At 45.7% G+C, this 52,584-nt stretch carries 47 protein-coding genes, 16 tRNA genes, 1 rRNA gene, 1 pseudogene and 1 riboswitch (2 of these 66 running past the window's edge); of the genes and pseudogenes, 55 read left to right on the top strand and 10 right to left on the bottom strand.

The genetic code is table 11. The annotated features are described in order from the left end of the window. From ACSQ8O_RS22780 to ACSQ8O_RS22675, 22 genes are all read left to right on the top strand, one after another. Positions 1 to 1,351: ribosomal RNA gene (locus ACSQ8O_RS22780) — 23S ribosomal RNA — on the top strand; it begins 1,564 nt to the left of the window's first position. Between the two features lie 81 nt (positions 1,352 to 1,432). Then, positions 1,433 to 1,508: transfer RNA gene (locus ACSQ8O_RS22775), tRNA-Asn, on the top strand. A gap of 3 nt (positions 1,509 to 1,511) precedes the next feature. Beyond that, a tRNA-Ser gene (locus ACSQ8O_RS22770) sits at positions 1,512 to 1,603 on the top strand. A 15-nt stretch (positions 1,604 to 1,618) separates the two neighbouring features. Beyond that, a tRNA-Glu gene (locus ACSQ8O_RS22765) sits at positions 1,619 to 1,693 on the top strand. Between the two features lie 14 nt (positions 1,694 to 1,707). After that, positions 1,708 to 1,780: transfer RNA gene (locus tag ACSQ8O_RS22760), tRNA-Val, on the top strand. Between the two features lie 56 nt (positions 1,781 to 1,836). Continuing rightward, positions 1,837 to 1,913 (top strand) — tRNA-Met (locus ACSQ8O_RS22755). Positions 1,914 to 1,925: 12 nt separating this feature from the next. Further along, positions 1,926 to 2,002 (top strand) — tRNA-Asp (locus ACSQ8O_RS22750). Between the two features lie 22 nt (positions 2,003 to 2,024). After that, a tRNA-Phe gene (locus tag ACSQ8O_RS22745) sits at positions 2,025 to 2,100 on the top strand. A gap of 15 nt (positions 2,101 to 2,115) precedes the next feature. After that, positions 2,116 to 2,191 (top strand) — tRNA-Thr (locus ACSQ8O_RS22740). Positions 2,192 to 2,200: 9 nt separating this feature from the next. Then, positions 2,201 to 2,282: transfer RNA gene (locus ACSQ8O_RS22735), tRNA-Tyr, on the top strand. 13 nt (positions 2,283 to 2,295) lie between these two features. After that, positions 2,296 to 2,369 (top strand) — tRNA-Trp (locus ACSQ8O_RS22730). A gap of 25 nt (positions 2,370 to 2,394) precedes the next feature. Beyond that, positions 2,395 to 2,467 (top strand) — tRNA-His (locus ACSQ8O_RS22725). Positions 2,468 to 2,489: 22 nt separating this feature from the next. Then, a tRNA-Gln gene (locus tag ACSQ8O_RS22720) sits at positions 2,490 to 2,561 on the top strand. A gap of 8 nt (positions 2,562 to 2,569) precedes the next feature. Next, a tRNA-Gly gene (locus ACSQ8O_RS22715) sits at positions 2,570 to 2,644 on the top strand. 10 nt (positions 2,645 to 2,654) lie between these two features. After that, a tRNA-Cys gene (locus tag ACSQ8O_RS22710) sits at positions 2,655 to 2,728 on the top strand. 12 nt (positions 2,729 to 2,740) lie between these two features. Then, positions 2,741 to 2,829 (top strand) — tRNA-Leu (locus ACSQ8O_RS22705). 17 nt (positions 2,830 to 2,846) lie between these two features. Then, positions 2,847 to 2,925 (top strand) — tRNA-Leu (locus ACSQ8O_RS22700). A 210-nt stretch (positions 2,926 to 3,135) separates the two neighbouring features. Next, positions 3,136 to 4,899 (top strand): sensor histidine kinase, encoded by a 1,764-nt coding sequence (locus ACSQ8O_RS22695; RefSeq protein WP_436243933.1) that lies wholly within the window; start codon positions 3,136 to 3,138, stop codon positions 4,897 to 4,899. Further along, positions 4,892 to 6,496 (top strand): response regulator transcription factor, encoded by a 1,605-nt coding sequence (locus ACSQ8O_RS22690; RefSeq protein ID WP_436243476.1) that lies wholly within the window; start codon positions 4,892 to 4,894, stop codon positions 6,494 to 6,496. The genes ACSQ8O_RS22695 and ACSQ8O_RS22690 overlap by 8 nt, the downstream gene beginning before the upstream one ends. A gap of 247 nt (positions 6,497 to 6,743) precedes the next feature. Beyond that, the gene (locus tag ACSQ8O_RS22685) at positions 6,744 to 7,727 is read left to right on the top strand and encodes an ABC transporter permease (RefSeq protein ID WP_436243475.1); all 984 of its coding nucleotides are present in this window, start codon (positions 6,744 to 6,746) and stop codon (positions 7,725 to 7,727) included. A 15-nt stretch (positions 7,728 to 7,742) separates the two neighbouring features. Beyond that, positions 7,743 to 8,687, top strand: coding sequence for a carbohydrate ABC transporter permease (locus tag ACSQ8O_RS22680; RefSeq protein WP_056618820.1), 945 nt, complete (start codon positions 7,743 to 7,745; stop codon positions 8,685 to 8,687). 74 nt (positions 8,688 to 8,761) lie between these two features. After that, positions 8,762 to 10,312: an ABC transporter substrate-binding protein gene (locus tag ACSQ8O_RS22675; RefSeq protein WP_436243474.1), complete on the top strand. Its 1,551-nt coding sequence runs from the start codon at positions 8,762 to 8,764 to the stop codon at positions 10,310 to 10,312. A gap of 73 nt (positions 10,313 to 10,385) precedes the next feature. On the opposite strand, the gene ACSQ8O_RS22670 is transcribed toward ACSQ8O_RS22675, so the two are convergent. After that, the gene (locus ACSQ8O_RS22670; RefSeq protein WP_157276489.1) at positions 10,386 to 10,496 is read right to left on the bottom strand and encodes a sporulation protein YjcZ; all 111 of its coding nucleotides are present in this window, start codon (positions 10,494 to 10,496) and stop codon (positions 10,386 to 10,388) included. A 251-nt stretch (positions 10,497 to 10,747) separates the two neighbouring features. Between ACSQ8O_RS22670 and ACSQ8O_RS22665 the strand changes: the two genes are divergently transcribed. Then, the gene (locus tag ACSQ8O_RS22665; protein ID WP_436243473.1) at positions 10,748 to 11,458 is read left to right on the top strand and encodes a class I SAM-dependent methyltransferase; all 711 of its coding nucleotides are present in this window, start codon (positions 10,748 to 10,750) and stop codon (positions 11,456 to 11,458) included. A gap of 77 nt (positions 11,459 to 11,535) precedes the next feature. After that, positions 11,536 to 12,750, top strand: a complete 1,215-nt coding sequence (locus ACSQ8O_RS22660) for an ROK family protein (RefSeq protein ID WP_436243472.1) — start codon at positions 11,536 to 11,538, stop codon at positions 12,748 to 12,750. Between the two features lie 5 nt (positions 12,751 to 12,755). Here the strand turns inward: ACSQ8O_RS22660 and ACSQ8O_RS22655 are convergent, their stop codons facing one another. Then, on the bottom strand, positions 12,756 to 13,577 hold the full coding sequence (locus ACSQ8O_RS22655; RefSeq protein ID WP_436243471.1) for an alpha/beta fold hydrolase: 822 nt from the start codon (positions 13,575 to 13,577) through the stop codon (positions 12,756 to 12,758). A 184-nt stretch (positions 13,578 to 13,761) separates the two neighbouring features. On the opposite strand from ACSQ8O_RS22655, the gene ACSQ8O_RS22650 reads away from it, so the two are divergent. From ACSQ8O_RS22650 to eutC, 9 genes are all read left to right on the top strand, one after another. After that, on the top strand, positions 13,762 to 14,145 hold the full coding sequence (locus ACSQ8O_RS22650; protein WP_056618835.1) for a hypothetical protein: 384 nt from the start codon (positions 13,762 to 13,764) through the stop codon (positions 14,143 to 14,145). 1,199 nt (positions 14,146 to 15,344) lie between these two features. Then, positions 15,345 to 16,139 carry a molybdopterin-dependent oxidoreductase gene (locus ACSQ8O_RS22645; RefSeq protein WP_436243470.1) on the top strand — a complete coding sequence of 265 codons (795 nt, stop codon included), beginning with the start codon at positions 15,345 to 15,347 and terminating at the stop codon, positions 16,137 to 16,139. Positions 16,140 to 16,235: 96 nt separating this feature from the next. Beyond that, on the top strand, positions 16,236 to 16,880 hold the full coding sequence (locus tag ACSQ8O_RS22640; RefSeq protein ID WP_056618840.1) for an MOSC domain-containing protein: 645 nt from the start codon (positions 16,236 to 16,238) through the stop codon (positions 16,878 to 16,880). Next, a complete protein-coding gene (gene mobA, locus ACSQ8O_RS22635; RefSeq protein ID WP_436243469.1) occupies positions 16,877 to 17,491 on the top strand; it encodes a molybdenum cofactor guanylyltransferase in 615 nt (204 codons plus the stop codon). The genes ACSQ8O_RS22640 and mobA overlap by 4 nt, the downstream gene beginning before the upstream one ends. Positions 17,492 to 17,576: 85 nt before the next feature. Further along, positions 17,577 to 18,581 (top strand): GTP 3',8-cyclase MoaA, encoded by a 1,005-nt coding sequence (gene moaA, locus ACSQ8O_RS22630; protein ID WP_056618844.1) that lies wholly within the window; start codon positions 17,577 to 17,579, stop codon positions 18,579 to 18,581. Positions 18,582 to 18,623: 42 nt separating this feature from the next. Continuing rightward, positions 18,624 to 19,880, top strand: a complete 1,257-nt coding sequence (locus tag ACSQ8O_RS22625; protein WP_436243468.1) for a molybdopterin molybdotransferase MoeA — start codon at positions 18,624 to 18,626, stop codon at positions 19,878 to 19,880. Between the two features lie 184 nt (positions 19,881 to 20,064). After that, entirely contained in the window at positions 20,065 to 21,531 is a 1,467-nt protein-coding gene (locus ACSQ8O_RS22620; protein WP_436243467.1) for an ethanolamine ammonia-lyase reactivating factor EutA, read from the top strand. Beyond that, complete coding sequence (locus tag ACSQ8O_RS22615; RefSeq protein ID WP_436243466.1) at positions 21,528 to 22,910, top strand: ethanolamine ammonia-lyase subunit EutB; 1,383 nt, start codon at positions 21,528 to 21,530, stop codon at positions 22,908 to 22,910. The genes ACSQ8O_RS22620 and ACSQ8O_RS22615 overlap by 4 nt, the downstream gene beginning before the upstream one ends. Then, a complete protein-coding gene (gene eutC / locus ACSQ8O_RS22610) occupies positions 22,903 to 23,595 on the top strand; it encodes an ethanolamine ammonia-lyase subunit EutC (RefSeq protein WP_436243465.1) in 693 nt (230 codons plus the stop codon). Before ACSQ8O_RS22615 ends, eutC begins: the two co-directional genes overlap by 8 nt. Before the next feature lie 75 nt (positions 23,596 to 23,670). Here the strand turns inward: eutC and ACSQ8O_RS22605 are convergent, their stop codons facing one another. Together ACSQ8O_RS22605 and ACSQ8O_RS22600 are read right to left on the bottom strand one after the other, a co-directional pair. Then, entirely contained in the window at positions 23,671 to 23,772 is a 102-nt protein-coding gene (locus ACSQ8O_RS22605; RefSeq protein ID WP_436243464.1) for a YjcZ family sporulation protein, read from the bottom strand. Between the two features lie 156 nt (positions 23,773 to 23,928). After that, a complete protein-coding gene (locus ACSQ8O_RS22600) occupies positions 23,929 to 24,726 on the bottom strand; it encodes a stalk domain-containing protein (RefSeq protein ID WP_436243463.1) in 798 nt (265 codons plus the stop codon). A 4-nt stretch (positions 24,727 to 24,730) separates the two neighbouring features. Further along, positions 24,731 to 24,882: riboswitch (cyclic di-AMP (ydaO/yuaA leader) on the bottom strand. Between the two features lie 155 nt (positions 24,883 to 25,037). Between ACSQ8O_RS22600 and ACSQ8O_RS22595 the strand changes: the two genes are divergently transcribed. From ACSQ8O_RS22595 to lepB, 5 genes are all read left to right on the top strand, one after another. Continuing rightward, the gene (locus tag ACSQ8O_RS22595) at positions 25,038 to 25,700 is read left to right on the top strand and encodes a PspA/IM30 family protein (RefSeq protein WP_436243462.1); all 663 of its coding nucleotides are present in this window, start codon (positions 25,038 to 25,040) and stop codon (positions 25,698 to 25,700) included. 131 nt (positions 25,701 to 25,831) lie between these two features. Further along, positions 25,832 to 26,494, top strand: coding sequence for a cell wall-active antibiotics response protein LiaF (liaF, locus tag ACSQ8O_RS22590; protein ID WP_056618868.1), 663 nt, complete (start codon positions 25,832 to 25,834; stop codon positions 26,492 to 26,494). Positions 26,495 to 26,519: 25 nt separating this feature from the next. After that, positions 26,520 to 27,599: a histidine kinase gene (locus ACSQ8O_RS22585; protein WP_436243461.1), complete on the top strand. Its 1,080-nt coding sequence runs from the start codon at positions 26,520 to 26,522 to the stop codon at positions 27,597 to 27,599. A 15-nt stretch (positions 27,600 to 27,614) separates the two neighbouring features. Continuing rightward, positions 27,615 to 28,262: a response regulator transcription factor gene (locus tag ACSQ8O_RS22580; RefSeq protein ID WP_056618875.1), complete on the top strand. Its 648-nt coding sequence runs from the start codon at positions 27,615 to 27,617 to the stop codon at positions 28,260 to 28,262. 18 nt (positions 28,263 to 28,280) lie between these two features. Next, entirely contained in the window at positions 28,281 to 28,829 is a 549-nt protein-coding gene (gene lepB / locus ACSQ8O_RS22575) for a signal peptidase I (protein ID WP_056618882.1), read from the top strand. Positions 28,830 to 28,888: 59 nt separating this feature from the next. Here lepB and ACSQ8O_RS22570 read toward each other — a convergent pair whose 3' ends face one another. Next, positions 28,889 to 29,584 (bottom strand): hypothetical protein, encoded by a 696-nt coding sequence (locus ACSQ8O_RS22570; RefSeq protein WP_436243460.1) that lies wholly within the window; start codon positions 29,582 to 29,584, stop codon positions 28,889 to 28,891. A gap of 130 nt (positions 29,585 to 29,714) precedes the next feature. On the opposite strand from ACSQ8O_RS22570, the gene ACSQ8O_RS22565 reads away from it, so the two are divergent. Next, positions 29,715 to 30,161 carry a GNAT family N-acetyltransferase gene (locus ACSQ8O_RS22565; protein WP_436243459.1) on the top strand — a complete coding sequence of 149 codons (447 nt, stop codon included), beginning with the start codon at positions 29,715 to 29,717 and terminating at the stop codon, positions 30,159 to 30,161. Between the two features lie 45 nt (positions 30,162 to 30,206). Here ACSQ8O_RS22565 and ACSQ8O_RS22560 read toward each other — a convergent pair whose 3' ends face one another. After that, on the bottom strand, positions 30,207 to 30,563 hold the full coding sequence (locus tag ACSQ8O_RS22560) for a hypothetical protein (RefSeq protein ID WP_236289013.1): 357 nt from the start codon (positions 30,561 to 30,563) through the stop codon (positions 30,207 to 30,209). 190 nt (positions 30,564 to 30,753) lie between these two features. On the opposite strand from ACSQ8O_RS22560, the gene zwf reads away from it, so the two are divergent. The 4 genes from zwf (at position 30,754) to ACSQ8O_RS22540 (ending at position 36,092) form a co-directional block, all read left to right on the top strand. Next, entirely contained in the window at positions 30,754 to 32,289 is a 1,536-nt protein-coding gene (zwf, locus tag ACSQ8O_RS22555; RefSeq protein ID WP_436243458.1) for a glucose-6-phosphate dehydrogenase, read from the top strand. A 170-nt stretch (positions 32,290 to 32,459) separates the two neighbouring features. Beyond that, positions 32,460 to 33,536, top strand: coding sequence for a metallophosphoesterase family protein (locus ACSQ8O_RS22550; protein ID WP_436243457.1), 1,077 nt, complete (start codon positions 32,460 to 32,462; stop codon positions 33,534 to 33,536). Between the two features lie 45 nt (positions 33,537 to 33,581). Then, positions 33,582 to 35,165, top strand: a complete 1,584-nt coding sequence (locus ACSQ8O_RS22545) for a peptide chain release factor 3 (RefSeq protein WP_056618904.1) — start codon at positions 33,582 to 33,584, stop codon at positions 35,163 to 35,165. 126 nt (positions 35,166 to 35,291) lie between these two features. Then, positions 35,292 to 36,092, top strand: coding sequence for a YheC/YheD family protein (locus ACSQ8O_RS22540; RefSeq protein ID WP_436243456.1), 801 nt, complete (start codon positions 35,292 to 35,294; stop codon positions 36,090 to 36,092). Here ACSQ8O_RS22540 and ACSQ8O_RS22535 read toward each other — a convergent pair. Continuing rightward, positions 36,087 to 37,409, bottom strand: coding sequence for a putative bifunctional diguanylate cyclase/phosphodiesterase (locus tag ACSQ8O_RS22535; RefSeq protein WP_436243455.1), 1,323 nt, complete (start codon positions 37,407 to 37,409; stop codon positions 36,087 to 36,089). The two genes, ACSQ8O_RS22540 and ACSQ8O_RS22535, sit on opposite strands and share 6 nt — an antisense overlap. Before the next feature lie 314 nt (positions 37,410 to 37,723). Here ACSQ8O_RS22535 and ACSQ8O_RS22530 point away from each other — a divergent pair, with 314 nt between their 5' ends. From ACSQ8O_RS22530 to ACSQ8O_RS22515, 4 genes are all read left to right on the top strand, one after another. After that, on the top strand, positions 37,724 to 38,755 hold the full coding sequence (locus ACSQ8O_RS22530; protein WP_436243454.1) for a LacI family DNA-binding transcriptional regulator: 1,032 nt from the start codon (positions 37,724 to 37,726) through the stop codon (positions 38,753 to 38,755). A 64-nt stretch (positions 38,756 to 38,819) separates the two neighbouring features. Further along, positions 38,820 to 39,983, top strand: coding sequence for a Gfo/Idh/MocA family protein (locus ACSQ8O_RS22525; RefSeq protein WP_436243453.1), 1,164 nt, complete (start codon positions 38,820 to 38,822; stop codon positions 39,981 to 39,983). Between the two features lie 30 nt (positions 39,984 to 40,013). After that, the gene (locus tag ACSQ8O_RS22520) at positions 40,014 to 40,646 is read left to right on the top strand and encodes a ThuA domain-containing protein (RefSeq protein WP_436243452.1); all 633 of its coding nucleotides are present in this window, start codon (positions 40,014 to 40,016) and stop codon (positions 40,644 to 40,646) included. Positions 40,647 to 40,666: 20 nt separating this feature from the next. After that, positions 40,667 to 41,764: a Gfo/Idh/MocA family protein gene (locus ACSQ8O_RS22515; protein ID WP_436243451.1), complete on the top strand. Its 1,098-nt coding sequence runs from the start codon at positions 40,667 to 40,669 to the stop codon at positions 41,762 to 41,764. Positions 41,765 to 41,916: 152 nt separating this feature from the next. On the opposite strand, the gene sspI is transcribed toward ACSQ8O_RS22515, so the two are convergent. Next, positions 41,917 to 42,120, bottom strand: coding sequence for a small acid-soluble spore protein SspI (gene sspI, locus ACSQ8O_RS22510; RefSeq protein WP_056618924.1), 204 nt, complete (start codon positions 42,118 to 42,120; stop codon positions 41,917 to 41,919). Between the two features lie 176 nt (positions 42,121 to 42,296). Between sspI and ACSQ8O_RS22505 the strand changes: the two genes are divergently transcribed. The 4 genes from ACSQ8O_RS22505 to ACSQ8O_RS22490 all read left to right on the top strand — a co-directional run bounded on the left by ACSQ8O_RS22505 (position 42,297) and on the right by ACSQ8O_RS22490 (position 45,572). Beyond that, positions 42,297 to 42,956 (top strand): potassium channel family protein, encoded by a 660-nt coding sequence (locus ACSQ8O_RS22505; RefSeq protein WP_436243450.1) that lies wholly within the window; start codon positions 42,297 to 42,299, stop codon positions 42,954 to 42,956. Between the two features lie 32 nt (positions 42,957 to 42,988). Continuing rightward, positions 42,989 to 43,774, top strand: a complete 786-nt coding sequence (locus ACSQ8O_RS22500; protein WP_436243449.1) for a TrmH family RNA methyltransferase — start codon at positions 42,989 to 42,991, stop codon at positions 43,772 to 43,774. Between the two features lie 351 nt (positions 43,775 to 44,125). Further along, the gene (locus ACSQ8O_RS22495; protein ID WP_436243448.1) at positions 44,126 to 44,377 is read left to right on the top strand and encodes a hypothetical protein; all 252 of its coding nucleotides are present in this window, start codon (positions 44,126 to 44,128) and stop codon (positions 44,375 to 44,377) included. A 70-nt stretch (positions 44,378 to 44,447) separates the two neighbouring features. Beyond that, on the top strand, positions 44,448 to 45,572 hold the full coding sequence (locus ACSQ8O_RS22490) for an SEC-C domain-containing protein (protein WP_436243447.1): 1,125 nt from the start codon (positions 44,448 to 44,450) through the stop codon (positions 45,570 to 45,572). Positions 45,573 to 46,190: 618 nt separating this feature from the next. On the opposite strand, the gene ACSQ8O_RS22485 is transcribed toward ACSQ8O_RS22490, so the two are convergent. Further along, positions 46,191 to 46,361, bottom strand: a complete 171-nt coding sequence (locus tag ACSQ8O_RS22485; protein WP_436243446.1) for a hypothetical protein — start codon at positions 46,359 to 46,361, stop codon at positions 46,191 to 46,193. A gap of 7 nt (positions 46,362 to 46,368) precedes the next feature. Beyond that, positions 46,369 to 46,533 (bottom strand): annotated as a pseudogene (locus ACSQ8O_RS22480) (IS110 family transposase); the annotation flags it as partial. 1,279 nt (positions 46,534 to 47,812) lie between these two features. Between ACSQ8O_RS22480 and ACSQ8O_RS22475 the strand changes: the two are divergent. The 4 genes from ACSQ8O_RS22475 to ACSQ8O_RS22460 form a co-directional block, all read left to right on the top strand. Beyond that, the gene (locus ACSQ8O_RS22475) at positions 47,813 to 48,019 is read left to right on the top strand and encodes a Ger(x)C family spore germination C-terminal domain-containing protein (protein WP_436243445.1); all 207 of its coding nucleotides are present in this window, start codon (positions 47,813 to 47,815) and stop codon (positions 48,017 to 48,019) included. 210 nt (positions 48,020 to 48,229) lie between these two features. Further along, positions 48,230 to 49,966 (top strand): sensor histidine kinase, encoded by a 1,737-nt coding sequence (locus ACSQ8O_RS22470; RefSeq protein ID WP_436243444.1) that lies wholly within the window; start codon positions 48,230 to 48,232, stop codon positions 49,964 to 49,966. A 7-nt stretch (positions 49,967 to 49,973) separates the two neighbouring features. Then, positions 49,974 to 51,482 (top strand): response regulator, encoded by a 1,509-nt coding sequence (locus ACSQ8O_RS22465; RefSeq protein ID WP_436243443.1) that lies wholly within the window; start codon positions 49,974 to 49,976, stop codon positions 51,480 to 51,482. Between the two features lie 212 nt (positions 51,483 to 51,694). Continuing rightward, positions 51,695 to 52,584, top strand: the 5' portion of a protein-coding gene (locus tag ACSQ8O_RS22460) for an extracellular solute-binding protein (protein WP_436243442.1). The gene runs 652 nt beyond the window's last position; the window shows 890 of its 1,542 coding nt (coding positions 1-890); its start codon is at positions 51,695 to 51,697; the stop codon falls past the right edge of the window.

Genomic DNA, 52,584 nt, shown 5'->3' with positions numbered 1-52,584 from the left:
GGAGGGAAATTTAAGTACCGAAGGTCATGAGTTCACACTGCCAAGAAAAGCTTCTAGCCAGGCGAAGGTGCCCGTACCGCAAACCGACACAGGTGGGTGAGAAGAGAATTCTAAGGCGCGCGGAAGAACTCTCGTTAAGGAACTCGGCAAAATGACCCCGTAACTTCGGGAGAAGGGGTGCCTCGGTAGGGTGAATAGCCCGAGGGGGCCGCAGTGAAAAGGCCCAAGCGACTGTTTAGCAAAAACACAGGTCTGTGCGAAGCCGCAAGGCGAAGTATACGGGCTGACGCCTGCCCGGTGCTGGAAGGTTAAGAGGAGTGGTTAGGGGCAACCCGAAGCTATGAATTGAAGCCCCAGTAAACGGCGGCCGTAACTATAACGGTCCTAAGGTAGCGAAATTCCTTGTCAGGTAAATTCTGACCCGCACGAATGGCGTAACGACTTGGGCGCTGTCTCAACGAGAGATCCGGTGAAATTTTAATACCTGTGAAGATGCAGGTTACCCGCGACAAGACGGAAAGACCCCATGGAGCTTTACTGCAGCTTGATATTGGACTTTGGTACGATCTGTACAGGATAGGTGGGAGCCTTTGAAGCCTGAGCGCCAGCTTGGGTGGAGGCATCGTTGGGATACCACCCTGATCGTATCGGAGTTCTAACCTGGTACCGTGATCCGGTATGGGGACAGTGTCAGGTGGGCAGTTTGACTGGGGCGGTCGCCTCCTAAAATGTAACGGAGGCGTTTAAAGGTTCCCTCAGAATGGTTGGAAATCATTCGCAGAGTGCAAAGGCATAAGGGAGCTTGACTGCGAGACCTACAAGTCGAGCAGGGACGAAAGTCGGACTTAGTGATCCGGTGGTACCGAATGGAAGGGCCATCGCTCAACGGATAAAAGCTACCCTGGGGATAACAGGCTTATCTCCCCCAAGAGTCCACATCGACGGGGAGGTTTGGCACCTCGATGTCGGCTCATCGCATCCTGGGGCTGAAGTAGGTCCCAAGGGTTGGGCTGTTCGCCCATTAAAGCGGTACGCGAGCTGGGTTCAGAACGTCGTGAGACAGTTCGGTCCCTATCTGTCGCGGGCGTAGGAAATTTGAGAGGAGCTGTCCTTAGTACGAGAGGACCGGGATGGACGTACCGCTGGTGTACCAGTTGTCTCGCCAGAGGCATCGCTGGGTAGCTATGTACGGAGGGGATAAGCGCTGAAAGCATCTAAGCGCGAAGCCCCCCTCAAGATGAGATTTCCCAGTATGTAAGACCCCTTGTAGACGACGAGGTTGATAGGTTCGAGGTGGAAGTGCGGCAACGTATGCAGCTGACGAATACTAATCGGTCGAGGGCTTAACCAAAATTCCTAAGTAAGTACTTTACGTTGAAGTTTCGTATCTAGTTTTCAAGGAATAAATCCTTGAAAGATTCATTGTTTCTATTCCCTGATAGCTCAGTTGGTAGAGCACTCGACTGTTAATCGAGTTGTCACAGGTTCGAGTCCTGTTCGGGGAGCCATATGGAGAGGTGTCCGAGCTGGCCGAAGGAGCACGATTGGAAATCGTGTAGGCGTCACAAGCGTCTCGAGGGTTCGAATCCCTCTCTCTCCGCCACAATCTTTCTAGTAAGGCCCGTTGGTCAAGTGGTTAAGACACCTCCCTTTCACGGAGGTAACAGGGGTTCGAGTCCCCTACGGGTCACCATTTTTACTTCCCATGGAGGCTTAGCTCAGCTGGGAGAGCATCTGCCTTACAAGCAGAGGGTCGGCGGTTCGATCCCGTCAGCCTCCATCACTTTTCCTTATGAAAGACTTGATTTAATAGGAAACGTGACTTATACTTAATGACGCGGGGTGGAGCAGCCCGGTAGCTCGTCGGGCTCATAACCCGAAGGCCGCAGGTTCAAATCCTGCCCCCGCAACCAAATAATACATGTGGAGCTGTGGTGTAGTGGCCTAACATGCCTGCCTGTCACGCAGGAGACCGCGGGTTCGAATCCCGTCAGCTCCGCCATTATTATTACACAATTTAGTTAGGCTTTGTAGCTCAGTCGGTAGAGCAGAGGACTGAAAATCCTCGTGTCGGCGGTTCGATTCCGTCCAAAGCCACCATTTTAAATTAAATAAGCCGTTGTAGCTCAACTGGTAGAGCAACTGACTTGTAATCAGTAGGTTGGGGGTTCAAGTCCTCTCGACGGCACCATTGCTTTGTGGAGGCTTAGTGAAGTGGCTAAACACGGCAGACTGTAAATCTGCTCTCTTCGAGTTCGGTGGTTCGAATCCATCAGCCTCCATTTTCCTTTTTGTAGGGGCATAGTTTAAGGGTAGAACAAAGGTCTCCAAAACCTTTGGTGTGGGTTCAATTCCTGCTGCCCCTGCCAAAAATGCAAGAAACTTAATATTGTGGCGGTCGTGGCGAAGGGGTTAACGCACCGGTTTGTGGATCCGGCATTCGCGGGTTCAAGTCCCGTCGTCCGCCCATTATTACCAAAGCAACATAATGGGGATTAGCCAAGCGGTAAGGCAACGGACTTTGACTCCGTCATGCCAAGGTTCAAATCCTTGATCCCCAGTTTTATATGCGGAAGTGGCTCAGCGGTAGAGCATCGCCTTGCCAAGGCGAGGGTCGCGGGTTCGATCCCCGTCTTCCGCTCCATTATTACTAAGGCGCCATAGCCAAGTGGTAAGGCAGAGCTCTGCAAAAGCTTTACCCCCAGTTCGAATCTGGGTGGCGCCTCCACAAAATTTATAAGCCGGAGTGGCGGAATCGGCAGACGCACAGGACTTAAAATCCTGCGGTAGGTGACTACCGTACCAGTTCAAGTCTGGTCTTCGGCACCATTGTTTTACAAGTTTATGCCGGCATGGCGGAATGGCAGACGCGCTCGACTCAAAATCGAGTCCGAAAGGGTGGAGGTTCGAGTCCTCTTGCCGGTATAACGAACAAAGAAAGTCTATGAAATCATTTGATTTCATGGGCTTTTTTTTGTTCACTTTTGGAACGGAAGAGAGATCAATGTACTTCGTACACATTGTATCTAAAATGCTATGTATATGTGTTTTACAGATAGTAAAATAAGAAGGGAACGCTTACAATGGAAGTTCATTCTCAAATACAACATATGAGGCGGGGACCCTTTGAATATTGTGAATTCGGTAAGGTTTAAGATTTTTATTGGGTTTGTGCTGGTGGTTGCTCCCTTGGTCTTGTTTCTGATTTTTAATAATGTGTATTCCATGAATGTGGTGAGGGATCAAATTTCTCAAAACTATAATAAGCTTCTGCAGCAATACGTGGAGGACACGGATAATACGCTCAAAGAGTTCGATAATTATTTATTTCATCTCTATAGTGATCCTGATGTGATTAATATGAACTTGTATCCCTTGGAATCGGATGATTATGTACTAGCGAAGCAGCGCTTATTCAATAAGTTAACTCGGCAACTGGATATATACAATTTGGTTAATACGTTTTTCGTCTTTTCGAATACGACGGGGGATCTACTTGTATCTACAAGGGAAAATACGTATTACTATGATCGTGTTCAGACGGTGAAACAATTCATCGTGGAAAATTCGAAGAGTCGTCCAAACGACAGCTCGAATGGCAACTGGCTCATTATGAAGGCAGTGAATGGCGACCACTATTTGATGAAGATTAATAAGGATTTGGGCGCAGGGCTGTCAGGCGGCATTCTTATTAAAATGAGCAGCATGGTTGAACCTCTCAGCAAGTGGGACACAGGAGAAGGTGGAGGCACCATTGTCGTATCTCCAGATGGAACTACTTTAACAAACGCCTATTTTCCATCACAAAGATATAAGAACATAAGTGATCAAATCGCGCCGAAGACTTCAGGTTTTCAAATTGTTAAAGATAAGGAGCTTGATCAACAGTTTTTGATTGTGCGGGAAGCCTCCTCACATGCAGATTTGGAATTTGAACTCATTATTGCTGAGAAAAACATGTTGCAGAATTTACCGTATTTGCAGCTGTTAATTTATTTTTTACCATTGGGTGGAGCGTTCGTGCTTGGAGTTTATTTGTTATATGTGCAGCGCATCTTATTCAAGCCATTGATGCAATTAATTCGTGGAATGAGGAAGATTGCCCAGGGGGAATTGTCAATTAGGTTGCATGAAGGCAGTTCAACGGAATTTGCCTTTCTGATTGCTACTTTTAACAACATGGTGGATCAGATTGAGAATCTGAAGATATCGGTTTATGAGGAGAAGATCCGCGTACAGCAAGCGGAATTTAAGCATTTGCAGGTTCAAATTAATCCTCACTTCTATATGAACAGTTTAAATATCATTTATAACCTCGCGGCGTTAAAAGATACGAAATCCGTTCAGAAGATGTCACTTCATCTGGCCGATTATTTTCGTTTTATTATGCGTACGAATCGGACAACGATGACACTGAAGGATGAGATCGATCATATTCGCAATTATTTGGAGATTCAAGTCATGAGATATCCGGACAATTTGACATTTGACATCCAATTACCAGAGACATATAGCCAATACGCTATACCTCCGCTTATTGTACAGCCATTTGTAGAAAATGCAGTGATTCATGGGTTTACGAAGCAGTACGGTATGTATGTCATACAAGTGAAAGCGGAGCAGTATCCAGAAGCGCCTGAGGAGTTCTTTCTCTTGTCGATTAGCGACAACGGGGATGGTTTTCAGCCAGAAATGCTGCAGCAATTAAATTCAGCTCAGTATTTGGATCAATCGGGCGATGAGCATCTTGGGATTTGGAATGTTCGGCATCGGTTGCAAATGAATTATGGGAACAGAGTTGCGCTGAGATTTCTGAATAAGCCGGAGAGAGGGGCTTTGGTTCAAATTAGGCTGCCGCTTCACACCCCCATTGTGGAAGGGACGGAGAAGGATGTTTAACTTATTGGTTGTGGACGACGAGAAGATCGCGGTAAAAGGAATCACTGTGGGGATCGATTGGGAGACGTTTCCGATTGGTCAGATTTTTGAAGCGCTGGATGTGAATGAAGCCAAGCAAGTGCTATCTCAGAATCGAATTGACATCATGATTTCCGATATCGAAATGCCTGGCGCCAATGGCTTGCAGCTGCAGGAGTGGGTACGTACGCATTCACCACAAACGGAGACGATTTTCTTAACGGGTCATGCGAATTTCGAATATGCGCAGCAGGCTGTTCGTTTAGGGAGCTTTGACTACGTCTTGAAGCCAGTGGATCACGATCGGCTGCAAGACATTGTGAAGCTCGCCATTGAGAAGATTAAAGAAGATCAGGAACAGACTGATTTTCATGAAACATATAAGATGTATTACAGTCACTGGGTTAGTGAGCTGCCGACGTTGGTTGAGAAGTTTTGGCAGGAACTGTTGAGTGGGAAAATACCCGCGAATGAGGAACGGTTGACTCGCAATTTCCAGATGTATGAAATCCCATTGGACATGACGAGTAGGATCTTACCGATCCTGATAAGTGTGGAGAACTGGAAGGAAGACCTGAATGCAAGAGATGAAGAGATTATGGAGTATGCGATTCGGAAAGCGGCTGCTGAAATCATTGTTGTGGAGCAAGCTGGCTGCGTGATTCAAGAGAATGGTTCATCTTTAGTTCTTCTGTATGTAGCTGAAGGAAGTGAACTATCTCTATCTGACATCAAAGCGAAGTGCGAGGCTTATATTAGTGCATGTCACCGTTATTTTCAGTGCAGCTTGTCCTGCTATGTTGGCGAAGAAACGCCTTTACTTAAGCTAACGGCGAAGGTAGCGGATCTGTTTCAAAATGAGCGGAACAATGTGACGAAAAGTAACTGTGTGCTTTTGGACAATGAAACTGATCAACCGCTTATGAACAAGCCGCAGGCGCCAACCTTTTCCGATTGGATTGTGTTATTGGAGTCTGGAAAGAAGGCAGAACTGGTGGCGCGCATTCACGAGAATATTGATCGTCTGCAGAAGACTGATGACGTGGGTTCCGAAACGGTGGAGGCTTTCTATTATGGGATGTTGCATGTGGTGTATCATGTTTTGCATAAAAAAGGATTAGCCGTACATGATATGCTCCCTCATCAAGAGCTACAAGACTACACCAGTGCGACGCGTTCATTAAATCAACTGAGGAATTGGGCGGTTCGAACCGCTACCGTTAGCTGTGACTACATGAATAGCCATCTGAAAGGCGTCTCAGCGGTTACAGCGAAGGTATGCCAATACATTGACGACCATATGGAGGAAGAGCTTAGCAGAGAGGAATTGGCGGCTTCTGTGTTTCTCAATCCAGCCTATTTATCGCGTTTATTTAAAAAAGAAACGGGGCTTTCCATTTCGGAGTATAGTCTTAAAGTTCGGATGGAGAAAGCGATGAAGCTGCTTGCGGAAACCAACGATAAGATCAGCTATGTAGCGGAGCAAACGGGTTATTCACACTTTTCCTTTTTCGCAAAAATGTTCAAGAAGTATTCAGGACTTTCCCCACAAGAGTATCGTAAAAACTTCCAGGGGTGATGAGGTTCTGAGGCATGGAATCAGGGGTTAGAACAACTTAAGATGAAATGGCCAAAAGCTGCCCAGGAATGGGCAGCTTTTTGTGCTTTCCAGGGAGAGATGGCAGGCGAATCAAGGTTTAGACGAATGTCACAGAAGTGCTTATTCGGTCACTACGCAGATAGAGATTTATTTCCAAACAATTTACAATGAACCTATAAGAGAGAGGATATAAGCGGATTGAATGGAAAGGGGAGCAAAATAAAAGATGAACAATACGCCAAATACGGCAGCGCAGGCAGCCCCTATACGTACTACGAAACGAACTAGGGTTCAATCAAACTTTCTATGGACGGTTCGCAAATACTGGATCTTCTATGTGATGATGGCACCAGCAGCACTGCTGCTCATCATTAACAACTACATTCCAATGGCGGGCGTTCTGATTGCTTTTAAAAATGTGAATTACACAAAAGGGATTCTAGGAAGTCCATGGGTGGGCTTCGATAATTTCAAGTATTTGTTCTCTAGTGAGGTTGCGTGGGTCATTACTCGAAATACGATCTCGTATAATCTGGTTTTCATCGTATTGAATTTGGTAATCGCCGTTTCAATGGCTATTATGTTTAATGAGATGCGCAGCAAATTTCTATCGAAGTTTCATCAAAGCACGATGTTTCTGCCCTTCTTTCTCTCGATGGTATGTGTAGCATATCTGGTATACGCTTTCTTGGGCGCTGAGCATGGTTTCGTGAATACCGTGCTTCTGCCTAAATTAGGCATAGAGCCGATTGACTGGTATACAGAGCCGAAATATTGGACGGTCATTCTACCGATAGTGAACACATGGAAAAATCTTGGGTACTATACAGTCATTTATATGGCAGCCATTATAGGGATTGATCATGAGTATTATGAAGCGGCTTTAATCGATGGAGCGAATAAATGGCAGCAAGTAAAACGCATCACGATCCCACTGATCATGCCGGTCATGATTACGATGACACTTCTTCAAGTAGGTAGAATTTTCTATGCGGACTTCGGCCTATTCTTCCAAGTAACGAAAAATGCAGGCGCTTTATTTCCGACCACACAAGTAATTGATACCTATGTGTATCAAACGTTCCTGACGATGGGAGATATCGGAATGTCATCTGCGGCAGGCTTGTACCAAGCCGTTGTGGGCTTCCTACTTGTTCTAGTTACGAATTTATTTGTAAGAAAAGTAAGCAAAGAGAACGCACTATTTTAAGAAGGAGTGGCTGTCATGAGTGAAGCAATTTCAGTACGTAAACAACGGATAGCCAGAAAACGAGGACCAAATGAATTAACGCCTACAGCGAATTTGTTGGTTAACGTGTTCTTCTGGATTTATACCGCAGCTTGTATAATGCCTCTGGTATTGGTAATCATCGTATCCTTTTCAGATGAAAAGGGAGTTCTCATACATGGCTACAATTTCATACCTGAAGCTTGGAGTTTGGAAGCGTATAAGTTCATGTTCAAGGATTGGCATCAAATCTTGCGCTCCTTCGGGATCTCAGTCTTTCTAGCAACGGTAGGAACAGCGATCAGTTTAGTGATGATGTCACTTTATGCGTATCCGATCTCGCGAAGTGATTTTCCACATCGAAGTTTCTTCTCCTTCTTCATGTTTTTCACGATGTTATTCAATGGTGGGCTCGTTCCATGGTATCTTGTCTATACCCAGATGCTGGATTTGAAAAATACGATCGCAGCACTAATGCTACCCTTGTTAGTCTCCGCCTTCTTCGTCTTATTGCTTCGGACATTCTTTGCGAATTCGATTCCGATGCCTTTAATCGAAGCAGCGAAAATTGATGGAGCCGGTGAGGTTCGGATTTTCAGTCAAATCATTATTCCACTCTCTTTACCGGTATTGGCTTCGGTTGGTTTGTTTCAGGTGCTGAACTATTGGAATGACTGGTTCCTGAGTCTGGTGTTCATTTCTGGCAGCAAAAACATCAATCTGCAGTTCATGATGTACAAAACCATGCTGGATATTCAGTTTTTAACCTCGAATGTGCAAGCGAGTCAAGGTTTATCCCAAGCAGGGGGCATGCTACAACTACCAACGGAAACTGTCCGTATGGCGATGGCAGTACTCGGAATAGGACCGATCGTGTTCGCGTATCCATTCTTCCAGAAGTATTTTAAGAAAGGCCTGACGGTTGGTGCAATAAAAGGATAGTTTAACACGGCTTGTACCAGTGTAGACTGGTTTAGCATATATGAAGAATTGAGATAAAGGGAGGCAATCCATCAATGAAAGCTTTGAAAAAAAGCACTCTTGCACTTCTTACCCTAACGTTTTCGTTATCACTCACCTTGGCGGGCTGTTCGAAGAGCACACCAGAGCCTGCTGCAAGTGCTACAGCAGCACCAGCAACAAGTACAGCGCCTGCTGCGACGAAAGCAGCTACAACGGATTTGAAGCCTTATGAAGTGAAACTAGTTTACCCTGGAACACCACAACCGGATCAAGCTAAAGTAGAAGACGCTATGAACAAGGTTTTGAAAGAAAAAATCAACGCAACGATCAAATTAATGCCAATCGACTGGGGCCAATGGGATAATAAAACGAACTTAATGATCGCTTCCCGTGAAGAGTTCGATATCCTTTTCACAGCACAATGGAATGGTCACGCTGTTAATGTGGGTAAAGGCGCCTTGATGCCGCTGAATGATTTGATTGGGCAATATGGAAAGGGTATTACGGATTCCTTGGATCCAGCATTCTTGCAAGGAGCTAAAATCAACGGTAAAAACTATGGTGTCCCAACGAATAAAGAACTTGCAGCTTCCGGTGGGGTTGTGTATCGTGCGGATATCGCCAAAGAATTAGGCATTGATATGACAGCTGTGAAGACGATGGCAGACCTGGCTAATGTACTGAAAACAGTCAAAGAGAAAAAGCCAGAAATGACAGCTTTCTTCCTTCGCGACGGGGATAACTTGAATGCGCACTATTTGGCACAGTATGACTATCTGGGTGACAGCACAATTCCAGGTGTTATTATGAAAGATGGCACAGATACAAAAGTTATTCCGAAATGGGATCAACCGCGTTATAAGGAAATTTTGAAATTAACACGTGATTTTATGCAAAAAGGATATATCAATAAAGATGCAGCTACAACGCAATTGTCGGGTCAAGATGCTTTGAAATCCGGGAATGTATTCATGATTACATCTTCTTTGAAACCAGGTAAAGATAGTGAACTGGCAAATGCAACGAACTTGGTAGGTAAACTTGGCCAAATCGAGTTGACACCACGTACAATTTCCACCGGCGACACAGCGGGTTCCATGTTAGGTATTTCCGTAACGTCCAAGGATCCAGCTCGTACGATGATGATGATTAACCTCTTGCACACGGATAAACAATTAAACAATCTCATCAACTTTGGTATCGAAGGTACGCACTACACGAAAGTGTCGGAAAACATTATTAAAGCAACAGATGCAGGCAAAAATTATGCACCAGGTGCTGCATGGCAGTTCGGTAACCAATTCTTGAACTACTTGTACGATAATGAAGATCCACAGAAATGGGATAAATTCAAAGAGTTCAATAAATCAGGTAAAAAATCACCAGGTCTAGGCTTTACGTTCGACTCCGAGCCTGTTAAAACGCAAGTGGCTGCAGCAGTTAACGTAGGCAAAGAATTCGATGCAGCGATGGATACGGGTTCTGTGGATATGGATGCTTCCTTGCCGAAATATCAAGATAAAATGAAAGCAGCGGGCATTGATAAAATCATAGCTGAAAAGCAAAAGCAATTGGATGCATTCTTAGCAGCTTCGAAGAAATAAGAAGTTCTATGTAGAAGGAGCCAGACTCAGCAATGAGTCTTGGCTCCTTTTGATTGCAGAAATCTATGACTAATTACCAAACAAAAGTCATTGTTACGATAACAAGCAGAACGAACAGAACAAGAACAACTGCAGCGGACGACGTACCACCATAACCTGCACCAGTACCTACAGCAACACCCATTTATGTCACCCCCCATCTTCAGGAATGCTCTTCCGCAGAAGCGAATGAGAGACAATACTATCCTATGGAGAGATGTCACGATTTGCTTGGGTGTTTCGCCTAAATCTATAGGGACAATCACGACTTTTAGGCAAGAGCCTGTTTTTGTTAAAAGATGGCGAGAATTTGAACAAGTGACAGTAGCCTTCCATATGGTAGAAAAAAGAACGTAATGCCATTGCGGAGGTGTAAGGGCTATCGATTACTTGGATATGTTAGCGAAGCTCGGGATAGGAAATGCACATCCCGGGGGATTTGGAGAAACCATTGAGCAACTGAAGAAATATCCGATCGACAAAGGAAAAAAGGTGTTGGAAGTTGGCTGCGGAACAGGTAGAACAGCCTGTTATTTGGCAGAGCAGGGCTGTGATGTCACCGCCATCGATATACGTCCGGAGATGATCAACAAAGCCAAGATCAGAGCGGAGAAGCAGGGGACCCAGGTGAAATTCCTGATTGGTGATGTTTGTCAGCTGCCATTCGATGCAAATTCTTTCGATGTCGTGATGGTGGAATCTGTTACGAACTTCGCAGACGCTCAGAAAGCTGTATCGGAGTACTATCGGGTATTAAAACCAGAAGGAAAGCTATATGACCGAGAAGTGATTAAAGTAAAAGATATGACAACAGGGATTCATAGGGCGTTATGCAGCTTCTATGGGGTGAGTAAGATCTATAAGCTGGAAGAGTGGCAAGAGCTGCTGGAGAGCAATAACTTCGCTACCGTCACTTCGACAGGCATCCATCCCTTCCCATTGACGATGTTCGAAGATCAGGTTCAGCATCCAGATCCAGTTCATTTATCTGATCGACAATCTTTCATGGATCCCCGTGTATGGCAGATCACAGCTCGGTATGATGAGCTGGTCAGCAAGTATCATCCTTATATGGGTTACACCCTAATGATAGGCTCCAAGGACTAAGGATACACTAAGAAGCAGGATAATGATTCCTTCATGGCGAAGCATATGAGAAAGATTATCATTGGAGGCTGCTTCTTTTGAATGTAGACGTTATTACAGAACGAATTTCGAACCGAAAAGCCAAGGAAGTTTACGAGCTGATTACACGGCAAACGACGGTTTCGAAAATAGATTTATTAGACCAAAGCGGTATGACGGTCTCGACGTTAACGCGACTTCTAGAGGAGTTAACGAGTCAGGGACTCATCTTGGAATCAGGCTTTGGTGCATCTACGGGCGGGCGTAGGCCGATTTTATATGAGAAGAATCCGGCCTATGCTTATATATTTGGTTTGGAAATCTCGAGAACCCTGTCCAAGCTGGTACTTGTAGATCTAGGGATGAACAAGCTGGAAACGAAGAGCTGGGCGATGACAGAAGTTATGACTCCAGGAGTACTGCTTCCCCTTATTGTCAAGGAAGCGAAGCGCATGCTAGCACACCATAGCATCGAAACTTCGCAGGTGTTGGGTATAGGAATTGGAGCAGTGGGACCGGTAGACCGAGTAGCCGGAGTTATTCTGGAGCCCTCTTATTTCCCGGCAAGTGGCTGGAGACATGTGGACATATGCAGGTGGTTAACTGGAGAGCTCCAAGTCCCTGCATTGCTGGACAATGGCGCGAACACAGCGATTCTGGCGGAATCCTGGCATCAACGGGCCCGAAGCTTCAAGCATCTCCTTTATATTCACGCTGGCGTAGGCTTACGTTCCTCAATGGTGTCAGAAGGCAAGGTTATCTATGGGGCGGTCGATATGGAAGGCTCTGTGGGGCAAATGATCATTCAAACCGATGGTGTTGCCCATCGCAACCAAGCTGGCAATTATGGCGCTTTGGAATCTTACGCTTCGCTATATGCGATAGAGAAAGCTGCGAAATCTGCCTTGAAAAAAGGGAAAGCTACCGTGTTAGTACATATGGTTGAGGATCCAGAGCAGGTTACTTACCAGCATATTATGGAGGCACTCAAAAAAAATGATCCCCTAGCCGTGGAGATCGTGACGGAGGCTGCGACCTATTTCGGGATCGGCCTGGCGAATTTATTAAATATTTTGCACCCGGAGAAAGTGATTATCGGGGGGCCGTTGATAACAGGCGGGGAATTGTTCTTCCAGACAGCAACGCAGGTTGCGATTCGCAAGACTTATTATTACCCCGCCTATCAGGTTGTTTTCAGCAAAGGACAGCTTGGTGATGAAGCATTAGCCATTGGAGCTGCTGTGATGGTTATGAATCAGCTGGTTAAAGCTTAGCTTCTTTAGGAAGGCGAGCGGTAGTCCATTGATTTAAGCGAAGCTTCCTTCAGAAAGGCAAGAACTAGATCATTGAAGGCTTCCGGTTTCTCCATTGGTGTTAAGTGGGAAGCAGAAGGAATGACGTGAAAGTTAGCGCCTGGAATCTGATCAGCCATAGACTTCATAACATCTGGCGGCGCGATTGCATCCTGTTCGCCTGCGATGACGAGGGTTGGCACAGAGATGGTAGGCAGGAGATCAACCGAGTCCGCGCGGTAGGCCATCGCGATGCTGGCGTGGACAAGACCTTCGGCTGGCATGCTGTCCATGATCACCTTGAGGGAATCGATCAGCTGCGGCTGCTCTTGATGTGTGGCTTCAGTCACAAGTTTAGGCAGCATGGCATCTCGAGCAGCCGCGGCTCCCTTGTCATATAAAGAGACAGCCATGTTCAGGCGATTTTTCCGTCCTTCTTGGCCATCTGGCTCGGGGCGTGTATTGGCTAGAATCAACGCTGAGAAGCGTTCAGGTGCAAGACGAAGTAGAGCAAAAGCGACATAGCCACCCATGGAGAAGCCTCCGAGGGTGGCTTTTTCTATACGTAATTCATCCATAAGTGCAAGAATATCTTGCGCATACTGCGTGAGAGACATTGGCGTAACTGGCAAATCGGATTGACCCATGCCACGGAAATCAGGTGCAAGTACGCGGTAGTTTGCTGACAATGTCTCCATTTGTGATTGCCACATCCGATGATCCAAGGGAAAGCCATGAAGGAGGATAACAGGAGTTCCTTGACCTTGATCTTGAACGAATATTTCGGTACCATTTACGTGTTTTTTCATTGTTTTTCACCCTCCAAGGACTTGTTTTTAAGAAAAATAGCGAAAAAGTTATGTCTTCATACTTTCATTATGGTTAACTCATACTTACTTAACATTTCATTGCTATTCTCTGATTATACCTTTAGTACTTAACCAAGAATAGGCAAAATGAAACATTTATATTTACGAAATGGGGTTTATTGAAATGACTAAAAAACCATGGTCCACTCAAGAGCTGGACAAACTAATTCGCCTTTCCTCGGAGTGTCCGCCAGTTATCATTGCTAGAGAATTATCACGTCCTGTTACATCTGTCCGCAAAAAAATGCGTGAAATGGGTGTTAGCTACGTATCGGGTGAGCAATGGAAAAAAAGTCAAATTCAATACCTCATTTCGGATGAAGGCACTTCCTACAAAAACAAACATAAGTTAACGCAAGAATCGAATGAAGATGGATTTGAATCGCCTGTGCTAGATGAGTTCTGGACAACCCTTGTGAAAATGGCTCGTGTAGCTAAAAAGAGGGGGAAACGGGTCGATGTCCTATCGTTTATCGATACATACCGCAAGATTCGTATTGGAGGCTAATTACAAGAATTTAAAATGATAAAGGTGAAATCCGTTGCGACGCGATTTGACCTTTTTCTTTTTGTACGGATGCGTTGTCGGTGGGGATTGGTGTGGATGTGGTGGATGTGGATTGTTCGTCGATTGTTGGGCTAACGGTCATAGGGGACGCTATTTGGGCAAAATGAAGGTGTATGCTCACCTAACGGACACAGGAGTCGCTATCCGCAGGAAATCGGTAATTATGCAGACAAATATGATCGAATAACGACTCTCTTGTCCGTTAGATTCAAGAAGGATCCGTTTGGTTAGGGATAGCGATTGTGGTGTCCGTTAGAGTGAGGATGAGGGAACGATGGATAAATGATGAAGGACGGAAGATGTAGGATGAAGAATGAAGAATGAAGGATGAAGGATGAAGGACGAATGATGAATGATGAATGATGAAAGATGAAAGATGAAAGATGAATGATGAAAGATCAATGATGAATGATGAAAGATTAATGATGAAATATGAAAGATGAAAGATGAAAGATGGAAGATAAAAATAAAAAATAAAAAATAAAAAATGAAGACTAATGATGAACGATGAACAGATAAATTTATCCAAATGTAATCTAATATTAAGGTTAATACGTTATGATAGATGTAAAAACAATCGTATACGTATTTCGTGAAGGATGTGGCCAAAGGTGGAGTCAAAAAGAGGCTGGCTGAAGCAATCGTTTGGAAAGCGTTTAAATGCTCTGCATAGCTGGAATGCTTGGATTGTGGTGCTTCTGACGGCGACAGGGATAGTGCTCAGTATTGGTGCGATCCGCGGGGACCTTGGTGCATTTCGTGTGACGCTGAAGCAGCTCCACATTTATTTGGGATTAGCCTCTGTGTTGCTCATGGTTCTGTACGCGCCAATGATCCGCAAGCATTGGCGCCAGATTCGCGCGCGCCGCAACCAACGCGCGAATTTGGTGTTCGTGCTCGCGCTCCTGATCGGCTGGGCTGCATCAGGCGTGATCCTGTGGCAGTTCCGGCACATGCCACCAGGCTTGAACAACGCGGCACTCCTCGTGCATGACCTGCTCACCTGGGTCGGAGTGCCGTATGCCGTGTACCACGCCATCTCGCGCAGCCGATGGCTCAAGCGCCAACAGCGGCTCGAACAAGCCGCTGCCAGCAGGCCGCCTGCCGCCGCGAGCGTCGCAGCGGCAGACATAGCCCCGGTGGCGTCTGAAGACGCCACTGCAGGGCGCACAGCAGCGCAGGCGGTCATCGCCGCGCTGAAGGAATCGCCGATCACACGCGCCTCCTTCCTGCGACTCGTCGCAGGGGTGTTGCTCGTGATCGCGGTCGGCCCCGCCTTTTATCGCTGGATAAAAGGCTCCTTCGATACCGGCGGGTCGTCGACCACCGAGTATGTGGCTAACGACGGCAACCGCATGTTGCCGCCACCAGCGCCATTGCCGGACTCCGCCGCTGTTGTAGGCGGAGGGGCCAAAGGGAATTTCCGCATCTACACGGTGACGGAAATTCCAACGTTCTCCTCGGACACCTGGAAATTCGCAATTTCAGGTCTCGTGGATAAGCCCAATGCGTGGAACTGGGAACAGTTCCTGCAGATGAAACGCACGGTTCAAGTGAGTGACTTTCACTGTGTGACGGGATGGTCCGTATACCAATGTACATGGGAAGGCATTCCACTGAAGCAGCTGTTAGCAGCGGCAGGTGTTCAAACATCAGCAAAATTTGTGAAATTTTATTCAGGCGATAAAGTATATACGGATGCACTGTCCTTGAGTCAGGCAAACGGAGATGATATCATGGTCGCCGTATTGATGGACGGTAAGCCGATTCCACAGCAACTAGGTGGGCCAGTGCGACTGATTGTGCCTCAGATGTACGCCTATAAATCAGTGAAATGGCTGCAAGGCATCGAGTTAATCGAGAAAGAGCACATGGGGTATTGGGAAGTACGTGGCTATGATAACGATGCTTGGGTAGGCAAATCAAATGCCTAACAGAGGTTCAGAGCTGTTGAAGCGGGCACTGACTTTTCGCTGAAATTTTGGTATAGTAAAGGCAAAGAATCCTGTTCGGAATGAGGGGCATTTGCCATGCAAATTACATCTATCAATGTGGGGTTACCCCAGACTATAACTTATCAAGGCAAAGAGCTGACCACGGGGATTTATAAGACGCCGGTCAGCTCCTCTTTGTTTGTATCGAAGGTGCAGATTGACGGAGATGGGCAGGCTGATCTAACGGTTCATGGTGGTGTTGATAAAGCCATCTGTGTGTATCCAGAAGAGCACTATGCCTACTGGGAAAACTTGCGGGGCCATACATTGGACGCTGCTACCTTTGGTGAAAATCTGACGATTCGCGGCTTGCAGGAGCATGAGGTTTGTATTGGTGATCAATTTGCCATTGACGAGGTTATTGTGCAGGTCTCACAGCCTAGGCAGCCCTGTCATAAGCTAGCAAAGCGCATGGATTGGCCAGAAGCAACGCTACACGTTCAGGAAACGGGATATACAGGCTATTATTTCCGAGTGCTGAAAGAGGGTTACATTGCACCGGATTCCAAGATGAAACTCATCGCTAGAGATGAAGCGGGTGTGACAGTTACGTTCGCCAATCAGATTAAGTATCACGATAAGTTCAATATCGATGCGATCAAAAGAGTGCTTTCTGTAGATAGCCTTTCGGCTAGCTGGAAGCAGTCGTTTAGAAAACGATTGGCGGAGCTCGAGGCATGATGACAGGGGTTATACTTGCAGGGGGCTTGAATCGCCGCATGGGTGGGAAACACAAAGCGTTTCTACCTGTACAAGGCGAAACTATTCTCTTAAGGCAACTGAAAGAAATGTCTCGGGGATGCGAGCAAATTATTGTAGTGACCAATGACATTGAAACTCTTCAGCCGTTGCTGGTTGGGGTTAAGGATATTGACGTGCAATGTGTGAGTGACCATTATATCCAAAAGGGTCCGTTAAGCGGCATTCACGCTGCCCTGAAAGTCGCAAGCGCATCTCATGTATGGGTTGTTGGGTGTGATATGCCTTTTATTTCTGCAGATGCAGCTAAGGTGATGGCAGAACTGTGCCGCGAGTCTAATGTGGATGCGGTTATACCCGAGATTGAGGGCCGTCTGCATCCCCTGCATGGGATCTATGCAAGAGAAGTTGGGCCTGAAACCGAACTGCTGCTTGGGCAACAAAAATACCGATTGATGGGGCTGCTAGAGCATTTGGATTGGCAGTCTGTGGATGAGCATTATTTGGTTCAACGTGGTCTTCGAACGAATTTCGTTACCAATATTAATACCCCAGAAGAATATGAGTCTATGTTAGAAAATCTACCATTATAATTCATTTTTCTAGATGTAATGCTTAAAAATCTAGGATTTTGTTAGAAAATATGCCATAATGGACAGAGAGAGAAGGTGAACTCCGATGCCAAAGCTGCTGTTGGATCGTTTTGGACGGATGCATGATTACCTGCGCATCTCAGTGACAGATCGTTGTAATTTGCGTTGTGTATATTGTATGCCGGAAGACGGAATGGAATTTGAACCGGATGAGAAGCTGTTAACTTTTGATGAAATAACCGAGATTGTTCGTGTATTAGCTGGACTTGGCGTTCGCAAATTGCGTTTAACCGGGGGAGAGCCGTTGGTTCGTAAAAACCTAGAGCAGTTGATCGGCAGGTTATCACAGATTCCCGGTATTGAAGATATAGCATTAACTACGAATGGGATTTACTTTGCGTCACGGGCTGAGAAGCTTCGTGCAGCAGGGCTAACTCGTGTAAATATTAGTTTGGATTCCTTGAGGGCAGATCGGTTCTCATTAATCACCCGTGGTGGTGATATTCGTCGCGTGCTAGCTTCCATTGAAGAAGCATATCGTGTAGGGATTACACCGATTAAGCTGAATGTGGTGCTGATGAAAGGCATTAATGATGACGAGATTGCTGATTTCTTACAAATGACGATTGATCGACCGATTCAGGTTCGTTTTATTGAATATATGCCTATCGGTCATCAAGATGAGGATTGGAAAAAGCGTTATTTATCCCTTACAACGGTTCTCGATCGCTGCAAGGAAATGGGTTGGGAAGCAACAGCTTCGAACGCGGTTTATGGCAACGGCCCAGCACAGAACTTTCGCATTGAAGGTGCGTTAGGCTCATTCGGGCTCATTCATCCAATTAGCGATCACTTCTGTGAAACCTGCAACAGGTTGCGGCTGACGGCAGATGGCAATATTAAGCCTTGCTTATACTGGTCGGACGAATTTAATGTGCGAAAATATATTGGGGATGATGCTGCGGTGGAAGATTTGTTCTTCCGAGCGCTGGACATTAAGCCACAAAATCACGAGATGGCACAGGCTTTGATGAATGAAGAGCAGTCGCATACACCAACTATTCGTCGAATGTCACAAATCGGCGGTTAGCTAACGGGCACAGGGAGGCATGGGAAGCAAGTGAGCAGCGAAATGAAGCTTAGGTTTGGCCGTAAAGTGATCTCGGTCGATGAGGCACGAGCCGCACTTTACGAATTCGTTAAACCCACAGAGACGGAGACTGTTTCGCTTCCGACGTCTTTCGGCAGAATGTTAGCAAAGGATATTTATGCGGATCATGCGGTGCCACATTTTCGCAGATCAGGCGTGGATGGGTATGCGGTGCGTTCCCAGGATATCGCTGCAGCGACTCCGGACAATCCGATTGTGTTAGATGTGATTGAGCGAATTCCAAGTGGCACTATACCTAAGTGTACGGTTCGAGCAGGGAAAGCTGCTCGTATCATGACGGGGGCCCCTGTTCCAGATGGTGCGGACACGGTTGTGATGCTGGAAATGACGGATTCCTTGCAGGATGAGTTGCTGTCATCATTGGGTGCCAAGGTGAAGATTAAGAAAAATGTGCAAGCAGCAAGTAATATTACGCCGATCGCTGGTGAAGTTACTTTTGGGGAGTTAGTGATCCCGCAGGGTACTCGGATTGGTCCAGGAGAAGCCGCGATATTAGCGACGTTCGGTTTCTCGATGGTTGAGGTGTACCGAAGGCCAAGAGTGGCTATTTTCTCAACTGGCTCAGAGCTCTTACAAGTCGAACAGGAGCTGCAACCAGGGAAAATACGTAACAGTAACAGTTACATGTTAGCGGCTCAAGTGGAAGCAAACGGGGGAACAGCCCTCATCATGCCAGCACTCTCGGATGATCCTCTTCAGGTGGAAGCCGCGCTTGAAACGGTACTGCCTGATGTCGATCTTATTCTGACTTCTGGCGGCGTCTCTGTTGGTGATTATGATGTGCTCGTCGATGTATTCGGTCGGTTCGATGGGAAGCTATTGTTTAATAAGGTAGCGATGCGGCCAGGTACTCCAACGAGTGCTGCGTTATGGAAAGGCAAGCTGCTCATGGCGCTGTCAGGTAATCCTGGCGCTTCGTTTGTAGGCTTTGAGCTATTCGCTAAGCCGATTATTAGGTCAATGTTAGGGAGCCAGCTTCCCGAGTCGGAAGAGTTAACAGCCTTCTTGGATGTTCCCTACGATAAACCGTCTGCTTATCCGCGTTATATACGAGGGACAACCCGAGTGGAAGCAGGGTGTTTATGGGTAAGACCCGCTGGCATTGATAAATCGAGCATTATGGTGTCGATCAAAGATGCGGATTGCTTAATTTGGCTGCCAGCCGGGGGGCAGGGCTATCAGCGTGGAGATAGCGTGAAGGTGTATACAACGCGATGATGTTAATGAACTTATCCTTTTATATGTGAAATTCTTGGATGCAAAATGTTATGAAGAACATCAATAACTTATATCTTCACAAGTTTGACGCTAACAAGTAACCGTCTGTCAGGAGGGGAAGCTGTGGCGTCTTTTTTTTGTATGAATTTAAAGTTGGCTGCGGTGGAAGAGAGGGGGATTGTGAATGAAGGAAACGCATCTCATGAGTGTTGGACTCGACATCGGAACCTGTACAACGAAGCTTGTTGTAAGTCGACTTACGCTGGCGGAACGCGGTTCATCATACACCATTTCACGAGATGAAATCACGGAGAGAAAGCTTTTGTACGCGAGTCCGATTTATCCCACACCGCTGCTTGATCCTATCACGTTAGATGCAGCTAAGCTCACGGAATTTCTTGAAGCGGAGCTTGCTACTGCAGGTGTAGCTCTTGCTGATATTGGCAGCGGAGCCGTCATCATGACGGGCGAAACCGCCACGAAAACGAACGCAGAAGCTCTTTTACATAGACTAGCAGAACAAGCAGGTGCTTTCGTTGTGGCAACAGCGGGGAGTGATTTGGAAGCGATTATGGCCGGTAAAGGTTCAGGGGCCGCTGGGCGTTCGCTTAACCTGCATAATACAGTAGCGAACATGGATATTGGGGGCGGTACAGCAAATGTGGCTTGGTTTCGGAACGGAATACCGATTGCGACGGTAACTTTTCATATGGGGGGAAGTGTCATTCGATTGCAAGCTGATGGAACGGTGACTTATGTGTCCTCAGCCATTCAGCGTTGGCTGGATGAGCAGGGCATGTTAATGGTGCCAGATCAGATCGTTGACATCCATGAGATTCGAGAGCTGACACGTTGCATGGCACGAGATGTAGGGCAGTTTGTAGCTGGCAGTCCTGATAAGGCAGGAGCTGAGCTTCTGCTTCTAGGCCAGCGTCCCAACCAGCTCCCGCATGCAGATGAATGGATGCTGTCTGGTGGTATTGCAGAGCTGCTGTCACGTCCAGCAATTATGGAACTAGCGGAGGTCACAACCTATGACGATATCGGTCCCTTACTCGCACAAGTCATTCGGGAGACGTGGATGGAGCTTGGCTTACCGTTGGTGAAGGCAGGGCACATGCAGCGGGCCACGGTCATAGGAGCGGGTTTACAGAGTGTGGAGCTCAGCGGATCAACCATTCATGTCGACGCAGATACGCTGCCCATACGTAATGTACCGATTGTTACGCTCCACTTACAACAGGAACCAGTTAGGCTAGCTACTGCTTTAAAGGATCTGTTACAACAAGCAAGTCAACTCTACGGAACATCGAATCAGACGCCATTTGGGATTGCACTTACTACAGAACAGGAGCAGTCCTATACCTATAAACACTTGCAAGTGCTTGCGAGCCAATTAATTCCTCAATTGACTTCCTATTTTACACATGAACACACGATAGTCATGCTTTGCGATCAAGATATGGCGAAAGCACTGGGCCAGTTACTCTCACTCGGATGCCAAGGGAGCCCTCGCATTGTCTGCATCGATGGTATTTCGTTGAATTTCGGTGATTATATTGATCTTGGCGAACGGATTGGGAATCGAACGATTCCAGTAATCGTAAAAACACTGCTTTTTCCAAATGAGACTTCTGAGGTGCGTCTATGAAATTGAAAACGTCGATGAAAGGCCATGTCTACGAATTTGGGAGCTTGAAAGAAGTGTTCGGTAAGGCAAATGAGGAGCGCTCTGGTGATGACTTGGCAGGTGTTAGTGCCTCTCATCTCAAGGAAAGAATTGCAGCAAAGGCCGTACTTGCCGATCTCCTCCTTACTGAGATTCGAAATAATCCCCTTTTACCTGCTGAAGAAGATGAGGTATCGCGGTTGATTGAGGAAAGTATAGATGAAACTGTCTATGCGTCTATTAGCCATTGGTCAGTTGCGGAGCTGCGCGAATACATCCTGCGGACGGAAACAAAGGGTGTTGAGCTGCTCCGAATATCCAAAGGACTCACGAGCGAGATGATTGCTGCTGTTGCCAAAATCATGACGAACCTGGATCTTATTCAAGCCGCATCGCGTATTGAAGTGCGGACAAGGTGTAATACGGAGATCGGACATAGAGGTACATTGAGCAGCCGAGCGCAGCCCAATCATCCGACCGATTCCTTGGAAGGCATGAAAGCTTCGCTATACGAGGCACTGAGCTATGGGATTGGGGATGCAGTTATTGGGATAAATCCGGTAACGGACCATCCGCAGACGACCAAAGCGCTGCTAGAAGCTGCGAAGGAGGTCATGGAGACGTGGCGCATCCCAACGCAGAACTGTGTCTTAGCCCATGTGACCACACAGATGGAAGCGATCAAGCAGGGGGCAAGGGCTGATCTTATATTCCAGAGCTTAGCGGGTACAGAGAAAGGCAATCGCGCTTTTGGCATTCATAAGGCGCTTCTCGATGAAGCGGATGCCGTGATTCATAGCATGGGCAGTGCAACGGGGCCGAATCGGTGGTATTTTGAAACGGGGCAGGGTTCGGAGCTATCTTCGGAAGCGCATCATGGCATAGACCAAGTGACGTTGGAAGCGAGATGCTACGGTTTAGCTAGAATCTACAAGCCTTTTCTGGTTAACACGGTGGTAGGTTTTATCGGTCCGGAGTACCTATACAATAGTAAGCAAGTTATACGCGCAGGCCTTGAGGATCATTTTATGGGCAAAATGCATGGTCTCCCGATGGGGGTTGATGTGTGCTATACCAATCATATGAATGCCGATCAAAATGATATGGATTCCTTAGCGGTTATGCTGGCTTCTGCTCATGTGAACTTCCTTATTGGAGTACCTATGGCGGATGACTGTATGCTCAACTATCAATCGCTCAGCTACCACGATATTGCTACTTTACGCGAGTTGTTTGGACGCACGCCAGCACCTGAATTTCGAGATTGGCTGCAGGACATGGGCCTATGGTTGAACGGCACGCTAAGTCCTTTAGCTGGTAATCCTAGGCTATTCTGGCGAGGAGGTGGGAAGCGTGGATGAATTCGCTAGGATGAAAGCACTAACTCCGGCACGCATTGGCGTTTCTAGATCAGGCACACGTCCCTTAACAAGCGAGTTACTTACTTTTCGATGGGACCATGCTAGCAGCGTGGATGCCGTGCAAAGTGAGGTGAGTTCTGCTCTCTTAGCAGAAATGGGGTGGTTCATCGCCGATTCTCGTGCAGAAACAAAGGATATGTATTTGAAGCGTCCACAGCTCGGGAGAGTATTGAAACCGGATAGCATGCAGGAGCTGCTTGCGAAATGTCAACGAGGACCGCAGGTGCAAATCGTGGTATCCGATGGATTAAGCGCAAATAGTATCGAAGCGAATATGCGTGACTTGTATCCTGCCCTGCTGGATTCCTTACGACTGCGAGGCTTATCGGCGGGAACGACGATTTATGTCAATAGAGGAAGGGTCGGCTGTATGGATGCCATCGGGGATCTACTGAATCCGGAATGTCTTGTGCTGCTTATCGGCGAGCGACCTGGTCTTGTGACAGCTGAGTCGTTAAGTGCGTACATGTGTTACAAGCCAAGAACGGGAAGAACGGATTCGGATCGGATGGTTATTTCGAACATTCATCGCGGTGGAACGCCTGCCATGGAAGCGGGTGCGTATATTGGGGGAATACTTGAAGAAATTTTGAAGCAGCGAACGAGTGGTATTGATTTTAAATGAAAAAAGCCCGCCTGCTAAAGCTTCGGAATGAGAAGCTTCAGCAGGCGGGGCTATTTTCTCAGGTGGGAGATAGTACTAGTAGAAAGTAGCAAGAATGATGACCAACAACACATAAAGAACAAGAATTAGCCCTACGGAACTTCCGTATCCTGGCGTTCCACCAACTACAGCTGACATAGTATCCCCTCCGGTTTTAAAGTAATGTGGGTTAAACACTATACAGCATATGTAGGTGGGAACCCTGTTGATTGGACATATGCCCTTATTCGATGGAACATTCACCTACAAAAAAAGCTGCACATGAGTAAGTTCTCATGGCAGCTTTCTTCTGATTTAGTTGGGGATTTGATACACTTTAATCTTCTGGAAGCCAAAGCTTTGTAATGATTTCCTTGAGCCTGGAATAAAGATGTCCATTCGATTTCCTTTAATGGATCCGCCCGTATCTGTTGCGTAGACGTACATGCCGCCTTTGGGAAGCCCGCTAAACGAATAGCCTTCAATATAAAGCTTCGTGCCAAGTGGAATAACGGAAGGATCAACAGCTACTGTGCCGATCGCTAGTGGATTGCCCATGTAATCAATGGCTCCATACCCGCCATTTTCAGAAGGATCTGCCGAATAAGCTGTAGATTCAAATACTTGATAATCAGGTGTATGGTGCGCGCCATCTTTACTTAAGATAGCTAGATTACTACTTGCATCCCACTGTACAGGTATGCCTGCGGCTGTGGAAAGGAAGCGAAGTGGCACATACACACGTCCATTTTGATACTGAGAAGCTCCGTCTAAGATGACCGTTGCATCATCAACGCTAGCTTCTTTTTGCCCTGAAACCAAGGTAATCGTATGATTGTCGTTATTTAGTGTTACCTTAATCTGATTACCATCTTTCTGCCAGTTCACCGTATATCCGAGCTTCTCCGTTACGAATCGAAGCGGGACTTGGGTCGTGTGGTTGCCATCCAGAAATGGCTGTGCATCAGGAAAATGGATCAGGTCATCATTGACTTGCACTTTCACGGCCATTTCAGCAGCTTGAGCGGGCGCTGTAAATGGGGAAAGAAAGCCTCCTGCCAAAACTGTTAATGAAACAGCAAGGCTAGTTAACCCTTTGGTAAGCTTATTCAATTGGTAATCCTCCTTCTTGAGCCTTCGAGGTTAGTTGACGGGTTCGGGAAGAAGGTTCTCCCTAGTCTGCTCCAAGCTGAAGCAAATATTCACCCCAAGTATTTCGTCCCCCGTACTAGTGCCTAATTTATGCACTAGACTCGGCTTCAAATATTTTAGCATCACTGGCATGCTTGGACAACGACCAATATATGGGTATGACAGTTCATACTAGACTTAGGTCTAGGTTCAAAAACGGTCGATAGTCGGTTTTAGACTCTCAGAAATTGAGCTACCATAAGAGTATGATGATGGATGAGGGGCGATTGAACATGAATAATAATAAGAATCGGGAAATTGATCCTACTAATATATTTGATCGTATTGGCAAAATGGCTGAAACCGTCTGGCACGAGACGATCGGCAAAACGAATCCAGGCACTTCTGACGACGGCGACCAGATCGCTCAGCTTGAGGAGCGCTATGAGGACGCGCTACAGGCAACGATTGCCTTGCGCAGTAACATCGCGCGAGCGGAAGAGATGGCGAAGCTGCGCGGCGAGCAGGCCGAGCTTGCGATGCGCGCTGGCGAAGAGGATCTCGCTCGGCTTGCCCTGCAAGAGAAGCTGCGCGAGGAAGCCGCGAGCGAGCACTACCGCGCGCAGTACGCGAGCAGCCAGGACTTGTGCCTGGCGCTCGCAGAGGAACTGCGCGGGCTGCGTGCGGGGCACGCAGCGGAGGATGTGCAGCCGCGCGGCGGGCTGCACGGTAAAGAGGCTCGCGACACGTGGCGCGAGCTGGAGGTCACCGGCCGCGAACTCGGCCGGGAGGCGTTGCAGGGGCTCCGCGTGGCGGGCCGCTTGTCGAAGGAGACGCTGAAGGAAGCCGGTGGCAACCTTCAGCATGAACTGCGCGCGCTGCGCAGCAAGCTGCAGCACGAGTGGCACCAGGAGCAACGCTCTCGCAGTGAGCGAGATCCGCGCGACAGCAAATAGTCCTGGACGGTGACCTCCACGAAAGCAAACCCTTGTCCTATAAGGATTTGCATCTTGGAGGTCGTCCATTCTTATGGTATGCTAGGAATCGTATGAACGAAAGAGAAATGGCAGCCAGAGGAGGTGCATCGATGGGAGAGGAAACGAAAAATAACCGAAGCCGGAATACAGCGCTTGTGCTGATTGGAGCCGGTGTTTTTTTGCTTCTGGAACATACCATAGGCTTTTTTCCCGTTATGGCCGTAATCCTTATTTTGCTGGGCATTCATCGTGTTCGTTCACGCAAAGAGCGCAAGGGTTATGTGCTGATGGGGATAGGTGCCGTCATTTTATTCGGTGATCATCTCACCATTGTCATTTCGGTAGTGTTGATTTCATTAGGGTTGTTTTTCATTCGATCTAAGCAGGTTCATAAAGACGATACGTATACCCAAAAGCAAAAGATTGTCGATAGCGTTCGCCTAGGCCGAGAGCCATGGATTCAACGGAATACCTCGACGTGGTACTTGGTGGGGGAAACGTATATGGATCTTTCTATGGCTATTCTAGAACAGAAAGAAACGACAGTTATCCTACAGGGTGTTGTAGGAGATATTGATATAAAAGTGCCTGACGATATCGGCGTTTCCGTTACGGCTTCTGTCATGTTAGGTCAGCTTCAAATCGCGGAAGAAAAAGAGTCAGGTGTGATGAACAAAGTTGTTTGGCAATCGCAGAATTATCAACATTGCGACCATCGGGTGAAACTCATACTTTCTTTCATCGTAGGAGATATCAAGGTCAAAGTATTGTAACTTTCTTTAGGGGGTTCTTCACCAAGTGGACGGCTACAAACGACGATTAACGAACATGATCTGGCGCAGCATGGGGGAAGCCATCCTTTTTAGCTTCGCCGTATTCGGAGCTATGCTGTATTTTCTGAATTCAAGACATTTGATAGAGCCCTTTACCAGCTGGCAGCAGGGTGTCAAGTTTTCGTTCATGGCTTTGTTGATTCTGGGTGTCATTGGAGCGGTATTCGGTTACTGGAACAGCTCTAAGGTGACACGTAGACTTGAGCCGATGATGGAGACGATGATTTTATTAGAAAAAGGGACATTTGCCCGAGAAGGCTTTCAAAACGGGGATGATGATGAGATTGGACGTTTAGGCGAACAACTCAGCCGTATTATGAAGCGATGGGAAGAGCAAGTGACCTCCCTTCAACGACTATCGAATAGTAATGCTGAGCTTACCGAGAAAGCCAAACTTTCGGCGGTTATTGAAGAGCGTCAGCGCTTGGCGCGCGAGCTGCATGACGCGGTAAGTCAGCAATTGTTTGCTATATCTATGACAGCTACGGCTGTTGGACGTACACTGGATAAAGATTTTGAGAAAGCGAAGCGACAGATTCATCTGATTGAAGAGATGGCTTCCGTCGCTCAATCCGAAATGAGAGCCTTGTTGCTGCATCTGAGGCCGATCCATCTCGAAGGAAAACGACTGTCGGAGGGACTCGTTGAGCTCTTGAAGGAGCTAGCGGCCAAGGTTCCGATGGCGATCAGCTGGGATATGGATGAGGAAATCCGCTTAAACAAGGGGATCGAGGATCATTTATTTCGAATTGTGCAAGAGGCGCTTTCGAATGCCCTGCGTCACTCTAAGGCGAATAAGCTGGAAGTGAAGCTGTTGCATCGTTCAGACGGTATCCGATTAGTGATCCGCGATGATGGTGTTGGTTTTGAGCTGGATGCGAAGAAGCTAACTTCTTATGGCATCGTGTCCATGAAGGAACGTGTGAACGAAATCGGTGGTTCGGTGGATATTATTACAGCACCAGACCGAGGAACACGTATTGAAATTCGAGTACCAATCTTAGCAACCGATCCTCAATTGATCGAGAATGAACATCGTACATAGAGAGGAAGAAGCGAAATGGACGACACCTTAATCAAAGTACTACTAGTCGATGATCATGAGATGGTCAGAATTGGACTTGCAGCTGTTCTTGGGACGGAAGATGGGATTGAGGTCGTTGGCGAAGCGAGCAACGGCCACGATGGCATTCGTTTAGCTCAAGAGTATCGTCCTGATGTGGTGCTGATGGACCTTGTTATGGAAGGTATGGATGGCATCGAAACGACAAGAAAATTACTGCAACTATATCCAGATTGTAAAGTCATTGTATTGACTAGCTTCTTAGATGATGAGAAAATGTATCCAGTTATTGAAGCGGGTGCCTTCAGCTATTTGTTGAAAACCTCGCGTGCCTCCGAAATCGCGCAAGCGATTAGAGCCGCGGCCAAAGGACAATCGATTCTGGAGTCGCAGGTGGCTTCGAAAATCATGAATCGCTTCCGTCAACCAAAGCCGGTTGCGGAGCCGCATGAGGAACTAACGGACCGCGAGATGGAAGTACTTCGCTTGATCGCGAAAGGCAAATCGAATCAAGAGTTGGCTGATGATTTATTCATCGGTGTGAAGACGGTGAAATTCCACGTCACCAACGTACTATCCAAGCTTGGCGTAGAAGATCGCACGCAAGCGGCGATTTATGCCTTTAAGCACGGACTGGCGGAATAAGGCAAGGGAGCGATAAATTTGAATGTAGTCAAACAGATTTGGAGCTGGTTTGGTTCCATTGCAATTTCCTTTGTATTAGTCGTCTTTTTAGGTGTTTTTGTGTTTCAATCTACGAGAGTTAGCGGTCATTCGATGGATCCGACATTGCATGATAGTCAGCGCGTGTATGTTTCGAAGCTTTCGCATACGTTTCACTACGAACCCAATTATGAAGATATTGTCATTATCGATTCTAGGGTTGAGATGAAGCGGACTTTTAAAAATGATTTGTTGGACAGCCCATTGCTTAGCTTATTTGTTCGAGGCGATGATAAGCATGTATGGATCAAGCGTGTGATTGGTAAGCCAGGAGATCAGCTTGAGCTGAAGGATAATCAGATGTACCGCAATGGTGAACTGCTGAATGAGTCTTACATCAATGAGGAAATGAGAGCGAACGGGAACAAAAAGTGGACCGTTCCAGCTGATCATATTTTTGTGATGGGGGATAATCGGAACAATAGCATGGATAGTCGTGTTATTGGCTTCATTCCTATTGACCATGTGCTAGGTAAAAAGCTATTTTAATTGGAAAAGGCTGTATCACCCGTAGATGATTCTACTTGGGGATACAGCCTTTTTGTTCCTCACATCTTCGCATCCAGCAATAAGCCACGCATCGGAACCGGCAAATATGCCTCAAGCTGCGATTGATACTGACCATATGGTTTAAGCGGTGATGTGGAGAGTTGAAACAAGGAGACGGAAGGCAGCTGTTGCAGACGATCAATACGGCTTACTAACGAACTTGCGAAGTTGGTGAGATCAAGCAAACTTTTGCGATGAATGCCACTAGGTTGATTAAGTTGCTTCTCTAATACTTCAGGTTGTAGGCTCAATTTGCCATTATCACTCTTGGTGATGCCAAGATCGTGCAGTGTGTTAGGCTTTGCTGCCCCTTCCAGACCTTGAAGCAGGGCATGACTCACGTAGTCAGGTGAATCCCCTAGCTGATCTTGCAACTCATTATATGTATGAATAAACGTTTGAAGGTTCTGGGTGATATCGGCTTGCGACTCTTTCGTCCGAGTGAACGCAGTCGTGTTGACGAGTGTTTGAGCGGATTGCTTGACAGTTTGGGTAGATTGAACTAAACCCGCCACGTCTTTGGCAGCCGTCTGTGCGAACTGCCTGTAGGCGAGTTGCTCATAAGGTAAATCCAACATTCGTCGTATCGTATTCGATTTACCACCGGAGACTGCACTTACAGCGCCAACACGGTAATAATCTTTATGAGTTTGATACCTGTTCACCGCCATGACGGATGGATAAGCATTGATCATTACGATCACCTCATTTCGTATACGTTAAGTATATCACCCCAGTAGACTGGGGTAAATTGGTACTTGTGGGGTCAATTACAGGTTTACCAACATAAGATAGCATTATTGCTTCTTGTGGAGGCGGTGCCATGTGATACGCAAACGGTTGGCTACCATTGACGACCCCGCTATATATCGATTAGTTGTTGAACAATTAGTTCCTTTTTCCAGAATGTATGATTCAGGTAATTCTGTGACATACTCAGAGATCCGTAAGCGACTGAACGCCAATAAAACGTTCGTCATCGCCAAAGGGTACAAACGGCCTTATGGCTTCATTTCCATCATACGTAAATCAAGTAAGCTCTTCATAGATATGCTGGCTGTTGATCCGCGTGAGCAGGGCAAAGGCATTGGACATACACTTATGAAAGCTGCAGAAGACTACGGGCTTAGTGAACGTTGCCATACGGTGGAGCTATTTGTTGATGACAGTAATCCGAAGGCAATACGATTTTATAGTAAAAGAGGGTATGAGATTGATTCTTATGTACCTGATCTTAGCTGTTACCGTATGAATAAAAAGTTGAAACGTTGAGGAAAGGGCTGTAGATGAGGTATACATCCACAGCCTTGATTTCCGTCACTCACTAAACATGGCGGCAATATAGTCGATTTGAATATCTACTGGACCTGTGGGTCTAACCGGTGGCCCTCCAAAACGGATGAGTCCGAAGGAAGACAGCTGATCTTCTGTTGATGGCTGAGTTGGTGCAACGGGTTGAGCTTGCTTCTTTTTCCCCTTTTTGTTAAGCGTGGGCTTGGTACTTTTGGAAGAGGACTTCGTGTTCGCTTGTTGATTGTCATTTAGGATGAGCTTGTTTTTCTCTACGCGACTGACGATTCCATATATCTCAGAGCCATTCGTTAAGAAGACAAGAACAGGTTTTCCGACAAGATTTTTGCAACTTTTTTCGGTGATTGGATGAAAGGGTTGCATGACTAAGGGCACCTCCGTATTCGTATGTACTGTTAGCCTATGCCACGTATAATGTAACGGTATAGACGGATGTCTATTTTCTTATAAGAAAATGTTATGAGTTAAAGTGACTATATAAGTTGAATAGCTTGACAATTTTAGGTATGCTAAGCATATTAACTAATTCTAATAGAGAAAGAATGATGCATAGATGAGTGGAGCTGTGTTTTATATTTTCGGAGCAACGGGTGATTTAGCGAAAAGAAAACTGTTTCCTGCCTTTTATAGCCTTTATCGCGAAGGCAAGCTGGGAGATAACTTTGCGGTAGTTGGTCTGGCTCGCAGACCGCGTACGAATGAGCAATTCCGTGATGACGTGAAAAATTCGATTCAAGAATTCGCTCGTTACAAAAATACGGATGCTGCAGAATGGGAGAAATTCGCCCAAAGATTCGAGTACATGTCACTCGACATTAACAATGTTGCAGGATTCCATGAACTGAATACACTGACAGCGAAATTGGATGAGAAGTATCAAACGGGCGGTAACCGTCTGTTCTATTTGGCGCTTGCGCCTGAGTTGTTTGGTAATGTGTCGTACAATTTAAGTGAAGGCGGCTTGCTCCAAACGGAGGGTTGGCATCGCTTGGTTATTGAAAAACCATTCGGCTACGATTTGCCGTCTGCGGAGCGTTTGAATGGACAACTTCGTCAAGTGTTCGAAGAGAAGGATATTTACCGTATCGATCATTACCTGGGTAAAGAAATGGTCCAAAACATCGAGTTCGTTCGTTTCGCGAATGCTTTCTTCGAGCCGCTTTGGAATAATAAATACATAGCGAACATCCAGATCACGCTCAGTGAGACTGTGGGTGTAGAAGAGCGCGGTGGTTACTATGACCACTCCGGTGCTCTTCGCGATATGGGTCAAAATCACATGCTGCAAATGCTGATGATGATGGCGATGGAACCACCTAGCCGTCTACATCCGGAGGATATCCGTGATGAGAAGGTGAAGGTACTCCGTTCACTCCGTTTGTTCGAAGACGGGGATGATGTCCGTGCGAACGTGGTTCGCGGTCAATATGCTAGCGGTTCTGCCAAAGGCAAAGCACTTCCTGCATACCGAGAAGAGGATTCTGTGAATCCGCAATCGACGACAGAAACTTATTTTGCAGCACGTGTTCACGTGGATAATTTCCGCTGGGCGGGTGTGCCATTCTATATTCGTACTGGAAAACGACTACCGGTCAAAACGACTGAGGTGGTTGTCGAATTCAAGAACATTCCAAACAATGTCTATTTGGCTAAAAAGCATGAGCTTGAGCCGAATCTGCTCGTATTCCGAGTGAATCCGATGGAAGGCATCTATTTGAAAATGAACGCGAAGCAACCTGGTTCAGAAGGCGTGATCGTACCCGTTGCGATGGACTTCTGCCAAAGCTGTCAAATCGGCATCAATACGCCAGAGGCTTACGAGCGTTTGCTGTATGATGCAACTCGCGGAGATTCCACTTACTTTACACGTTGGGATGAAGTGGCGCTTGCATGGTCTTATGTGGATCGCATTGCAGCTGCATGGGGCGAACAGACAGATGACCTTAAGCACTATCCAGCTGGCTCATGGGGGCCTGCAGAAGCAGCGAAGCTCCTGAGTGACGATGGATTCAAGTGGTGGCCGATTAATGGCCAGAATGAAGGGGAAGTCGATTGGGAAGCTATTCAGAAAACAACTGTATTGGCGTAAAATAGGGAGTTTATCCAACAGGCGAATTCGCCTGTTGGTTTTTTGCGTGTGGGTACAAGCGGAGCAAGAAATCACTTGATGTTGTCGAGTCTGGACGATGTATCGGACACAATTTGTGGTATACTAGTGCATATGGCCATTTTTTCATTTTATACACTTGAGGTGCATCGATGTCACGAAGAGCGTTTGTGCGATGGCTGCTTGCCATTGGGGCTGTTTTAGTAGGATTAAGTGCTTGGTTTAGTCTGTTGGTTAAGAAAAAATTCCTTCCCGAGGAACAGGCTATTGCCGCACCCGTAGCTACCTCTGAGCCTCCTCAACAAGCTACGCCAGCGCCTTCGGAGGAACCTCTGCCTCTTGGCCCGTTGATGTCCTTTTTTATCCTAAGTGATCTTCATGTTACAGCTGGAGATTCTCTTCCCAACAAAAAGCTTAGACTTGCGTTAGATGATGTCACTCAGTTCGATGGTCCTGTCGATGCGATTATGCTGACCGGTGATTTGACGGATACAGGTACCGAGGTTGACTATAAGGCATTGCGTGCCATAATGAATAATTATAAGCTTCCTCCTATTCATGGGAACATGGGGAATCATGATTATTATACGATTTGGATCAATAAAGCGAATAGTTGGGATCAGGATAACGTACCTAATGGCAAAAGTGATGCCGTAAGTAGAGAGCAGTTCAAGAAGTTCATGGGCTATACTTCCATTTATAATGATTTTACAACGAACGGACACTCTATCCTATTGCTATCACAAGAAGCTTACGTGCAAGAGAAGCCCGAAGTGGGTGAAGGTGCATGGTACTCCGATGAGCAACTCGCTTGGTTCAAAGGAAGACTGGGCAATTTATATAAACCAGGAAGACCGCTTTTCGTGATGACACATCAACCATTGCCGCCTGTTGGCACCGATGGGGCTACTCACCAGCTCATTCGGGCTATTCAGTTCCGAGAAACGTTGAAGCCTTACAAGAATGTATTCGTCTTCTGTGGTCATCGTCATCAGGATTTTCAGAATGGGACACCTCACTATATTCAGGAAACGTTCCATTATTTCCATAATGCCTCTGTAGGGAGAACGCTGAATCGGGCGTACCAGCAAACGGCACAGGATAAAGCACAGGGTATTTATGTGCAAGTATTTGCAGATAAAGTGGTTGTGCGCGGCAGGGAATTCAGCAATCGCACGTTCATTGAAGAAGCGAACTGGACGGTCCCCTTGGAGAAAGCACACGCTTGATTCTAAAGTAGTCATATGTAAAAGAAGAAGGGAATAAACGAACACATGAAAACGCAACTCACTAAACTTCTCGAAACGGAAGTCGCTAAACGACGGACGTTCGCGATTATTTCTCACCCGGATGCGGGAAAAACAACATTAACAGAGAAACTGCTTTTGTTCGGAGGGGCAATTCGCTTAGCCGGAACGGTTAAAGGTCGTAAAGCTAGTAAACATGCTACATCAGACTGGATGGAAATTGAGAAACAACGGGGGATCTCCGTAACGTCAAGCGTTATGCAGTTCGACTATGAAGGTCACCGCGTCAATATTCTAGATACACCAGGTCACCAAGACTTTAGTGAGGACACCTACCGTACGTTGACAGCCGCGGATAGTGCGGTAATGTTGATCGATGTTGCCAAAGGGGTCGAGACCCAAACGAAGAAGCTTTTCCAAGTATGTCGTATGCGTGGGATTCCCATTTTCACATTCATTAATAAATTGGACCGTGAGGGTCGTGATCCGTTCGAGTTGCTGGAAGAGCTTGAAGAAGTACTCGGCATTCGTTCTTATCCGATGAACTGGCCAATTGGGTCAGGGAAGCAGTTCTGTGGGGTTTACGATCGCGGGAAATCGCAGTTAGAGCTCTACCAAGGCGATGACCACAAGGATATTGAAGTCCGCAAGGTAGACGGTGTAGAAGATCCGTTAGTGAAGCAAATCGCAGGTGAGTTCTTACACAAGCAATTGTGCGGAGATATCGAGCTGTTGGATGTTGCTGGTGACCCTTTTGATATGGAGAAAGTGATGAAGGGTGAGCTTACGCCTGTTTTCTTCGGGAGTGCGGTGAACAATTTCGGTGTTCAGACGTTCCTCGAGAACTTCCTGCAACTAGCTCCACAACCAGAGCCGCGCACGAGCACAGCTGGTGTGATCGAGCCAACGAGAGAGAAATTCTCTGGTTATGTGTTCAAAATTCAAGCGAATATGAACCCAGCTCACCGCGACCGCGTAGCTTTCTTGCGTATCGTTTCCGGAAAGTTCGAACGGGGAATGTCCGTGAAGCATGTAAGGCTTGGCAAGGATATCAAGCTGGCACAGCCGCAGCAGTTCCTAGCCCAAGATCGTGATATCGTGGAAGAGGCTTTCCCGGGGGATATCATTGGTCTATTCGATCCAGGTATTTTCCGTATCGGCGATTCCTTAAGCGAAGGAGAAGAGGTCATCTTCGATGAGCTTCCAACCTTCTCACCAGAGCTATTCAGCAAAGTATCGATCAAAAATGCTTTGAAACAAAAACAGTTCTTGAAAGGGATCGATCAGTTGACGGAAGAAGGGATGATTCAAGTCTTCACGACAATTGGTTTCGAAGATATGATTCTTGGCGTCGTAGGTCAACTTCAATTCGAAGTACTGGAGCATCGGATGAAATCGGAGTATGGTGTGGATATTCTTCTGCAGCGTCAGAATTATCAATTCGCGCGTTGGATTATCGATGATAAAATCGATCCAGCTAAATTCCGCATTAACTCCCAATTGGTCAAAGACAAGAAAGGGAATTTCGTAGGCTTGTTCGAAAGTGAATATGCGCTGCGCTCTTCCATAGATAAAAATCCAACCGCACAGTTCTTAACAAGTGCGCCTTAATAGCTAGACATGATAAAGAGGCTCTCCTGTTGGATTTCAGGGGGAGCCTCTTCTTGTATTTTTGTCGCCAATGCTTTGTTGCCTTCATACACTAGGATGGGGTGAATTCGAAGCTGGAGGCCTGGTATGAAGAGAATTAGGAAGAAGAGTACAAAGAAACCGATAAGCTTGAATAAGGCAAGATACGTAAGTAGTAAAATTGGCAAAACGAAGGCTGTCGAGTCTGTCGAATCACTTCGCAAGTATGTGCCAAGTACCAAACGCATGAATTCAGTCACCTTACAAGAAATGCTCGAACAATATAAAATGGTCTACGTAAAACCCAATATTGGGATGTTTGGGAACGGTGTGATTCGTATCGAGTTAACAGGGGAAGAGGCAGAACGGTCCTATTCTTACCAATCTGGAGTCACCATCAAAAGGTTCAAAACCTTCACTGACATGTACGTATCACTCCTAAAGGTGACAAGGAAACGGCGTTATTTAGTACAGAAAGGGATTCATTTGTTGACTTACAAGGGGAATCGTTTTGATCTCCGCGTCATGGTGCAGCAAACGCCTGCTCGAAAATGGGAGACAACGGGGATTATTGGCCGCGTGGCACATCCCGCAAAGATTGTTACGAACTTTCATAATGGGGGCACGTTGAAATCGGTGGATACTTTGTTAAAGAAGTATTTGCCCCGGGCGGAGAGAACTGGATATGTGAACCAGCTGCAAGTCATGGGTATACAGGTGGCTAAGGCGATTAATGCTCAGTATAGAGGGGTAAAAGAGATAGGCGTTGATGTAGCCTTAGATAAAGATTTGCAGCCATGGATTCTTGAAGTGAATACGAGTCCGGATCCTTATATTTTCCGGAGATTAAAGGATAAGCGCATTTTTGCCAAAATCAGAAGATACGCCAAAGCATACGGCCGGTTATGAAATCATAACCGGTCTGTTGTCATTCATATGAAAGGTTTGTTCAATGTCATAGGCAGAAATCGGAGGGCTAAGCAAGAACCCTTGAATGGTTGTACAGGTAGTTTCCTTGAGAATATCAAGTTGCCCCACATCTTCGACCCCTTCGGCGACAACTTGGATATTAAGGGCATGTCCGAGGTGTATGATGGCGTTCGTAATCGCCCAATCATTGGAATTACTTTGAATATTTTTGACAAAGGAACGGTCGATTTTGAGGCAATGTATCGGAAACTCCTTCAAATAATTGAGGGACGAATAGCCAATCCCAAAATCATCGATGGAGATGGAAATTCCTTTGGAACAAAGCTTGTCAAGGACGGCGATCGTTTTCTCCATATTTTGCATAATAGAGCTTTCGGTAATTTCGAACTCCAAATAAGAGGGGTTAATGCCGGTTTGTTGAATGATGTGAATGGCTTTATCCGCAAAGTTCTCATCTTGAAACTGGCAAGGCGAAATGTTGACGGCAACTTGATAATCAAGTTTATTTTCAGCGAGCCATCGTGCTTTCTGTAGACAAGCCTCCCGCAAGACCCATTCACCAAGTGGCAAAATAAGGCCTGATTCCTCAGCAAGCGGGATGAATTCAGCAGGCGCAATCATGCCATGTAGGGGATGATTCCAACGCACAAGGGCTTCCAGACAACTAATTTGACCGGTCGAGAGCTCAAGTCGAGGTTGATAGTATAACAATAGCTGATTCTCTGTGATCGCTTTGCGCAGGTCGGTTTCCATTTGAATCTGAGTAGCAAACCGTTGTTGTGTCGGTAAGGTGTGAAAAGTAATGAGTTTATTCTTGCCTGTTTGTTTGGCAATGAGGAGTGCTTGCTCAGCTTGGTGGAGTGCTTGTTGTACATTATCAGGTGTTATCGTAAGGTCACTCAGACCGAAGCTTGCACGAAGGAAGCAGTCCTGTCCTTGGTAAGTAAAAGGGGGATCAAATATCTGCCTAACACGATGCAGCGCAGATTGAAGTTGTTCTTGATTGTGTACTCGAAGAAGGAGTGTATATTCATCATCACCAGATCGAACCACAAGATCGATGTGATCTAGTACTTTCAATCTGCGGTTTAATTCCTGCAGTAGATGATCTCCGCATGCGTAACCTAGGGAGAAATTCACTTGGCGAAAACGATCAATATCGAAAATAAGACATGCACGGACCTGAGCGGATGAGGTATCATCGTGTTTCCGAACAGCATGTTCTAACTGGGCAAGGAGCTGCCCACGGGAGTGAAGTCGAGTGATCTGTGACCTGCTCGTGAGAGCATCGATCATTGATGACGCAGTGAACCGAAGATGGCGCCAGATTGCTTTCATTTGCTATCACTCATTCCCATCGCATAGTTGTCCCAATATCCTTTATCATAAAGCTCTAAGAGGAGATAAACAATATTAAGAGTTTGCTTTTATGACAAAAAATGGACTTTATTTTCGCGTTTCTTAATGAAAAATTGATGGAAATGTCGAAATATGGCGAATGTGATAGGAAGAGTAATATTCTGAATTTATATTGACAGAAGTAGCTTCTGAATGAGAAAATGTACGCGTGTACATTTTACGTGAATTTAGGCGGAAAGGAGCCAATCTACATGGTGACGAGAAAAGAGGTTGCTGAGTTAGCCAGGGTATCTGAGGCGACTGTATCTCGTGTATTCAATGGACTTGGTCCGATGAAGCCTGCAACCAAAGAAAGAGTTCTCGAAGCAGCAAAAGTACTTGGCTATCATCCCAATGCGATTGCGCAAAGCTTTGCACGAAGAAGAAGCGGTAATTTGGGGGTCGTGCTTCCCTATATGCCGAAGGTGCATCTGTTTTCCGCGTATTATTTTGCAGAGATTCTTAGCGGGATTGGGGAGCAGGTGAGGGAGCAAGGCTATGACATGTTGTTGTATCTCCTAACACCAGATGATGATTTGGATTACGGCCGCTTATACCGCTCGCAAAAAGTAGATGCCTGTGTCATTCTCGGGGCAAGAGATACCGAATCACAGCGAAGTTCATTACTGCAATTGCAGGAGCAGGGACTACCTTTCTGCTTGGTTAATCAACGATTCGAGGGGTTATCCTTCCTTGAAGTTGATGCGGATCATGTGGAGGGGAGCTATCAAGCGGTTCGTCATTTACTGGATGAAGGCTATCGGAAAATTGCCTTTCTCAACGGTTCTCCACACTATACGAATTCCTTGGATAGACGTCATGGGTATCAAAAGGCGATGTTAGAAGCTGGCTTAACGATGGATCCTTCATTGCAGTTTGAGGGGAACTACAGCCGGACTAGCGGATATGAGATTGCCGCAAAGGTGTGGGAGATCCGGGATCAAGTTGAGGCTGTATTTGCGGCTAATGATCGCATGGCTATTGGACTCATGCAAGGACTTCGTGAACGTGGATGGATAGCTGGGCGAGATTATGCGGTCATCGGGTGCGATGACTCGGATGCTGCGAAGCTAAGTGATCCACCACTCAGTAGTATTAAAGTGCCCTTTTTTGAAATGGGCAAAGGAGCAGCCCGTGCCGTTCTAGCTAGCGTTAGGCAGGGAAGCAGCGAGGTTCAGCTACAAGTTAAGCTGCCGACAGAAGTGAAGATTAGGCAGTCGTCGAAGTGGATAAGTCAGGAATAGCTATGGAGAAGGGCTATCAACTTGTTTAACTTGATTAGAACACACTTGGGGAGGCGTGTATGCGATGAAAAAAACGTTCAATATCGGCATGATTGGCTATAAATTTATGGGAAAAGCACATAGTCATGCCTATAAAGATTTACCTATGTTCTTTCCACAGACGGCGATTCCAAAGATGAAGCTCATCTGTGGTCGCGACGAGAACGGGGTTCGTCAGGCAACGGAACAATTCGGCTGGGACGGGTATGTAACCGATTGGCGCGAGCTGGTCACGCATCCGGATATCGACGTCGTCGATATCAATGCGCCAAGCGATGCGCACAAGGAGATTGCTTTGGCGGCGGCGAAGGCCGGCAAGCATCTATTCTGCGAGAAGCCGCTGGCGCTGACCCTTGCGGATGCAAGGGAGATGCTGGAAGCGGCTGAAGAAGCTGGCGTGAAGCACATGGTCGGCTTCAACTATCGGTTTGCACCGGCGGTACAGCTGGCGAAGAAGCTCGTGGAGAGCGGCCGCCTCGGTCAAATCTACCACTTCCGTGCTTGGTTCTTGCAAGATTGGATCGTCGATCCGACGTTCCCATTGGTGTGGCGGTTGCAGAAGGAGATTGCGGGATCAGGATCGCATGGCGATCTGGGCGCGCATCTCATCGATCTGGCGCATTTCCTCGTTGGCGAGATGACCGAAGTGATCGGGATGAGTGAAACATTCGTGAAGGAGCGTCCGCTTCCGTCCTCGATGACGGGGCTTAGTGCCAAAGGCAGCAAAGATGCACCGCATGGTCCTGTTACGGTTGATGATGCGACATTATTCATGGCTCGCTTCGCGAATGGTGCATTGGGCAGCTTCGAGGCAACGAGATTTGCTCCCGGGCACCGGTGCACGAACTCTTTTGAAATTAACGGCAGTAAAGGCAGTGTGAAATTCGATTTCGAGCGATTGAATGAGTTGCAGGTGTATTTTACAAGTGATGATGAGGATGTTCAGGGCTTCAGACGTGTTCTTGCAACAGATGCCTCACATGCGTATATGGATGCTTGGTGGCCAGCAGGACATACGATCGGGTATGAGCATACTTTCGTACATGAAGTCGTGGAGTTGATGTCAGCGCTTTCCGAGGATCGACAACCGGTTCCGAATTTTGTGGATGGCGTCAAGTGTCAAGAGGTACTGGAAGCCGTGGATCAATCGATCGAACAGCGTCGCTGGGTTCGTATAAGTGAAGTGTAAAAGGGTTATGGAGAGAGGAGCGGGAATAGCATGAGTCAGAAACAAGCATTGATTGTATGGGGTGGCTGGGATGGTCATCAACCCGAGGAGGTTGCGGGGATTTTTGCAGGACTGTTAAGGGAAGAGAACTATGCGGTGGAAGTTTCTGATACGCTGGACAGCTTCCGGGATGAGGAACGTTTGGCGAGTATAGATTTGATTGTTCCAGTGTGGACCATGGGAAAAATTGAGAAAGAGCAGTTGACACCTCTCATTAACGCGGTGAAAGTTGGCGGAACGGGGATTGCAGGCTGTCATGGCGGGATGGCGGATTCATTCCGTAATGAAGTGGAGTATCAGTACATGGTGGGCGGCCAATGGGTGGCGCATCCTGGTAATGATGGCGTTACGTATACGGTTCGTATGAAAGATAGCGAGCAGCCACTGACCGCGGGCATTGGTGATTTCGTCGTAGTTTCGGAAAAGTATTATATGCATGTCGACCCTGCGATCAAGGTGCATGCGGTGACGGACTTTGATGATGTAGAAATGCCGGTCGTATGGACCAAAACTTACGGTGCAGGGAAAGTCTATTATAATTCACTGGGGCATCAAGCTAACATTGTTCGTATGCCAGAGACACTAGAATTAATGCGACGCGGATTGCTTTGGGCAACACGCTAATTATAGGGGGACATAAAGCGATGAGTAAGAAGAAGGTTGGTATTATTGGATGCGGAAATATAAGCGCGGCTTATATGAAAAATATTCCTAACTACGCACACTTGGAATTGGTCGCCTGTGCAGATATTGATGTGAGTAAAGCAGAAGCGCGTGCCGAAGAGTTTGGGATTGCACATGCGTACACAGTAGAACAATTACTAGGTGATCCACAAGTGGACATCGTGATTAATTTGACGATCCCGGCTGTACATGCGGCAGTCTGTATTCAAATTCTCGAAGCAGGTAAACATGCTTATGTAGAAAAGCCTCTTGCTGTAACGCGGGAGGAAGGGCTGCAAATCTTGGAGGTTGCTAAGCGCAAAGGACTTCTGATTGGCAGTGCGCCAGATACATTCCTTGGCGGAGGGATTCAAACAGCGATAAAGCTAATCGAGGATGGATGGATTGGTACACCGATTGCCGCTACGGCTTTCATGATGGGGAAGGGGCATGAGCATTGGCACCCAGATCCAGAGTTTTACTACGCCAAAGGCGGCGGCCCAATGTTCGATATGGGTCCTTATTACTTAACGGCTCTCGTGGCATTGCTCGGACCTATTCGTCGTGTAACGGGTTCAACGGCTGTGAGCTTCCCAGAGCGTACGATTTCCAGTGAGAAGAAGCGCGGGCAGAAAATCCAAGTAGATACGCCAACACATGTGGCTGGTGTATTAGATTTCCATAATGGTGCTATTGCAACGCTTGTGACAAGTTTTGATATTATGGCAGGTACTGGGTTGCCCCACATTGAAATCTATGGCAGTCATGGCTCGTTGAGTGTGCCTAATCCGAATAACTTCGGGGGGGAAGTACTTATTCGCAAACCTAGTTCTGCCGTATATGAACCGATTCCACTTTCGCACGGCTACACAGACAATAACCGCGGACTCGGTGTTGCTGCGATGGCGCAAGCGCTGATCACGGGTGATAGCTCAGCACACCGTGCGAACGGCGAGCTTGCCTATCACGTGTTGGAAGCGATGCATGGTTTCCATGATGCATCTGACTCCGGTCAGCATTATGTAATGAAGAGCAGCTGCGAGAAGCCGGCAGCGATGAATCCATTAACGGTATTATAAGTAAAATTGAAATCGTAGTAGCTTGACGATATCCTCCTTGTTGGTCAGTGACTGATGAGGGGGATTTTAATTTGTTTAGCTGGGGGATGCCGAAGCATCCCCAGCAAGTTTGTAGTTATTTTAACAATAAGATGGTTCATATAGGGAGGAATTTACTCAAGGTGCGCCTTAAGCGTTTCGACGAGTGTGTCTTGCGTACTTGCTTCTGAATGCTGCCATATAATTTCAAAAAGAACACCTAACCCAGGTAAAACTTTCTCTTCTCCACCGATCGAGTCTTCAATAACTTCTTTGAGTTCTTCTGGTGTTTTGTTATTAACCCGCTGGTGGATGGCTTGTCTAAGGGTAATATTCATTCAAGGACCTCGCTTCCATTTCATTCTCGCTATTACTATGTGCAGATTCAGATGGCTTCATCCTTCCCACTCTTCGCCAATGCAGGCAGTGGCTCCATTGTTGTGAAGTGAGCTTAGGGGGCTGAGTATGGTATAATAAATGAGATATATTCTTGGAATATGGAGGAACGTGACCGGTGAGAAAACAATTTGCGATTATTGGGATGGGAAGATTTGGTTCAGCTGTTGCTAAGACGTTATCACAACTAGGATTCGAGGTTCTTGCCATTGATCAGGACGAAGAAACGGTTCAAGACGTTTCCGCTTATGTGACTCATGCGGTTCAAGCCGATTCTACGGATGAGGAAGCTATGCGGGCGCTCGGAATTCGCAATTTTGACGTTGTGGTTGTGGCCATTGGGGAAGATATACAAGCAAGTATTCTAACGACATTAATTCTCAAAGAAATGGGCGTTGCTACAACGATCGTAAAAGCTGTGAATGATCTCCATGGCAAGGTTCTCAAAAAAATTGGCGCAGATAAAATCGTCTATCCAGAACGGGATATGGGGCAACGTGTAGCCCATCATATGATTTCATCGAACATTATCGATTATATAGAGCTCTCTGCCGATTACAGTATTGTAGAAATGAGAGCATCGAAAGAGATGCTTGGTAAAAGTCTGCGTGAACTCGATGTGCGTGCCAAATATGGTTGCAACGTGATAGCGATTAAACATAACGAGCAGATGATTATTCCGCCGAGTGCGGAGGCTCCGCTTAAACAAGAAGATATTTTGGTCATTGTGGGTAAAAATTCGAGTCTTCAGAACTTTGAAGTCACTTTTGCGGAGTAGGTATATTCATGACAAATGCATACGTAGAAATCATGTCTGTTCAAAATACAAGAGTCAAGGACTGGGCTCAGCTCTTAGAGCGGCGCGGTAGGGACAAGCAAGGCAAGTATATCATCGAGGGTTATCATTTGATTGAGGAAGCTTTGAAGGCTGGGGCCGAGGTAGAGACTATTCTTTTTCTATCGGAAAAAGGGAGCCCTTTGGAGCTTGTCGCCCTCGCTGGAGATCGCGCCATCGAATGGGTCAGCGTGAGCGCAGCGGTATTGGCCAAGTGTTCGGATGCACAGACGCCGCAGGGGGTCGTGGCCGTCGTGACGCGGCCACAGGTTGGCATGGACGAGCTGCTTGCTGGCAAGCACGATTTGGTCGTGGTCCTGGACGGCGTTCAGGACCCTGGCAACCTCGGAACGATCATCCGCAGTGCGGATGCCGTCGGGGCGAAAGCGGTCGTGCTCGGCCGCGGCACGGTCGATCTGTTCAATCCCAAGACGATCCGCTCGACGATGGGATCAATGTATCATCTGCCGATTGTGGAGGCAGAGTTGGGTGAGTTGTTGCCGCGTGCGCGTGAGCGCGGCGTGCGGCTCGTGACGACGAGCCTGCAAGCGCAGGGCTCGTGTTACGACACGGACCTGCGGCAGCCGACGTGGTTGATATTCGGCAACGAGGCCAAGGGTGTGTCGCCGGAAGTTGCTGCGCAGTCGGACGTGAAGGTCATTATTCCGATGCAGGGCAAGGCGGAATCGCTGAACGTCGCGATGGCGGCGACGGTTTTGCTGTTTGAAGCGGCTAGGCAGCGGATGAACCAGCAAAACTAACCAAACTGTGAGTTGTAATTCACTTTGTCACTGTTTGGAACGTTGTTTGTCATAGATTTGGAACGTAGATTTGTCACTACTTAGACTAGTCCCGATGTGGCTTAAAGCCTTGATACATCGGGATTTTTTACGTGCTATGCGATTAGGAAGTAAGCATGAATTTAGAATGAGAGCGAATAGAAGTTCGTGAATTTTATCTTGAAAATTTCTGGAATAACTTTTGTCATAAGTCGTAAATTTCCAAGGGAGGCTTCCATGAATATTATTGGTGAAAACATAAAAAGGTTGAGAAAGATCCATAACTTGAATCAAATTGATTTTTCAAATCTAATTGGCGTTTCTTAAGGTAGCTTGAGCGATATAGAAGCAGGAAAAAGTAAACCAGCTGTAGATACGGTTGTTTCTATTTACAAAAATTTTGAATGTTCATTGGAGTGGTTGCTTACTGGTTCTATTAAACAAGTGGATGAAGAGAAAGAGTCTGAATATCATAATTTGCAAACAACTTCATTAGAGAGTGAGTTAATTAGTGCATTTAGAAAACTTAGTACAGAAAATCAGTTAGAAATATTTGAAATTATTAATATCAAACTAAGGAGATAACTAGATAATTTCCTGAATAAATTTAACTTTGCCTTTGACAATGTAAGATCGATTGATAGGGGAGATCACGATGGGGAATGGGCAAAAGAGAAATGAAATCTGTTTCTGCGGAAGTGGAAAAAAATATAAAAGGTGCTGCATAAATAAAAATGAAAATTTCCCATTTAAATTTGTTCATGCATCTCAACAAAGTCCTGAACCTAATCTTGGTATTGTGCCAAGTTTAGAGTTTCAAGGACAGAGAGTACGTACTATTTGGAGTACCTTATATTTCCGCCCCTTACGTGAGACATTTCAAGAATTTCTTATTTTGATGGCTTATAGAAATACTTATGGCAAAGAATTTCATGAAAATCAGGTAGCACTTCCGTCTGATAAACGTCATGTTACATTTAAATGGTGGGAGGCTTATTGCGAGTGGGGGTTTAAGAATATAAATAACTTTGTTGAAACAGAGAACGGCAAAGTTTATTACGGAACTTCTACTGGTGAAATTCAGTCACTATTACAGCACGCTTATGATTTATTTTGCCTTCAAATTGTAAATAGGCTTCCGGAATTTTTTATTTCTAAGCTTAGAGATGTTCATGAGTTTCAGGGAGTAAAATACGAAGTAGCTGTTGCAGCAATTATGGCTAGAGCAGGATTTGAAATTGAATTTCTTGATGATAATTATAAAAGTGAAGTCCATTGTGAATTTATTGCTACACATAAAGAATCGGGGCAAAAGATTGGAGTGGAAGCAAAAAGCAAACGAAGAAAAGGTGTGTTACATGAAGAGGGAGAGTTTAATGCGGAAGCTGATACTAGAGGAAATATTCAACATCTATTTAGAAAAGCGAGAACACAAAAGCCAAAAGACATCCCATTCCTCATTTTTATTGATATGAACTTACCTTCAACTAATGTAAATCATAATTCAATTGATGCGGAACCTCCCGAAAAGACATGGGAACATGATATTGATCAGATTTATGCTAATTATAAGAACCAATCTACTTTACCTGATCCTTTTAATGCAGTGTACTTCACAAATTTTGCGTTTTATTATCAAGGAAATAATAGTCTCTCACTTCCATGGATAACCTACATTAAAAAATCCGAATCGCCTGAACATGAAATAAGAGAAAGCAGCTTACTTGAATGTATTCAAAGTTCCATAATGAGGTATTCAGATATCCCTCAGGAAATATGAATGATTATTAAAAAGCTCCTCTACTTTATATTGAGAACGCAATGTTAGTTCTTGCTGTAAAAAATAAACTACATGTATTATCCACTTATAGAGATATGTGTAATGGTAATTATTAAAACTTTTTAGTTGATATGTTTGAGACAAAATTTAAAGCCAGAAATAGCAGGATCCATGCTATTTCTGGCTTATTTTTTTATGTGTTAAAAGAAAATATATTATTAGACTGTCGTAAGCGCTAAGCTCCCTCGGTATGATTTGATTTTCTCACGCAAGCTCGTCTATTCGCAGGATTTCATCCCTTTAGGTTTCAATGATAAATGAAAGATAGCGAGATATATTAGGATGTGTCGTTAAAAAGGCATGCGGGAACAGAGGTGGAGTTGAATCACCCAATTCATTCCAAATGCTGCACGTATTCTCCACGTTGCTCTTAGCGATTTTCACTCCCATGTCTCAATGGGTCAATAGCCCTTACATTCCTTCGTCACATCTATCCAAGGGGTGGAGGTCGGTCTTTCTAACGGAACAGGTCGGAGCCTTTTTGCGTAAGTTATCCCGATACTCCGTGCTTTCTTTGTCTCCTGCGAATACGCCAACTTGCGTGAGATAAGGTTTATGTTAAGCTGCTAATGCAAAGATTTTATCGGGGTTGTAAGCTTCATTACTACGAGCCATTCCTACTAAGAGTCGAGCTAGCTTTCCACATAGCTTCATGATAGAATTCATCTTTTTAAGCTTTTTCACCTGAACATTGTAATGGTGTAAGGCTTTAAATTCTTGGTTACTCATGACCATGCAAGTCGCGAATCCAACGGTCGAGGGACTTGAAACCATCCTCGTCATTACTAAACACTAAAGGATTACCGAGAGCGACACCTCGAAAGTTAACCGCTCTGGCAACATGGGACTCTTGAGCAATGTCTACACCAACAACAATATGATTAAAGGTAATGTTTTCAATGAGTTGATTTTGCTTATCTTGTGATTAAACTTCATAGTAGAGCGTCCTCCTGGATGATGGAGTTAAAGGGCTTTTGACCCGTTGCGTACTTCCATCGTACCGAGGCGCTCGTTTTTTTACAAAGCTGAAATTTATCCATCTACAGGAATCTAACGAGAGAACTTTAGTTGAATTAGTAAAGTGGCAGTCGAAGACTTTGATATGAACGAAACCTGTCAAGCGCCTCTGTTGCTCCTTAGTTTTTGACGAACTTAAATAAGAGTCTGTCAAGTGACTTTCTTGACAGATGCCCTAATCTTTCCATACTTTAAGTTCCCCGGCCTGCCTTACGGCGAGTAACGGGTGCAGGGAGTTTACTCCCTGCGTTTCCCCTTTAGGGGACGGAAGGGGTGGATCATTTATTAGCTCGGAGGCAAAAACAATTCGCTGGTTGGCAATCTGATATTCGTGGATTCTCACACTTTCTACATACGTCTGAAGAGCATACCGCTAACTATTTACGGGCATTCGCCACTAAGAGCTGCACAAAAGTCTTACGCGGATTTTCTCTTCACCTTACCTGATTTGCCCGCGAGGTAATAAATGATCTCCCCCTATATCCTCGCTCCCTTCAGAATGTAGTTCTTACATGCTGATATCAAATAGTATTAGTTACATCAAACTGCAACATTTTGTCTACCCTTATCTATCTCCTTGGCAATCGCCCATACAAATCCTGCGAGTTCTCTCGCGATAGCAACTGTGATGGCTCCTTTATGTTTTCACATCTGGAGAATTTAGACGTTCATCTTCTGAAGAATATTATCCTGGTTGCTATTGCCCGTAGTAAAAAGCAAATAAATTCACAAACAAAAGTATTATTTCTTGACTTTGGAACTTTCGTAAAAGAAAAGAAATAGTCATGTTACTATTTGCATTGTTAATTAATTACTTAAGGGATTCCTGGGAAATGTAACTATAGCGACCTTGTAGCTTGTACATTTTGGAAAAGACAGGATATTGAAACATTGTATCTATGATTTATCATAAATTAGAACATGGTAAAGTATCTCTTGAGGAATAAGAGTAATTAATGAATCTTCACTAGCCTATACTAAGCAATTTACAGAAGAAAAACGGTTTAGCCCATGCTTCAAACCTGCAATTTGGCTGCATGTTCCAAACGAGTGGAGAAGGATTAGGTACATGAGAAATTAAACTAACCTGAGAACGTTTGTTCAATATACAGCAACGTGAGGTTGCCGGCACGATCGGCAGCCTTTCGCTCACCTAAGCGCAAGTGCAAAGAAAAATGCACGCGGATAAAGTAGGTTTCTCAGAAGCCTTTTATCATGAATATCCAAAAGAATGGGGACAAATCAAAAATCAGTGGATTGAGCAATTTCCTAAAGTTGAAGTCACTGTCAACGTTTCATCTAAATTGTTGAGCCCGGGTATAGCAGATACGGGAATTAGCAGACTTGAAGATGAGGTGAAGAAAAAGTGAAAGATCTTCCAGGTCCAACTCAAATGATCACTGCGATTTAAAACCGTTTTCCAAGATTATGGAGAGATAGAGAATGTTACTGATAGATATCTGATTTAGTTAAATATGTTTCATTTATAATGAAATATGTTCCTTACGTATTCCCAGGTTTAGATGGTACTATGGAGCTATATTATGCAATTAATTGAATAGGTCGAGGAGGGTGGTAGCATGATGGGACGGATATCCACTTGGTATCCACAAAAAATCAAATACCGTTTCTTCGTTTCATTTTTATTCTTTATTTTGTTGCCTGCCGCAATCTTTGTAATGTATTACTTCAGGGAGCTTGAAAGCACATTGAAAGAAAAGATAAACTCCCAAAGCGCTGCACAGCTGGGCTATGTAAAAGAAAGTATGGAAAATATCCGAGTCTCGCTTTTTAGAGAGTCTTTGGTATTAAGTAATGATAAAGAACTTCTAGCTATACTCCGGGATGATTCAAGGGACTCGGAAAAACGACGGTTATTTGTAACGAATAAATTGCAGGAAAATCGGTTACTTGAGGGGAGGCCACCCTTACCCACCAATGTATATTATTCACTGATCGACCATCGTCACAAAGAGGTAAATTCCACATTTGGAAGTGATATCAATTACAGCGATCTTACAAGTGAAGATTGGTGGAAAAATTCGGAAGGATTAGAAAAGCAGTATGACCAAGTATCCAAAAAAAAACTTAGGGACATGTATAAGCTAACGGTTAATATGATTGGACCGGATAACAGCGTTGATGGTCAACTATTGATTAGTTTTGATTATATGGAGTGGCTAAAAGCCATGTACCGTTTTTTTACAATCAGACAGGATTATTTCATAATGGATCAAACAGGCAATATTGTTACCAAGACTAGTCCAGATGAATATATTCCTATTCCGTCTGCTGAGGTTGTTCGAAAGCAAGCGGAAAAGGGCAGTTTTTGGACGGATGGTCAGGAACAGATGAGTGCAGTCTATTTGCCTTCCTATCAGTGGTATGTGATTAACAGTTTTCCACTTCATACGTTTTTCGGGGACATCAATCAAGTCAAACACAGATTGATAGTCATTCTCACGATCTTTATCTTTTTATTCATTGTCATCACGTTTATCATCTCCCATAGAATTACACGTCCGTTGCAGCTTCTTCAGCATCACATGTCGATTATTGTGAGAAATGAGTTCAGGTCGACCTTGCCCGAAAAGCTAGGCACTGGAGAGGTTCGTGAATTAGGGACAACGTTTAATCGAATGATTAGCGATATCCGCAGTTTGATACAAAAGTTAAAAGTGGAGGAAAGAGAAAAGGAAGCATCAAGGTTCCAGATGCTGCTCGCACAAATGAATCCTCATTTTCTGTTAAATACGTTGAATGCGATCAAATGGACCGCTCTGGGACGCAAGGATTCCGAGATTGCGGAGATTTGTGTTTGCCTGGGCGAACTGTTGGAATCCAGCTTGAATGTCCAGAATGATTTGATCCTTCTAGACGAGGAATTAACGCTGGTGAAGGCGTATGTGCGTATTCAGAATTTCAGATTCGACGGTTATGTCAATGTTCGTTACGAATATGACGAATCGCTTCGTTACGCGCTTGTTCCCAAACTGAGTTTGCAGCCGCTGGTCGAGAATTCGTTCTTTCACGGTTTTAATCAGATGCAGAAAGAGGGAAGCATAACGATTCGGGTGGTGAAAGAGCATAAATCTCTGATCATGGAAGTGAAGGACAACGGGATCGGGATGGAGGCTTCCGCTAATCATCAACCTTTACGCAAGAGCAAAGGGATCGGAATTAATAATTTGCGGGAACGGTTGCAATTGCTTTTTAAATCCGATGGACAGCTTGAGGCGGTTTCGAGCGTTCAAGGAACGCTCATCCGTTTGAAATTCCCGCTGCTGCTATCGGAACCGTACGGGAAGGGCGGATGATGATTTCATGTGGAAGGTGCTATTAGTTGAAGATGAAACGCGTGTTAGGCGATTAATTAAAGAGATTATTGATTGGGAAAAGTTAGGGTTCGTAATTATAGGCGAGTCCGCTAACGGGATCGAAGCGCTGAAAGTGATTGAGGAAGAGTCTCCGCATTTCATATTGTGTGATATTATGATGCCGATCATGGATGGGATTGAGCTTCTCCGGAAGGCACGTCAGCAAGGTTTTGAGGGCCCATTCGTCATGCTGACCTGCATGAATGAATTCGAATTGGCCAGACAAGCAGTTGAGTATGGTGCGACCAGCTATATATTGAAGCTCTCGTTGAATGTGGATACGATACGCGAAATGCTAGATAAGGTGAGCCGAGAATTAAGCAAAGCGGCTATACCTGCGCGTCAACTATCGTATCGTGATTTCGAATTATTGTACCGGTATACGTGGAGGCAGATTCACGGTATGGATGACGCAGAGCCGGAACGAAGAGACTTGCTGGATCGTATCTCCACAAGCGGTTTCACACATGTAGATCTTTGTTTAGTATTGCATGGCACCAGTGGGATCGATGAGGAGGAGCTGGCCCGATCCGAGCTGATTATCGCCAAGGAACCATCAGTAATTCATAAATTCAGAATGCATGGATGTACGACATTTTTTTCCTGGGTTTCACGCTCCGAGCATCCTGTTTCGCATGATTTAACCGAGAACAGGGAATTGGCATATTCAGCCGTGTGTGCCTATTCTGTAGCTCTGTCTGAACTGGAATCTACGTGGAGAGGTATGATTAGACGCATCGAGGAGTCCTGGTATGAATGCAGCAAAAGTAGGATGGCCTATTCAACAACAGACTCCAACATTAAACAAAAGCCAGTCCTACCCTCACAAACGCTTTGGAACATGGAACGAGAAATATTACAGGCGTTTGAGCGTCGAGATAAGATTAGCTGCATTCGCCAGTTAAGTATTATGTTTGATGAAATGAAGAAGAACCATACAAGTATGACCGTTGTTATGGAAATGGCGGAACGATTGGATAATAGGTTTGGGGCTATTTCCGGCCATGGAAAAGCCCAAACCGATAATTGGTTGTCCGCGGCAAATCATGAGGAGCTTCGAATTGTTCTGGAGAAAAGGATCGATGATTGGTTAACGAAATGGATAAAGTCAACCACTTTGCCATCGGGCCATCCTGAGATCAACAGGATTGTGGATTATATCCAAAGCCATTACGATAAGGAAATCACGTTGAAATTGATGGCAGAACACGTTGCCTTGGATGAGCACTATTTAAGCGGCCTATTTAGTAAAAAGATGGGTTGTACATTAATTCAATACTTGCACAAAGTGAGAATTGATCAAGCTCGTTTTTATTTGCTACAGTCTACATTAACGATCGGGGAAATTGCTGAAAGGGTAGGATTTGGCAATGTCGCATATTTTGTGAAAATTTTCAAACGCTGGACAGAGCAGACGCCCAGTGAATTTAGAAAGTATCACATGTCGAATGGTTAGATTCAAGCCCCTTTCCTGATTTGAGGAAGGGGCTTGTTTATTCTAGTAGCTTAATTTTGTGTAAGAGGTCACTAAATCTGTTTCTTATACGCTTCCAGGTACAATGGTATGATGAAGGTGTGTTACAGAAAGGGAGAGACATCTACTGCAGGGATTCATCTTCCTTCTATTTTTACAAGCCTAAATTCGATTAAGAAAAGAAGGGGATATCTATGCAAAAATATAAAAAAAAGATTGCGTTATCTGCAACCTCAATTGCACTTATAGGCTGCCTGCTTTCAGCCTGTGGAAATGCTACCACCAACAACAGTCCATCTACAACTCCAGCGGCATCCGCGGAATCATCGAAGATGGTCAAACTCAACATTATAGAAAGTGGGTCGGGCCTTCCAGCTCCGGAGAAAGACTTCGTTCGGGAGAATTTAAACAAGGCATTGAATGCGGATATCAACTTGACGGCTTATGCCTCTGATTATGGCAATCAGCTGAATGTACGAATGGCAGCAGGTGATTACCCGGACTTGTTTGCCGTTGACAAGGCTTCGTTGAAGCAGTTGTCGGATCAAGGGCTTTTGCTCGATCTGACGCCCTATTTCGATAAAGAACTTAAATCAGTCAAAACCTTCATTGGAGATTCCAGTCTGAAGAAAGGTACGGTTAACGGTAAAGTATTTGCAGTTGCACAAGCACCGCAAGCTCCGAAGGCTACTTACTGGATCCGTAAGGATTGGCTGGACAAGCTGCAATTGAAGCTACCAGAAACACTCGATGATCTGCTGACCGTGTCTAAAGCTTTCACAGAGAAAGATCCGGACGGTAACGGAAAAAATGATACTTATGGCATCACAGGCCTGATGGGCTCGACTGGAGTCAGCTTGTTATCCGCTTTTTCTCCTGTATTTGGAGGTTATGGTGTCTCCAATCCGGGTGAATTTTTCGTCAAGGACGGTAAGGTTGTTCAATCGTTATATGACCCAAGCATGAAGGATGCACTGAGCTTTATCACAAAATTCATTGCCAGTGGGTCGGTTGATCCGGAAATGGTATTAAGTGCAGGTACACAGGCAAGGGATAAGGCCGTAAAGGGTCAAGTGGGGATCAT

Source organism: Paenibacillus sp. LjRoot56, from assembly GCF_964253335.1.
Taxonomy (GTDB): Bacteria; Bacillota; Bacilli; order Paenibacillales; family NBRC-103111; genus Paenibacillus_E; species Paenibacillus_E allorhizoplanae.
This window is presented reverse-complemented; position numbering and strand designations above follow the sequence as displayed.

Bases quoted from the DNA above. Each gene is read 5' to 3' on its own strand.
- liaF (WP_056618868.1), top strand. From the start codon at position 25,832: ATGGGAGAGGAAACGAAAAATAACCGAAGCCGGAATACAGCGCTTGTG.
- ACSQ8O_RS22500 (WP_436243449.1), top strand. From the start codon at position 42,989: ATGTCTGTTCAAAATACAAGAGTCAAGGACTGGGCTCAGCTCTTAGAG.
- sspI (WP_056618924.1), bottom strand. From the start codon at position 42,120: ATGAATATTACCCTTAGACAAGCCATCCACCAGCGGGTTAATAACAAA.
- mobA (WP_436243469.1), top strand. From the start codon at position 16,877: ATGATGACAGGGGTTATACTTGCAGGGGGCTTGAATCGCCGCATGGGT.
- ACSQ8O_RS22465 (WP_436243443.1), top strand. From the start codon at position 49,974: ATGTGGAAGGTGCTATTAGTTGAAGATGAAACGCGTGTTAGGCGATTA.
- ACSQ8O_RS22545 (WP_056618904.1), top strand. From the start codon at position 33,582: ATGAAAACGCAACTCACTAAACTTCTCGAAACGGAAGTCGCTAAACGA.
- ACSQ8O_RS22520 (WP_436243452.1), top strand. From the start codon at position 40,014: ATGAGTCAGAAACAAGCATTGATTGTATGGGGTGGCTGGGATGGTCAT.
- ACSQ8O_RS22665 (WP_436243473.1), top strand. From the start codon at position 10,748: ATGTTAGCGAAGCTCGGGATAGGAAATGCACATCCCGGGGGATTTGGA.
- ACSQ8O_RS22560 (WP_236289013.1), bottom strand. From the start codon at position 30,563: ATGCAACCCTTTCATCCAATCACCGAAAAAAGTTGCAAAAATCTTGTC.
- ACSQ8O_RS22670 (WP_157276489.1), bottom strand. From the start codon at position 10,496: ATGGGTGTTGCTGTAGGTACTGGTGCAGGTTATGGTGGTACGTCGTCC.
- ACSQ8O_RS22690 (WP_436243476.1), top strand. From the start codon at position 4,892: ATGTTTAACTTATTGGTTGTGGACGACGAGAAGATCGCGGTAAAAGGA.
- ACSQ8O_RS22525 (WP_436243453.1), top strand. From the start codon at position 38,820: ATGAAAAAAACGTTCAATATCGGCATGATTGGCTATAAATTTATGGGA.
- ACSQ8O_RS22470 (WP_436243444.1), top strand. From the start codon at position 48,230: ATGATGGGACGGATATCCACTTGGTATCCACAAAAAATCAAATACCGT.
- ACSQ8O_RS22615 (WP_436243466.1), top strand. From the start codon at position 21,528: ATGAAATTGAAAACGTCGATGAAAGGCCATGTCTACGAATTTGGGAGC.
- ACSQ8O_RS22680 (WP_056618820.1), top strand. From the start codon at position 7,743: ATGAGTGAAGCAATTTCAGTACGTAAACAACGGATAGCCAGAAAACGA.
- ACSQ8O_RS22540 (WP_436243456.1), top strand. From the start codon at position 35,292: ATGAAGAGAATTAGGAAGAAGAGTACAAAGAAACCGATAAGCTTGAAT.
- ACSQ8O_RS22650 (WP_056618835.1), top strand. From the start codon at position 13,762: ATGACTAAAAAACCATGGTCCACTCAAGAGCTGGACAAACTAATTCGC.
- ACSQ8O_RS22580 (WP_056618875.1), top strand. From the start codon at position 27,615: ATGGACGACACCTTAATCAAAGTACTACTAGTCGATGATCATGAGATG.
- zwf (WP_436243458.1), top strand. From the start codon at position 30,754: ATGAGTGGAGCTGTGTTTTATATTTTCGGAGCAACGGGTGATTTAGCG.
- ACSQ8O_RS22625 (WP_436243468.1), top strand. From the start codon at position 18,624: ATGAAGCTTAGGTTTGGCCGTAAAGTGATCTCGGTCGATGAGGCACGA.
- ACSQ8O_RS22675 (WP_436243474.1), top strand. From the start codon at position 8,762: ATGAAAGCTTTGAAAAAAAGCACTCTTGCACTTCTTACCCTAACGTTT.
- ACSQ8O_RS22485 (WP_436243446.1), bottom strand. From the start codon at position 46,361: ATGAGTAACCAAGAATTTAAAGCCTTACACCATTACAATGTTCAGGTG.
- ACSQ8O_RS22620 (WP_436243467.1), top strand. From the start codon at position 20,065: ATGAAGGAAACGCATCTCATGAGTGTTGGACTCGACATCGGAACCTGT.
- ACSQ8O_RS22595 (WP_436243462.1), top strand. From the start codon at position 25,038: ATGAATAATAATAAGAATCGGGAAATTGATCCTACTAATATATTTGAT.
- ACSQ8O_RS22490 (WP_436243447.1), top strand. From the start codon at position 44,448: ATGGGGAATGGGCAAAAGAGAAATGAAATCTGTTTCTGCGGAAGTGGA.
- ACSQ8O_RS22550 (WP_436243457.1), top strand. From the start codon at position 32,460: ATGTCACGAAGAGCGTTTGTGCGATGGCTGCTTGCCATTGGGGCTGTT.
- ACSQ8O_RS22640 (WP_056618840.1), top strand. From the start codon at position 16,236: ATGCAAATTACATCTATCAATGTGGGGTTACCCCAGACTATAACTTAT.
- ACSQ8O_RS22685 (WP_436243475.1), top strand. From the start codon at position 6,744: ATGAACAATACGCCAAATACGGCAGCGCAGGCAGCCCCTATACGTACT.
- moaA (WP_056618844.1), top strand. From the start codon at position 17,577: ATGCCAAAGCTGCTGTTGGATCGTTTTGGACGGATGCATGATTACCTG.
- ACSQ8O_RS22535 (WP_436243455.1), bottom strand. From the start codon at position 37,409: ATGATCGATGCTCTCACGAGCAGGTCACAGATCACTCGACTTCACTCC.
- ACSQ8O_RS22570 (WP_436243460.1), bottom strand. From the start codon at position 29,584: ATGATCAATGCTTATCCATCCGTCATGGCGGTGAACAGGTATCAAACT.
- ACSQ8O_RS22530 (WP_436243454.1), top strand. From the start codon at position 37,724: ATGGTGACGAGAAAAGAGGTTGCTGAGTTAGCCAGGGTATCTGAGGCG.
- ACSQ8O_RS22605 (WP_436243464.1), bottom strand. From the start codon at position 23,772: ATGTCAGCTGTAGTTGGTGGAACGCCAGGATACGGAAGTTCCGTAGGG.
- ACSQ8O_RS22655 (WP_436243471.1), bottom strand. From the start codon at position 13,577: ATGAAAAAACACGTAAATGGTACCGAAATATTCGTTCAAGATCAAGGT.
- ACSQ8O_RS22515 (WP_436243451.1), top strand. From the start codon at position 40,667: ATGAGTAAGAAGAAGGTTGGTATTATTGGATGCGGAAATATAAGCGCG.